The following is a 54,866-nucleotide window of genomic DNA, read 5'->3' on the forward strand; positions in this document are numbered from 1 at the left end:
CGGCAGGGAGCATCCGCCATGACGGCGGCGGACCGGGCGGGGTGCCGGCGTATCGCGCGGATGCATGGCCCGAAGCTGAACCCGGCAGGTCGCCCCATGCCTTGATGACGGGCGCTTGGTTATAGTGCTGGGATTTCCCGACCGAGGCTTTTCGATGAACGGCCGTGGCCAGATACCCGCACCTTCCCGGAGCGCGCCCTCGTCCGGGCCGCAGGGCACCCGGCTCTTTTCCGCCGAAGAGCTGCGTCGCTACGCGCGGGAGACCATGCCCGCCGCCGGCCGCGCCAGCGTCAGCGAGCCGGTGCTGGAAGGCGCGAGTCCCGGTTTCGAGGGGCGCCGCTTTTCCCTGCGTCCCGGACGCCTGACGATCGGCCGGCGTGGCGACAACGATCTGGTGCTGGACGACATGAGCGTATCGGCCTCGCATGCCTGGATCATGATCCAGCAGGGCCACTACGCGGTGATGAACACCCTTTCGACCAACGGCACCTTCGTCAACGGCAAGCGCATCCACGAGGCCTCGCTCAAGCACGGCGACCGCGTGCGTTTCGGCCAGGTCGAGTTCACCTTTCTGACGCGCGAACGCGACACCGGGCCCAGTGCCGCGCGGCGCGGCTGGTTCGCGCTCAGCGCGGTGGCGCTGCTCGCCCTGGGGGCGGTGGCATGGTGGCTGATCTGAACGACGGCCCGGACGAGCGGAGCGTCCCGCCGACGGTGGGGCGCTACCGCATCGAGGGCGTGCTGGGCGCCGGAGCGATGGCGGTGGTCTACGCCGGTTTCGATCCGGAGATCGAACGCCCGGTCGCGATCAAGTGCCTGCGCGGCAGCGTGGCGGCGGATCCCGCCTACCGCGCGCGCTTCATCACCGAGGCCCGCGCCGTGGGGCATCTCAACCATCCGCACATCGTCACGCTGTTCGACGTCGGCGAGATGGACGACGGCCGTCCCTACATTGCGATGGAGCGGCTTTCCGGCGAGACGCTGGCCGGCCAGGTCGCCCATGAAGGCCTGCCGTCGCTGCCGGTCGCCATCGCGCTGGTCGAGCAGGTGGCCGGCGCGCTGGACTACGCCCATGCCCAGGGCGTGGTGCACCAGGACATCAAGCCGGAGAACATCATGCTCTCCGACGGCTGGCGGCACGCCAAGGTGAGCGACTTCGGCATCGCCGAGCGCCGTGATGCCTCGTCCGCGGGCGTGCGCCGGCGCGAGGTCGGAGGCACCCCGGCGTACATGGCGCCGGAACACCTGCGCGGCGAACCGACGGATGCGCGCAGCGACCTGTTCTCGCTCGGCGTGATGCTGTACTGGCTGCTGACCGGCAAGCTGCCCTGGTCGGAGACCGGCGACGTGCGCCAGTTGCTGGCCGAGCGCCAGCGCCAGCCGCATCCGCCGCTGCAGCCGCGCGATCCGCTCACTCCGACGATCCTGTTCGACATCGTGCAGACGCTGCTGGCGCCGGCAGCCCAGGACCGTTACCAGCGTGGCGCGGAGCTGATCGAGGACCTGCGTCTGGCCCTGCGCGAATACGAACGGCTGCACGAAAAGCCGCTCGCCACGCGGCTGATCTCCTTGCGCCTGCGCTGGGCGGGCATCCTTGCCGCGGTGCTCAGCCTGACCCTGCTGATCGGCCTGGCCGCGATCTACGCCAAGCAGAACGACGCGGTGACCGGGCTGGCGCTGGACTACGGGCGCTCGCTCGCACGCATGGTCGCCGGCGAGGCCGCGGAGAACCTGCTGCTGGACGACCGCGCGGCGACCCGCGCGCTGGTGCAGGACATTTCCCGCAACCGGCAGATCTACTACCTGGCGATCGCCAACCACTACGGCGAGGTGATCGCCAGCACCCGCGCGGACGAGGTGGGCAGCAGGCTGCCCGCGCGCACGGCGAGCGACTTCCTGCCGGTCTCGGACGACATCGTCAGCTACCGGGTGCGCCTGCCCGACGGCGGCGATCCCGGGCAGATGCTGGTGTTCGACGTGCCCGTGCGCTACCAGGCCGCGCAGGTCGGCCAGTTGCGGCTGGGCATCAGCGACGCGCCGCTGCGCGCGGCGCAGAAGGTCACCCTTAGGGTGATCGTCGCGGTGCTGCTGGTGACGCTGGTGGCGGTGACCGGCGCGGCGTACTGGCTGTTCCGCCGGCTGCTGGCGCTGCTGGACGTGCTCGGCCAGGCGATGCTGCGCGTGGGGCGGGGCGACTTCAGCCACCGAATCCGGCTGGTCCGCCACGACGAACTCGGCCGCCTGTTCGCCGCCTTCAACCTGATGAGCAACGCCCTGCAGGCGCGCGAACGCCGGCCGCGGCGGCGCAACGTCGCGCCGATCCCGGCGCAGGAGCTGCCGACCCGGCTGCTGCCGGCGCCGCGCGAGACAGAGGACGCCACGCCGCGCGACTAGCGCCTCAGAACTGCTTCAGGCGCTGCTTGAGCTCGAGTGCGCGGGCGCGGTAGACGGTCGCCGGCTCGAATCCCGGGTCGATCGCCAGCACGCGGTTCCACAACGCGATGGCTTCGTCCAGCTGCTGGTCGCGGTACAGCACGATCGCGCGCTGGTGGTAGACCGACACCAGCTGCTTGCGCAGCGCCATTGCATCGGCGCCCGCCGGCGGCAACCGCGGATCGGTGTCCAGCGCCTCGTCCATGCGCTCCAGGGCCTGCGCCTTCTGCCCCTTGTGCAGCAGTGCCAGGCTCTCGTCCTGCAGCCGCCGGGCCTTGGCCATGTTGTCGGTGTCTTCCGGTGGCGGGGCGGGCTGGTCCTGGACGGCACGCTCGGGCTGCGTGGCGGACGCCAGCCGCGCAGGCCGCGCCGGCAGACGCAGCCGCTGCCCGGCCTGCAGCAGCGAGGGGTTGGTCGAGCCGTTGTAGCGGGCGAGGATCAGGAAGCGGCTGGCATCGCCCAGAAAGCGTGCAGCCAGCGTGCTGTAGGAGTCGCCCGGGCGCACCACGTAGGGGCGCGAGTTGCGGCCCAGCGCCTCCTCGGGGTCGGCCGTGAGCTGCTGCAGCAGCGCCTGCGCCGCATGGTCGTCGGGGTAGGCCTGCAGGTAGCGGCGCAGCTGGCGTTCGCCCTCGGCATAGTGGCCCAGCTGCAACTGGTCGTCGACGATGCTGGCGAGCGACGGTGGCGGCGATTCCCTTTCCACGGTGCGCGGCACGGGCGTCGGCGCCACCGCGGGGCTACGGTCGTGCTCGCCGATCTTCTGTTTGAGCTGGTGCAGCTGCGCACAGCCGCCCAGCCCGGCTGCCGCCAGCAGCAGGCCGATCGCGAGCCGGCGCATCGGCGGCCGGGCGCCGCGCCGGGACGGATTCCACTTGCATGCCATGTACTGCACGTAACCTCTCATGTCCGGTCAGGCCACCGCGTCGGCCTGGTGCGCGGCGGAGCCGCGGGCAAGTACGCTCCACCAGCGGCGCACGCGCGATCGCCACCACTGCATCCAGCCTATCCGCGCGAGAATCAAGGACACATTGTCGCCGTCCTCGCCGCCGCGCTCCACGGCCAGCCGCAGCGCATCGTGCAAGGCGCGCCGCTGGTTGCGCCGGCGCGCCGCGCTGGCCAGCTCGTCGGTGGACAGCCGCTCCCACACGCCGTCGCTGCACAGCACGAAGGCCTGGCCCGGGCGCAACGCGGCGAAACCGTGCTCGACCTGCGGCGGCTGCGGGCCACCCAGGCCACGCAGCAGCATGTGCTGGGTGACATCGGTAGCGACCGCCTCGGCCTGCAGCTCGCCCCGCTCGACCTTGCGCTGCGCCACGCTGTGGTCGCGCGTGCGTCCGAGGCAGCGGCCGTGGCGGAAGCGGTACAGCCGGCTGTCGCCGACGTGGGCCCAGCAGGCGCGCCGCCCGCGCAGCAGCAGCGCGACCACCGTGGAGTGGGGTTCGGCGCCGGCCAGGCCTTCGCCGCGCCTGCGCAATTCGGCATGCGCCGCCTGGCAGAGCTCCTCGAGGAACAGCGGTCCGGGCTGGCCGCGCCAGTGGCCCTGGCTCCAAAGCCGCCGCGCGATCTCCACCACGCCAGCGGCGGCCAGTTCGCCGGCGCCGTCCCCGCCCATGCCGTCGGCCAGCACCAGCAGGCGCGCATCGGTCGCCGCATCGTGCAGGCAGACGAGCTCGTCCTGTTGGGTCGGTCGTCCGCCGCGCGCGCGGCCGGCGACCACCGACGGCACGGCTTGGCTCTCGATCGGCTGATCCATCGTCCGGCCCCTCGTCCGAAGATGCGCAGAGCATAACGCCCCGCCCCGCCTCGGCGGACACGAAAAACCCCGCGGCGCAGGCCTGCGGGGTCGACGTTGCTGCGATGGTGGCCGGGGACGGAATCGAACCGCCGACACGGGGATTTTCAATTTTCTATCCCTGATCCTAGCCGGGGATAACGGGACTAAGTGACCCTTTACAGAACAGGCGTTTGCGTTCATCCTTATCTAAACGGAAGTTAGCCGGGATGGGCCGAAATCGCCCCAAAGTGTGACCCCGGTGTGACCCCGAGCGGAAACCGGAGCCACCATGCCGCGCCTCAACTTCACGAAATCCGTCCTGCTTGGGCTGCCGTTGCCGACCACCGGCCGTGAGACCTACACCGACGAAAAAACCCCGGGCCTTGAGCTGCGAATCACGCCCGCGGGCGTCCGGACGTTCTATGTGCGTCGGCGGGTGCGTGGCACGGGCAAGCTCGAGCGGATCACCGTCGGCCGGTTCCCGGAGGTCACGGTAGAAGCCGCACGGCGCGCCGCGCTGGGCCACGTGGCGGCCCTGGCCGAAGGCCGGAGCGTCACCGCCGAGCATCGCGCCAAGCGCGCGCGTGGCGTCACACTCGGGGACGTACTGGCGGACTACCTGGGCGCGCACGACCTCAAACCGTCGACCGCAACCGAATACGCCGAAACGGTAGAGCGCCACCTCGCGGACTGGCTGCCGCGGCCTGTGGTCGAAATCACGCGCGACGACGTGGAGCGCCTGCACCGAAAGCTATCGAAGGCGACCACGGCGGTTCGGAAGGATGCGATGGGCCGGAAGCGGAAGGTGAGCGTGGGCGGCCCTGCAGCGGCAAACCGGGTGGGGCGCATCCTGCGCGCGCTGCTGAACTACGCGGCCGCGAAATATGAGGACGAAGCCGGGCGCCCGATCATCCTGGACAACCCCGTGCGTCGCCTGTCCGCGCTCAAGGCGTGGAACCGTGTCGACCGCCGGCGCCGTCGGATCGAGCGCGACGAGCTGGCCGCATGGCTGGCGGCCGTGGACGCCGAGCGGGAACGGGCGCCGGTGGCCGCTGACTTCCTGGAACTGTGCCTGTTCACCGGCCTGCGCCGGAACGAGGCGGCAAGCCTGCGCGTGGCTGACGTGAACCTGCGCGGCAAGCGGTTCACCGTCACGGACACCAAAAACCGCGACCCGCACACGCTCCCGGTTGGTCCGCACGTGCTGGCCCTGCTACAGCGGCGCATCGCGGCGGCGCGCGCGTCGGGGAGCGAATACCTGTTCGCAAGCACGGGCGCGGCCGGCTACCTCAACACGCCGGCAAAGCCGATCGCCCGGATCACCGAAGCTTGCGGCGTGGCTTTCTCAACGCACGATCTGCGGCGCACGTTCGCCAGCATCGCCGAATCCCTGGACGTGCCCGGGTACGCGCTCAAGCGGCTGCTGAATCACCGGAACGAGGGCGACGTCACCGCCGGTTACGTGGTGATCGACGTCGAGCGCCTACGGGCGCCCATGGAGTTGATCGAGTCATTCATCCTGCGCACCGCTGGCCGCGCACCGACGGGCAAGGTTGTGGAAATCGAGGCGGGGAGGGCGCGCCGTGGCTAAGCGAGGACGACCGGCCAAGCGGGAGACGGCAAAGGACCAGCGGGACGCGCTGGCTGCAGCTTGGGCGCATGAATGGCACGCGGCTACGAAAGGCCAGCACTGCGCTACGGCGCGCGCTGTTCAGGCGACAGGCCGCTCCCGCTCGCAAGTGAAGCGCGACGTGGCGAAGTATGGCCCCGGCGCCCGTCGCGCCATGAGTCCGCTTGTGGTCAACGGCTCGCGTGTTTTCGCACCGATGCGCGGGATACGCGAAGCCTTGCGAATCCGTGACTGCCTGGCACCTCTTGGCCCCGATGGGCAACGCCAATGGTTGCCGGGGCTTGAATGTCTAGATGACCTGCCGTGGGATGCCGCCGTAAAGGGATGGCACGCCATGCGCCGAAAGGCGCGCCGTGGTCGCGTGAAACAGTCAATGGCGGCCGTTCTTCGCGATCCCCGTTCGCGGGCGGAGTTGCTGGCCCTCATCGAGACTGCGGCGAAGAATTAATGGGCCACTTTGGCAGCTACCGAGCGCGCTGCCGTGTAACGAAGCTAAACCCCGCACACCCCCTGCGAGGTTTGGCCCATGCATCATTTCGATCTGACTCCTTCCCCGGCGGACCGCCCGCCTGAACTGCTGACGCCTGCCGAAGCCGCCGACCTGCTGCGGACCACCGAGGCGACGCTCGCCGTCTGGCGCTCAACCGGCCGCCACGGCATCCCATTCGTAAAGCTTGGCCGCGCGGTTCGCTACCGTCGCACCGATTTGCTGGCCTGGCTGGACGCGCGTTCGTCTACGTCGACGGGTGAGGGTGCGAAGTGATCGAACCGGCTCGCATCCGCTGGCCGCGTCCCGGCGAGCTGACCGCGCCTGCATCCGTGGCTGCGCATCTCGTCCACACTTCCGCCGAAGCGATGGCTGCTCGCCTTGCCATGAAATGGTGGCGATCGCTCATCTACATCCCCGGCCGCGGCTGGGCGGTGCTCGAGGACGGCGTCTGGGCGTTCCGCGACGCGGAGCGGGTGGCGATCGCCATCGCCCTGCAAGAGGACGACGGCGGCGACGTGGCCTTGGCGCGACGCCTGGCGACCATGCCAGCGTGGGCGCCGCGCGCCGAACGTCGGGCCGCCCACAAGGCGCTTCGCGCGTGGGCTCGGAAATCGCCGGCGTTGCCGCTGGTACTGGTCGCGCTCGTCGAAGCCGAGCAGCTCCTAGCGTGGGAGCCGCGTGCGTGACCGAAGTCAAGCCGTTGAAAGTTTTGGGTCAGGCGCGGGCGTTCGGCGCGCTCTACGGTGCGCGCCATGGCTGATACCGCTGCTCAAAAGCCGCCGCCCCGGCGCCGCCCCGACGAGGCCGAGGTGCCAGCTCCTAACCTGCGCGCGGTCCCGGTCGACGATATCGAGCGCGCAGTGCTCCCGCGGACCGAGTACGCCGTCGCCGACCTGATCCCTCTCGCGCTTGTGCTGCTGGGCGGCCACGGTGGCGCGGGCAAGTCCATCTTGGCGCTCACCATCGCCGCGCACGTGGCTGCAGGCGCGCCATTCGCCGGCCACGAATGCCGGCCTGGTCGCGTGCTGTTTGTCTCGCTCGAAGATGACGGCCACCTGGTGCGGTTCCGCCTCAAGCGCGTCTGCCGGGCCTACGGGCTCGACGCTGTTGCCATCGCCCGTAACCTGGTCCTGCTCGACGGTACGGCCGGCAACGCCACGCTGGCAACGGAAATCGCCGTAGCAGGCACCCGTGACACGGTCGCCACGGCCACCTTCACCGAGCTGCAGGCCGCCGCGGTAGGCGCGCGCCTCATCGTGGTCGACAACGCCAGCGACGCCTTCGACGCGAACGAGAACGATCGCCGGTCCGTGCGCGCCTTCATGCGCCTGCTCGCCGGCCTCGCGCGCGCCAACGGTGCGGCGGTGCTGTTGCTTGCCCATATCGACAAGGCCGCCGCCCGCTTTGGAGCCCGCGGCGACAACTACAGCGGCTCGACTGCCTGGCACAACAGCGCGCGCGCTCGCCTTGCGTTGCTGCGCGAGGGCAACGCGATCGAGCTGCGGCAGGAAAAAAACAACTTGGGGCCTCTAGCCGAACCGCTGCGGCTGAGGTGGAACCCCGACGGCGTGCTGGTGCCGACCGATGGCAACGAAATCGACCCTGCGGAGACGCACGCAACCGCGCAAGACAACGAGGACGTGATGCGCTGCCTGGCGCTGGCCGTGCATGGCGGCGTGACCGTCTACACCGCCCGCAACGGCGGCCATACGGCATACGCGGCGCTCAAGACGATGCCCGAGTTTCCCGCGTGGGCGGTCGACAAGTCGAGGTTTTGGGCGGCACTGACGCGGCTCGACCGCCTAGGCTGGATCGTGCGCGAGGTTTGCGTAACCCCCAGCCGCAACAAGACCGAGAAATGGGCCATTGGCCCGGGGGCTCCGGACAAGCACAAGACCCCGCCGACCTGGGCAGGGAGCGCTTCCTGATGCGTGCAATTCGTGCGTGCGTACAACCCCCATACCCCCCGCAATCGAACGCACGCGCGGTGCGCGTTCGATGCAATGCGCGTTCAAAGCAATCGAACGCACATCGAACGATGAACGCACCGACACCTGATAGCCCGAGGACACGATGACGATCCCGACTCCCGAAATCGACCATGCGGCAACTGCTGCCGCGCTTGACCGCGCCTATGCGGCGATGGTCACGCTCGACGCGATGCTGGCCCGATCGGGTGCGCGTTCCTGGCAACCGCCACGCACCCACGCGCTTGCCGCCTTCGGCGAGCTGCACCACCTGCGCGACCAGTTGCACACGCTCGCCGCTGGTCCGGGGCTCGCCTCTGCCTACCGCACGTGCGCGACCGTGGCCGCGCCTTCCTCCCCTGCTGGGGAAATCGCGGGTCCTTCCCCGAGGCAAACGGATACGGGGGACGACGACCGCGGGGCTTCCGTAGTGGAAGGCGCGCCTATGGGGCCTTCCACCGCCACAGCGCACGCCTGCGGCCCGTGCAGTACCGAGACCAGCCCGATCCCCTCCGAGCATACCGAAGCGCCTGAAAGCGCAGCCACGGGCGCCTAGACGCGCCGTCCCCGCCCGACAAAACACGCCGAGCGCGCCGGCATCCGCGCGATCAACCAAACGGAGAAACACGACGATGACCACCAGCAACACCAACCGCGGCCCGAGGGCGGGACAGCTGCAAGCCGGCGACATGATCGCCGACGGCCAGAACCTGGTCGATCTGCTCGCGTTCGATTCGGTCGCCGCGGGCGTCAAGATCGGTGACATGCTGCGCGAGCGCCTGGCGATGGCCGAGCGCGCCGTGACCCGCCACACCGACGGCGCCGAGGATGCGCAGTTGCGCGGCGACGACGCCGAGCGCGCACACGCCGAGGAGGGAGCGCGCCTCCAGCGTGAGGTGAACCGCCTGCGCCTGGCGATCGAGCGCGCCGACCAGCGCCTGGCCGAGGTCGCCACCGCCGAGCGTCAGGCCGACGCCCGGGCCAAGCTGAAGTCAGCCACGAAAGCCGCCGCGCGAGCCGAGGCAATCGTGGCGACGGATTACCCCACCGCAGCGCGCACCGTGGCCGCGCTCTTGGAAGAGCTGCGCGCGATGCAGGGCGAGGTGATCGCCGCCCGCCGCGCCGCGCGCGATGCCGGGCTCGACGCTGAAGCCGACGCGCTCGCCCTCCCCCACGAGCGCCGCACGCGGCCGGGTGCATTCGAGGAAGTCGAGTTCGAGGTTCTGAGCGGCGGTGCAGCGGTGATCGATGCCGCCAGTGGACGTGAGGTGATCGGCGAGCGGAGCGATGGGCGAAGCGTGCTCGGCGACATGCCCCAGCGTGCGACGCGTCTTCGCGTGGAGCGGCGTTTCGTCCCGGGTCGATCGGCACCGGACCTCACGGCGGCACGGGTGATCCTGCCGGACACGGACCGCGAGGGCGCGTACATCGTCAAGCAGGGCGAGGCGCGCTAACCGTGCCGCGAGCGGCGACCACCGACACCCTCCCGGCGGAGGTCAGCGCCGCTACCCTCGCGCAGCTGCTGGGGATCGGACCCCGGCGCCTGCGCGAGCTGGCAGAGCTGAGCGTGGTCCCGCGCACACCGCGCGGCCGGTATCCCTTCGCCGAGGCGGTGGCGGCCTATACCGCGCACCTGCGCGAAGTGGCGGCCGGGCGTGCCGCCGAGGTTCGCGACGGCGGCGAGGTGCTCGACCTGGCGACAGAGCGTGCTCGGCTCGCGAAGGCGCAGCGCGAGCACGTGGAGTTGCGCATGGCGCGGGAGCGTGGCGAGCTGGTCGACGCCGAGGCGGTTCGGCTGAAGTACGCCGCGATGGTGCGCGGCGCCGTCAGCCGCCTGCGTGGCGTGCCCTCGCGCGCCCGTGGCCGCCTCCCAAGCCTCACCGTGGACGGGGTGGAGGAGCTGGAACGGCTGATTGACGAAGCGCTCGAGGAGGTCGCCAACGGCACCGACGCCGAGGAGGTTGCCGCATGACCGACCACGATACCGACGCGCTTCACCGCGCGCGCCTGGCGTTCCGGGCCGCCCGCCACGCCTTGGCCCGCGCCGCACTGGCAGACGATGACCGTGCACTGATTGCCGCCTGCTGGCGCCTCTTGCGCGCAAACGATCGCCTCGCGCGCCTGGCCACCTTCCCGACGCCGCGCGATGAGCGCACGCGCTGCCGGTGGCGAGGGTTCGCGTTGGCGGCTCTTGCCGACCATATCCCCGCCGGCCTGACTCATCGGGCGCGACGCCTGTACCCGCAACACATCATCAACGGAGGAACCAACCGATGATCGATACCAACGCAGACGCCAACATGGCCGAGCGCGTCCGGCTGCATGCCGCACACGACGTGGCCGAGCACCTGATGAGCGCCCTCGCTACCGCTGGCCGTGCGATGGCGGCACTGCTCGACGGCACCGGTGCCGATGGCTGGCAGGGGCCCGAGCCTGGCGCATCGCCAAGCACCGCCGAGGATGCCGCGGGCTTGGCTGGCGACACGCTGGCCCGCTCTGCGCGCCGCCTGCTCGAGCTGCACCGACTCGAGGATGGCCCCGGCATTGCCGACTTCGCGCGCGCTTGCCTGGCGTACAGCGCTGCGCTTCACGTGGCCGCGGCTGGCCGCTGGCCGGAGGACCTGGACGCGATCCATGCGGCTATGCGCCGTGCGCTGCAGGCGGTCGAGGCCGACACGCGGCTGACCGCCAAGGGAGCGTTGCGCGCCCACGCGCTCGACGCCGAACGCCTGCGCGCGATCGGTCCTGCCGGCGTGACGCTCGCCGCGCGCATCGATCACGAGTGCCGGCACGCCCTGACCGAGTTGCACCGCATCGCTTCCGCACCTGCGGCGATCACCGCGGGCGCTGGCCTGTTCTAGCAGCCGCCACAACCACACACCAGACCAAAGGGGATTCACAGTGGCTAACGCCAACTTTCCACTCAAGATAACGATCCGCGGGATTGATCGCGTCACCGCCCCCCTACGGGCGGTGCAAGGCGCTGTCGAGCGAATCGGCGTCGTCGCCCGGCGGGTTAATGCCAGCGTTGCCACCGTGGGCGCCCGTGGCGGCCTGCCGGTGATCCGCGGCGCCATCGGGCAAGCGGGCCGCGCGACGGACGCCTGGGGTCGGAGCCTGAGCCGCCTGGGCCGTGCCTTCGGTGGGCTCACCGCCGCCGGCGCCGGCTTCGCCTACGTGTTCAAGACCCAGTTCGTCGACACCGCGGCCGAGTTCGAGCGGTTCCGGACGATCCTGACCACGCTGGAAGGCAGCAGCGCCAAGGCCGACAAGTCCATGGCGTGGATCTCCGACTTCGCGGCCAAGACGCCCTACAGCATGAAGGAGGTCACCGACCAGTTCGTGAAGCTGCGCGCCTACGGTTTTGATCCGACCAACGGCAGCCTCAAGACCCTGGGCGACACCGCCGCGGCGATGGGCAAGCCGCTCGAGTCCGCGGTCGAGGCGATCGCCGATGCGGTCACCGGCGAGAACGAGCGCCTGAAGGAGTTCGGCATCAAGGCCCGGGCTGTCGGCAGCAAATTCGTCTACGAGTACACGCAGGACGGCCAGACGATGCGCGTAGCGGCGGACAAGAACAGCCGAGCCGCGATCCAAGCCACGCTGCAGGCGATCTGGAACCAGAAATACGGCGGCGCCATGGACAAGCTCTCCGGCACTTGGGGCGGGATGATGAGCAACCTTGGCGACCAATGGGACCGCTTCAAGCTGCTGGTGATGCAAAACGGAGTGTTCGACGTACTCCGCGAGAAGCTGTCCGGGCTGCTGGCCAAGGTCGACGCCATGGCGAAGTCGGGCGCCCTGCAGAAGCTGGCGAAGGCCGTAGGCCAGAAGCTCACTCACGCCTTCGAGCGCGCCTGGACGTGGCTGCAGAAACTCCCCGAGAAATGGGAGGCCCTGAAAAAGGCGGTCGAGCCGGTCACCAGCGCGATCGGCTGGCTATGCGACACGTTCGGCACGGGAAACGTCGTGCTGGCGGCGGTCGCCGGAACGCTAGCGGCGATGGTCATTCCCGCCATCGCAGCCACGGCCGTTGCCGTGAAGGCGCTCGGCTTGGCGATTCTGACGACGCCCATCGGCTGGATTCTCGCCGGCCTGGCGGCCGTGGCTGCGGCGGGCATCTATATCTACCGGCACTGGGAGCCGATCTCGCGCTGGCTCGGCGAGAACCTGTTCGCTCCGCTGATGGGCGCGCTGAGCGCGGTCAAAGGCTTCTTCGTCGAGACCTGGGACCACATCTACAAAAAGTACGGCAAGTACATCAACGCCATCGTCAAGACGTGGGAGGTCATGAATCCGATCGCGCTGATCCGAAAGGCGATCGAGGGCCTCATGGGTTGGCTCAGCAACTGGAACTTGGGTGAAGTGATCCGGGACAAGGTTGCGGCGATCGCGACCTACCTGCCGAAGTGGCTGCAGAAAAAGCTCGGCATCGCCGACATCGCCGCGGCAGCGCCTGCAGCTGGGGCGGCACCCGCGGGCGCGGCCACGGTCGCGCGAGGGGCCGCGCAGGCGGCGCGTGGCGGTGAATCGCGGCTACTGGTCGACTTCACCAACCTTCCAAAGGGTGTACGCGTCACCAGCGAACAGCGAGGGGCGGCACCGGAGATGCAGGTTAATCAGGGCTACGCGATGGCGGGAGTTTGGTAGCCCGAGCGTCGACGGCCACCACGGCCGTCAGCATTCTGGAGGGCCCCGCAGGATGCCGGGCCTTTCTGGCTCCCGCCCGCCTAGCCGGCCCCGGTTCGACGGGGTCAAATGCTAGGCTCGTCTGATGCTGCTCTTGAATCTCGACCGGCCGGACGAATGGCCCGATCCCTTGAAGGTCGTGCTCGACGAGATCCGCCCGATCATGCGCGCGTGGGAGCTTGATCTGCCGGCGAAAAAGGCGACCGCCTTTGATCCCACGATCACCGCGCTCGGCCACGCGCTGCAGCCGTACTGCGTCCGAGGGTGGCACTGCACGCGCCTCACCGAGGACGAGGCGACCTGCGTGGAGGCGCACGGCCTGGAGCCCCTGAGTGCAGCTCTGATCGAGCGCCGTATCACCGTCCAAGAGCAGCGAGGGGCGCTTCCGGCGATCGTCGCCGACGCCTTGCGTGCGGGTCATCAAGGCCACGCGCCCAACCGCGCCAGCATGATCTGGTTTTGTTTCTTTCCACCTCGTGAGGCGGGCGAAGGCGGCCTCTATCGCCTGTTTAACTACTGGGGCGGTGAAGCGATTTACGGGCCTCACGACCCGGACGGGCAGGCCGCTTCCTTGCTGCGCCGGCTTGGAGTGCCTTGCATCGTTGAGGCCGACGTGCCTCTGGCGTGGCTGCCGAACACATTCCGAGTGGCGACGTCCGTTGCAAGGCGTGATCTTATCCACCACGGCGAGCCCGTGACTGAGCCCGTTGAGGTCGAGCACTATTCGGTGCGCGCGATTCCTGGCGACCTGATTCGGGCGGTGCACCGGTTCCCCGGGCCGCAATTCATCGCCTTGTCCGGCTGCGACAAGTGGCGCGCCTCACTGTCATAGCCGAGCCCGCCGGCCGCGCCGTGGCGGTTCCGCTATGCCGGTAGGCGAGCACCTACACCACGAATCGAACCCGACCGCTTGCGACGACGACAAGGGCGAGCAAGAGCGAGCCGCGCGTGTGTGACCCCGGTGTGACCCCGAGCGGGTAGCGCGCCAGAAACGAAAAGCCCCGCACCGGCCTAAAGCCTTGCGGGGCTTACGTTTTTCATGGTGGCCGGGGACGGAATCGAACCGCCGACACGGGGATTTTCAATCCCCTGCTCTACCAACTGAGCTACCCGGCCGGAAAGAGGGCAGGACGCGTGTCGCGTGCTGCGTGGAGCCGCGCATTAAATCGGATGTGAAGGCGGGCGTCAAGGCCGGTCGGGCGCGACGTAGCCGGCCGGTTGCGCGACGTCGCCGCCGAAGAAGTAGTTCTCCATCTGCTCGCCGAGGAACTGCCGGCTCTTCGGGTCCAGCGGGTTGAGCCGGTACTCGTTGATGAGCATGGTCTGGTGGGCGAGCCACTGCTGCCAGGCCTGCCTGGAGACGTGCTCGTAGATGCGCTGGCCGAGCGGGCCCGGCCAGGGGGCGAAGTCGAGGCCTTCGGCATCGATGCCGAGCCTGGCGCAATGGACGATGCGGGACATGGGAAACTCCTCGTGCCGTTCGCCCCGAGCGTAGGCCACGGGCCGGGCCGGAGGCCGCTTGTCGCGGCACCGACTCCGCCCGCGCGTGCGGGCTACGCTCGGCGCGGACGGCTGGTGCCTGGCGCGAGCGGTGGGTGCAATGTTGCGAGCAGGGTACGCACCGGGGCGGGCAGGCCAAGGGCCGGCCATGCGTCGCGGGCGTACCAGCGCAGCGCCGCATTATCGGCGATGCCGCCGTGCGGTGTCGCGCCCTCGAACAGCAGGGGCTCGACCGCGAGGCGATAGTGGCTGAAGACGTGGACGAAGGGTGCCAGCGGCTGCGCGTCATCCAGCCGCGCGTGGGTCTGCGCCAGCCGCCAGGCGGCCTCGTGGTCGGGCGCCTCGGGCAGGCTCCACAGGCCCGACCACACGCCGTCCGGACCACGCCGCTCCAGCAGCACGCGACCGGCCGTGTCGCGCAGAACCAGCATGGTCGTGGTGCGTGTGGGCAGCACCTTGCCGGGCCTGGGCGTGGGAAGGTGCGCCGTGAGCCCCTCGCGCTGCGCGACGCAGTCGGCGGCGAGCGGGCAGGCCGCGCAGAGCGGGTGCGTGCGCGTGCAGACGGTGGCGCCCAGGTCCATGATCGCCTGGGTGTAGTCGGCCACGCGGGCGGACGGCGTGTGCGCGTCGGCCAGCTCCCACAGGCGCTTCTCCACCCTCGCCTGGCCGGGATGCCCCGCGATGCCGTGGAAGCGCGCGAGCACGCGCTTGACGTTGCCGTCGAGGATCGGGAAGCGCTGGCCGTGCGCCTGCGCCAGGATCGCACCGGCGGTGGAGCGGCCGATGCCGGGCAGGGCGGCGAGCGCGTCGAAGTCGTGCGGCAGCTCGCCGCCATGGCGTTCCACGCACAGCCGCGCCGCGCGGTGCAGGAAACGCGCGCGCCGGTAGTAGCCCAGGCCCGACCACAGCGCGAGCACCTGGTCCTCGTCCGCCGCGGCGAGCGCCGGCAGGGTCGGCAGTGCCGCGGTGAAGCGCCGGAAGTACGGAATCACCGTGGCGACCTGGGTCTGCTGCAGCATCACTTCCGACAGCCACACGCGGTAGGCGTCACGGCGGCCATCGGCGGCGCTCGTCTGCCAGGGGAGATCGTGGCGCCCGTGGCGGTCGAACCAGGGCAGCAGGCGAGCGGCGAGCGTGGATGTCATCGGGTGTCGGGGGCGTTCCGCGAGGGGGCTGCCGTGCTCGCCGCGGCGGCCGGCGTGAGCTCCAGCTGCAGGCCTTCGACGTGCACGCCCGCCGCGTCCAGTGCGGCCGCCTGCACGCTGCCGGCTCCCGGCGGTGCACTGAGCCGCGGGCCCTCGGGGTCGCCGAGCCGGGACCACCAGCGGGCCAACGCCAGTGGCGGCAGGCGCAGGTCGACGTGGTTGCCGGGGCCGTCCAGTTTCAGCGCGAGCAGCAGCGGATCGTTCTGGTTGGCGGGAGTCAGCCGCACCGAGACCTCGTAGTGCCCGGCGTCGACTTCCTCCAGCGAGCCGGCCAGCGTGGCCGCCGCATCGGCCGCGCCGTGCCAGTGCGCCTCGCCGGCCAGGCGCACCGACAGCATTGCGCCGCGCGTCAGCTCGAGGTCGACGTCGTCCAGTCGCAAGGCGCTGCCTTCGATGCGTGGCGTGGCGGTCAGGCGCAGTTGCATCGGGATGCCGGCGGCGTCCTTGGCCGAGACCAGCAGCGGGAACGGTTCCCCCGAGAGCAGACTGCCGGCGTCCAGCGCGAAGTCGCGCAGCAGCAGGTGGTTGCTGCGCACCAGGGTGCCGCGCGCGATACGCACGCCGGTGTCGATGCGCGGGATCGCCGGCGTGCCCGAGGAACCCGAGGGCAGCGAGGACAGCCAGGCCTGCAGCGCATCCAGGTCGACCCGCGGCGCGTCGATCTCCAGCCGCGAGATTGCCGTCGGCCCGCCGAACAGGGTGCGCCAGGGCAGTGCGAGACGGCCCCTGGCGGCGAGCAGGATCGGCATGCTCGCTCCCTGCGCGGTGAGCGTGAGGCCTTCCAGCTCCAGCGCGGGGCGTGGAAACAGCGTGGGCGTGGCCGGGCTGGCCAGGCTGAGGTCCAGGCCGGCCTTGGCCGCCTGCGATTGCAGCAGCACGGTGAAGCGCTGCGGTTGCAGCAGCAGGTAGACGGTGACGAGCAGCACCAGTAGCCCGGCCAGCAGCACGCCGGCCAGGCCGATCAGGAACAGGCGCAGCCGCCGCGTCATCGGCACCGGCGCTCAGGCACGGGCCAGCGTGGCCGGCAGCAGGCCGTCGACGTAGGCGCGCGCGTCGAACTCGCGCAGGTCGGTGGCGCTTTCCCCCAGGCCCACGAAGCGGATCGGCAGGCCGAACTCGCGCGCCAGCGCGAACACCACGCCGCCCTTGGCGGTGCCGTCGAGCTTGGTAACCACCAGGCCCGTGACGCCCACGATCTGCTGGAACTGGCGCACCTGGCTCACCGCGTTCTGGCCGGTGGTGCCGTCGATGACCATCAGCACTTCGTGCGGCGCTTCGGGATCGAGCTTCTTCAGCACGCGGGCGATCTTGGACAGCTCGTCCATCAGGCCGCCCTGGGTATGCAGGCGCCCGGCGGTGTCGGCGACCAGCACCTCGGCGCCGCGCGAGCGTGCTGCCTGCAGGGCATCGAAGATCACGCTGGCCGCGTCCGCATCCTGGCCCTGGGCGATCACCGGCACGTTGTTGCGCTCGCCCCAGGTCTTCAGCTGCGCGACCGCCGCGGCACGAAAGGTGTCGCCCGCGGCGAGCAGCACCTGGCGGCCCTCGTCGCGCCACCGGCGGGCGAGTTTTCCGATCGTGGTGGTCTTGCCCACGCCGTTGATGCCCACGGTGAGCACCACGAACGGCTTGCGCCCGTCGACCCGCAGCGGCTGCTGCACGGGCAGCAGCATCGCCACCAGTGCCTCGCGCAGCGCGGCGAGCAGCGCGTCGGCATCGGCGAACTCGCGCTTGTGCATGCGCCTGCGCAGGCCTTCGACCAGGCTGGTGCTCGCCTCCACGCCGACGTCGGCGGTGATCAGGATGGTTTCCAGCTCGTCCAGCAGATCGTCGTCGAGCTTCGGATGGCGCACGAACAACGAGGTCAGGCCCCGCGCGAAGCCGCTGCCGGCCAGCCGCTCGCGCCAGCTGCGCTTGGCCGGCGCCGGCTCGGCGGCGGCGGGCGGCGGCGGCTCGTCGACCACCGCCGGCTCGGCGGGAGCCAGCTCGGCGCGGGCCTCGTCCAGCGCGGAGCTGGCACTGTCGAGCGCGACCGGGTCGGTGACGTGCTCGCCCGCGGACGCCTGATCCGGATCCGCGGGCTGCTCCGAAGTCGTTTCGGCGGGTTTCTTCTTCCAGAACTTGAGCATTGCGGCGGCGCTTCTAAGACAATGCGCGGATGCTAACACCCGTTGCCAGACTGGCCGCTGAGGGCCTTCCGCGCCGCCCGGGCGGCATCGCGTGCGCGATCCGTGCAGGTTCCGCCAACGGTGGCGGCCCGCACCGGGAGCGCCGCAGGTGAAGGCGACGCCCGGTCGCATCCGCATCATCGGCGGCAGCCTGCGCAATTCGCGGCTGGAGGTGCCCGAGCTGCCGGGCCTGCGGCCGACGCCGGAGCGCGTGCGCGAGACGCTGTTCAACTGGCTGGCGCCGGTGATCGCCGGCGCGCACGCGCTGGACCTGTGCGCCGGCACCGGCGCGCTGGGCATCGAGGCGCTCTCGCGCGGCGCTTCCCGGGTGCGCTTCGTCGAGCGCGACCCCGGCGCGGCGCAGGCCTTGCGCGCCAACCTGGCGCGGCTCAAGGTGGCCGGCGGCGAGGTCGTGCTCGCCGACGCGCTGGCCCACCTGGCCATGCCGCCGTCGCCGTTCGGGCTGGTGTTCCTCGATCCGCCGTTCGCCGCGGGGTTGTGGACGCCGCTGGCGCGCGGGCTGGAAACGGGCGGCTGGCTGGCACCGGCGACATGGATCTACGTGGAGTCGCCGCGCGACCTCGAGCCCGCCTTGCCGCCGAACTGGCGCCTGCACCGCGAAGGGCGGGCCGGGGAGGTGCGCCATGCGCTCTATCGCCGCACATCGGAGCTTCCATTAAGCTAGCGGCAACTTTGCGTCGCAGCCCTGCCGTGAATTCCACTCCGGTCAACAAGCGCCTGGCGATCTACCCGGGCACCTTCGATCCGATCACCAACGGCCACGCCGACCTGGTCGCCCGCGCCGCGCCGCTGTTCGAGCGCGTGGTGGTGGCGGTGGCCGAGAGCCCGAACAAGGGCAAGGGACCGGGTTTCAGCCTCGACGAACGCATCACGCTGGCGCGGCTCGCACTGGCCGACCTGCCCAACGTGGAGGTGCGCGGCTTCGACTGCCTGCTGGCCAACCTGGTCAGCGAGATGGGCGCCGGGGTGATCATCCGCGGCTTGCGGGCGGTGTCCGACTTCGAATACGAGTTCCAGCTGGCGAGCATGAACCGCCACCTGATCCCGCAGGCGGAGACGCTGTTCCTGACCCCGGCGGAGCAGTACAGCTTCATTTCCTCCTCGCTGGTGCGCGAGATCGGCCGCCTCGGCGGCGACATCTCCGGCTTCGTGCACCCGGCGGTCCAACAGGCCATGCGGCAGCGCTGGCGTGCAACCAAATCCAAAACAGAGGGTGACAACTATGCGTAAGTTCCTGATGGCCGCGACCCTGGCCCTGGCCGGCACCCTGGCGCTTTCCGCCTGCAACAAGCAGGACGAGGGCCAGCAGACCACTCAGCAGGCCGCTGCGCCCAAGCCGACCAACCCCAACGACACCCAGGCCTGGAACGCCTACCTCGGCCAGATCGTGCAGAACAACATGCAGGGCATGACCGCCGACCGTCCGTTCGCCTACCTGGTGCCGGCCGGCGACGACGAGGACTCCAAGGCCAAGTACGATCGCCAGCTGCAGAACGTGCAGGACACCGTGGCTCGCGGCGTGCTGCCGGGCAACCTGCTGGCCTTTGCCGGCCCGAGCTCGGCCAAGACCGCCGACTTCGTGATCGCCGCCTTCCAGGGCGCCAAGCCCGGGTCCTTCAAGGATGTGATCGTGCTGTTCATCGGCGACCAGGCGGACAAGGACCGCGTGCTCGCCGCGTTGCAGCCGACCGGCGCGACCGTGCGCTTCGTGGCGATGTAAGCGCGCGCAGCCGCACCCGGGACGCCCGCGATGCCCCGGTGGCGTCGTGGGCGTTCTGCTTTCTGCGGCCCGCGGGAAAGAGGGCAGGGCGATGCCGCCCGCTCCGCGCTACCATTGACCGCATGTCCCTCACCATCCTCGACACCTGCGTCAACTGTGACGTCTGCGAACCTGCCTGCCCGAACAAGGCGATCGCGATGGGCGAGGAGTACTACGTGATCGACCCCGCCCTGTGCACCGAATGCGTCGGCCACCACGAGGAGCCGCAGTGCATGCTGGTGTGCCCGGTCGAATGCATCATCCCCGACCCTGCGCACGCGGAGACGCGCGAGCAGCTCGAACTCAAGTACCGCCAGTTGATGGCGAAGGAGACCACGGCATGAGTTTTCCCCTGCGTTGGCGCGTCCTGTTGCTGAGCCTGCTGCTGACCAGCAGCGCCGCCTACGCAACGGATCCGCCGGCGCAGGGCGCGCATGCTCCGTCCACCCCCGCGGCGGTGCAGAAGCCGGGGCACGCGGCCATCGCCAGCGCCAACTTCCTGGCGACCAACGCCGGACTGGAGGTGCTGGCCAAGGGCGGCAACGCCTTCGACGCGGCCGTCGCGGTGGCCTCGACGCTGTCGGTGGTGGAACCGGAAAGCTCCGGCCTGGGCGGCGGCTTCATGGCGGTCCTGCGCCGTGCCGACGACGGTCGCGAGGTGTTCATCGACGCGCGCGAGACCGCGCCCGCGGCCGTGAACCCGAAGGACTACCTCAACCCCGATGGCACGCCCAACCGCGACACCGCGCTCAACGGCCCGCTCTCGGCCGGCATCCCGGGCGAGCCCGCGGGCCTCGCGTGGCTGGCCGGGCATTACGGCCGCCTGCCGCTGGCGCAGTCGCTGGCGCCGGCGATCCGCATCGCGCGCGACGGCTTCGAGCCGGACAGTCGCCTGCGCAACGCCATCGCCGAGCGCGCCGAGGACCTCAAGCGTTGGCCGGCCTCGGCCGCCAAGTACCTCGTCGACGGCAGGCCGCCGGCCAAAGGCAGGGTGTGGCGCGACCCGGACCAGGCGCGCACGCTGGAGATGCTGGCCGCCAAGGGGCGCGACGGCTTCTACAAGGGCGAGGTGGCGAGCAAGCTGGTGGCCGCCGTGCGCGCCGCAGGCGGCAACTGGAGCGAGGCGGACCTGGCCGCCTACCAGGTGAAGGAGCGCGCGCCGATCAGCGTCGACTACCGCGGCTACCGCATCGTCACCGCGCCGCCGCCGTCCTCCGGCGGCGTGGCGATCGCGGAGATCCTCAACATCCTGCGCGGCGTGCAGCTGGACAAGCTCGACCGCGCCCATCGCGTCCACTACGTGATCGAGGCGATGCGCCGCGCCTTCCGCGACCACAACGACTACCTGGGCGACCCGGACTTCGTGAAGATGCCGCTGGACATGCTGCTGTCGCCTTACTACGCCGACGGCCTGCGCCAGAGCATCCTGCCCGACCGGGCCACGCCGTCCTCGATGCTGCCTTCCAGCGCGGCGCGCGACCCGGGCCCGCACACCACCCATTTCTCCATCATCGACAGGGACGGCAACATGATCGCCGTCACCTCGACGGTGAACTACACGCTCGGTTCCACCTTCGTCGCCGCCGGCACCGGCATCCTGCTCAACGACGAGATGGACGACTTCGCGCTGGTGCCGAACAAGCCCAACGTGTACGGCCTGCTCGGCAGCAAGGCGAACGCGCCGGCGCCCGGCAAGCGCATGCTCTCCTCGATGTCGCCCAGCCTGGTGATCGGCCCCGACCGCACCGCGGTGATCGGCTCGCCCGGCGGCTCGACCATCATCACCCAGGTGCTGGAGGGCATCCTCGCCTTCATCGACGGCAAGGACGCCGGCGCCATCGTGGCGCAGAAGCGCTTCCACCATCAGTTCATGCCCGACCGGGTGGACGTGGAGCAGGGCGTGTTCGACCCGGCCACCGCGCGCGAGCTCGAGCGCATGGGCTACACGCTGCACCCGCGCGACCCCTGGGGCTTCATGAACGTGGTCACCTGGGACCATCGCAGCAACACGCTGCAGGCAGCCAGCGATCCGCGCCGGCCGTCGGGCCTGGGCAAGGTGCAGTAGGGCGTTCCGGCGCCCGCCCTGCGGCGGGCAGACAGGGTCGGTGCCCCTGCGTAGAATTCCCCGGAGGCATCCTGCGACAGGGGCGATGGAACATGCAGTTGTGGTCCCTTGAGGGCAACACGCAGAAGCTGGACGGCGGGGCGATGTTCGGCAACGCCCCCCGGGCGATGTGGGCCCGCTGGATCGAGCCGGACGCGGAAAACCGCATTCCGCTGGCCTGCCGCTGCCTGCTGGTGAAGGACCTGGACGGGCGCAACGTGCTGTTCGAGACCGGCATCGGCGCCTTCTTCGAGCCCAAGCTGCGCGAGCGCTACGGCGTGGTGGAAGACCGCCACGTGCTGCTGGAATCGCTGGCCGGGGCCGGCCTCTCGCACGAGGACATCGACGCGGTGGTGCTCTCGCACCTGCATTTCGACCACGCCGGCGGCCTGCTCGCGCCGTGGGCCGAAGGCGAGCCGCCGCGCCTGCTGTTCCCCAACGCCGTTTTCCTGGTCGGCGCCGAGCACTGGCGCCGCGCGCAGGCGCCGCACCCGCGCGACCGTGCCTCGTTCATCCCCGAGCTCGCCGGCCTGCTCGAGGCCAGCGGCCGGCTGGAGCTGGTGGAGGGCGGGTATTCGAAGGCGCTGGGCCGGTCCGTCCGCTTCCATTTCTCCAGCGGGCACACGCCGGGCCTGATGCTGTCCGAGGTCGGCGGCGTGGTGTTCTGTGCCGACCTGATCCCCGGCCGGCCGTGGGTGCACCTGCCCATCACCATGGGCTACGACCGCGCGCCGGAGCTGCTGATCGACGAGAAGCGCGCGTTCCTGGAGGACAAGCTCGCCCGCGGCGTGCGGCTGTTCTTCACCCACGACCACGCCTGCGCGCTGGCGGAGCTCACGCGGGACGAGCGCGGCCGTTACGGCACCCGCAACGAGCAGGCGAGCCTGCGCGGCGAGCGCGTCGCCGGGGCTGCCGGGTGAGGAGCCACCTGAGCATCGGGACGCGGGCCCTGCTGCTGCGCGGCATCGGTGCCGTGCTGCTGATCGCCGGCCTGGGCCTGGCGGCGATCACCGAGCGCGGCCTGCTGCTGCACCACCAGGCCGCGGCGCGCCACGGTGGAGACGTGGTGCAGGTGCATGCGGGGAACCCCGGTTCCGGGCTGCACGGCAGCATGGTGCTGGTCTCCGGCACGCCGGAGGTGGTGCGACCACCGCAGGACGCGGACTTCAACCTGACCGTGGCCACGCCCGCGTTGATCCGCCATGTGGAGATGTTCCAGTGGCGCGAGGTACGCGTGGGCGGGGACGTGCACTACGAACTGGACTGGTCGGGGCAGCCGCAGGATTCCAGCCGCTTCGAGCAGCCGCGCGGCCACGCCAACCCGCCGGCCTTCCCGCTGCACGGGCGCCGGTTCGACGCGGGGCTGGTGCGGCTAGCCGGCTACGCGCTGGACCCGGTACTGCTGCACGCGCTGCCGGGCAGCGAGCCGGTGCCGCCCGATCCGGCGCATCTGCCGCCCAACCTCGCGGCGAGCTTCAGCGTCGACGGCGACTACCTCACCACCAGCGCCCATCCCGAGTCGCCGCGGCTGGGCGACGTGCGGGTGAGCTGGGAGGCGGTGCCACTGCAGCCGGTGACCATCCTGGCCCGGCCCGACGGCGACCGCCTGGTGCGTGCCAGCGGGACCGACGACGGCATGGGCTACCAGATCCAGGTCGGCGTGCGCTCGCTCGGCGACCTGCTGCCGGACGTGCCCGAGCCCCCGGAGTTCACCTCCGCGCGCCGCGCCGGCGCGATCCTGCTGGCGGCACTGGGCGCCATGCTGCTGCTGTGGGAACGGCGCCGGCGCATGGGCGACGTGCTGCTGGCGATGGCGATCGGTACCACCGCCGTGGCAGCGGTCTCGTTCGCTTCCTGGCTCGGGGGCGAGTGGCGGCCGGTGCTGCAATGGCTTGCGGTGAGCACGGCCAGTGCGCTGGTGGTGGTCCTGCTGTACCGCCGGATGGGGCGGCGGGCCAAGGCCTGAAGCGCGAGCCGGGCGGTGCCCGGCGCCCCTCTATGCGGGAGCCTGGGCCGGGGCCTTGCTGTCGGCGAAGGCGAACACCTGGTCCGCCCACTGGGTCGCTTCCAGGTAGATCGCCGCCATGCGCTGGATCTGCTGCGGCTGCGCGTGGCCGCTGAGCTCGCCGGCCTCCCACGCGCGGATCTGTTCCAGCAGCGGCGCGAACGGACCACGTCCGTCGACCAGCGCCTCGCGGATCTCCGGCACCAGCGGCAACTGCGCCAGCACGAATTCCATCGGCGCGCACATCAGCGTGTCCAGCAGGGAGAACAGGCCCACGGTGAAGGCCATCTCCTTCTGCGCGCGCGGCATGCTGCCGGCCAGCTGTTCGCACATGTGCGCACGGATCAGCGCGGTGCGCAGCAGCTCCGGCGGGCTGTCGTCCATGCCGCCCAGCGCCATGGTGTAGATCCAGTTGCGCATGCGGGTAACGCCGAAGAAGATCGCCGCCTGCTGCACCGACTTGAGCTGCTTGGGCAGGGCGAAGTACGCCGAGTTCACGCAGCTGAGGAGCTTGTACGAGAGGATCGCGTCGTTGCGGATGATGTCGCCCAGTTCCACCGGCCCCGGGTTGTTCTCCTGCAGCTCGCGCATCAGGCGCAGCATCGACAGGCGGTTGGCCGACAGCACCGGCACCTCGACCTGGTCGGGAATCAGCAGGTAGCGGCCCTGGATGGCCTGCAGCGGCAGCTCCAGGCAGCGCTGGTAGGTGGCATGGTCGTCGACCTGGCCGGCGACCACCCAGATGCCGCGCTCGTGCAGGGACTGCGCGCGTTCGCGCAACTGTTCCGGTGCCAGCGCCTTGGCGTCGAGCCGCACGAACTGCACGATCTGCAGCAGCGCCTCGGCCGCGGCGCTGCCGTGCAGGTCCTGCGCGCCGGCATCGAGCATCAGCAGGCAGCCGCGCTGGGACATCCGGCGCAGGCGTTCCATCAGCGCCGCGTCCTCGGCCATCCCCGGATGCAGCAGTACGCCGAAGCGCGGCTGGTGCAGCAGCACGTCGGTCTGGTCCAGCAGCAGTTCACGCGAGAGGGTGAGGAAGGTGCGGTTGCCGCGCACCAGCCGGGTCAGCGCGCCGTCGGCGAGGGTCGAGAGCACCCGCTGCATCAGCGCGGCCTCGTCGCCGGCATGGCGCTGGAAGACGATCTCGTAGGCGAACAACTCGCGTTTCTGGTCCAGCATCGGCACCCGCACCACCGGCAGTGGCGTCTCCCGGTTGACGGCGAGGTCGGCGCGGGGCTGGGCGGAAACGGCGATGTCGCTCATGGCTTGATCTACTCGCGGGAGGGCCCGCCTGGGGTGGATCGCCACCGGCCGTGCGGCCCGGTGTCCGTAAAGCTGTCTTTGTCAGGCCGACGCGAGGTGGTGCGAGCGCAGGGCGGTGTGCAGCTCGCCGCCGGGTCCGTACACGGCCTTGGCATCGCCGCCCTGGCCGGTGAGCACCGCCAGCGCCTGGCGTACCTGGGCCAGCCGCTGGCTGACCAGGCTGCCGTTGCGCTGGTTCAGTTCGTGGCAGCGGCGCAGCAGATCGAGCACCTGGTTCCAGCGCGGCTCGACGCGCACCGCGGCGGCCGGCTCGAGCTTGACCAGTTGCAGCCGTTCGGCGTCGAGCTGTTCGAGCTGCTGCATCAGGGCCTGCTTGCGCGCGCCGGCGCGGTCCAGCGCCGCGGCATCGGCGTTCACCAGCGCCTCGCGCTCGGCGGCCAGCGCCTCACCCAGCGCGGTGACGGCCCCGTGGAGGTCCGTCATCACGGCGTCCAGTGCGGACTCGAGCTCGTGCTGCAGCCTGCTCATGCGCGCTGCGCTCAGGCCTTGCCGGCGCCGGCGATCTGCGCGTCGAGCGCAAGCATCTTGTCGGCGATGGCGGCGGGATTGACCTGGTAGCTGCCATCGGCGATCGACTTGCGGATCTGCTCCACGCGCCGGGTGTCGACCGCGGCCTGGTCGTCGACCTTCGCCGCTTCCTGCAGCGCGCGCGCCGAATCGGTCAGGCGGACGCGGTCGTCGCTGCCCGGCACGCTGGCGGCGGCATCGCCGGCCACGCTCCCGCTGCCGGCCGCCGGGCCGCTGGCCGGGCTGCCGGGCGCTTGCGGCAGAAGCGGCAAGCCGTTGTTGGAAATGGTCGTATTCATCGGTGCTTCTCGTCGGTTAGGCCCCGTTCCCCGGGAAATCGGCCGGGTCCGAGAAAACTTTAGTCGGTTCCGCGTCTTTCCGTTGCCGCCCCCGCCCTAGGGCAGCGCCACCACCACGCCGGGCGCCCGCACGACGGCATCGACCACGCGGCCGGAGCTGCCGTTGCGCACGCGCAGCCGGGCGCCGCTGTCGCCGCTGCCGAGGGCGATGCCTTCCGCCCGCACGGCGATGCCGTCCAGTTCGGCGACCACCTGCACGTGGTCGCCGGCGCGCACCATCCGCCGGCCACCCAGGGCGCCCGGGGTCAGCACGCTGCCGGCGGCGAGCGCCCGCGACAGGCTGCGTGCGGCGACCTGGTCCATGCTCTCGACATAGCCGTACGGCAGCCGCGTGACGTCACGCTCCTCCGCGTGCACGTCGGCCGCCGCGATGCCGTCGCCGCGGATCAGCGGCCGGCTGGCCACCAGTACCTGCCGCCAGACCTGCAATTCCACCGGCACGCGCAGCGTCCAGCTCTCGCCGGCGGGACAGCGCACCAGCACGCTGATCCGGGGGGCCATGCGGTCGCCGCCCGGAAGGCTGGCGACCAGCGGTGCCGGGCAGTCGGCGATGCGCAGGCGCGGGTCGAGCGGTTCGGACTTGACCTCCACCCGGCTGCCGGGCGCGGCGAAGTGCCGTTGCACGAAGCGCTCGGCCTGCGCGCGCACGTCCGCCTCCGACAGCGGCGCGGCCACGGCCGGGCCGGCCAGGCCGAGCAGCGCGAGCAGCAGGCCGCGGCGCGCCAGGCCCATCAGGCGTCCGCCAGCAATGCGGCGAGCTGGGCGACCAGCGCCTCGCGCTCGGTTTCCAGGCGCTGGCTCAGTTGCTGGGCCTGGTCGAGCTGGCCGTTGCAGAGCATGCCGACGAAGGCGTTGCCGTGTTCGGACAGGCGTGCGCCCGCCTCGCTCAGCCGGGCGGCGGCCGGATGCTCGGCATGCTGCGCGGCGAGCCGGCGCACGGTGCGGTCGAGCGCGCCGGTATCGAACCAGCGACGATCCAGCGCGCCGGGCTCCAGCAGCGCCAGTTCCATCGCCTGGCGGATGCCCTGCGCCGATTCGCGCACGGTCAGGCTCAGGCTGGCCGGGTCGTTGCCGGCCTCGTGTTCCAGCCAGCCCAGCGCCAGCCGATGCGCCAACAGGGCGGCGCGGCTGAGCGCCTCGCTCTGCCGGCGTGCCTCGGTGCTGCGCCGTTGCAGCGCCCCCAGAGCCGCCTGCACCGCGGACGCGCGGGCCTGCTGCACGTCCTGGCCCTGGCGCAGCTGGGCGGTGCGCTCGCTGGCGCCCGCCAGCGCCTCACTGGCGCGGCGCAGCGCACCGTTGGCCTGGCCGACGCCGGCCTGCGCCTGCTCCAGCCGCTGCATGCCCTGCTGCACGTCGCCGTCGAGCTGCTGGGAAAACTCGCCGATCGACCCGGTTACCGTCTCGATCTCGGTGGTCGCCTGGGTGGTCTTCTCGGCCAGTTGCTTGACCTCGTCGGCGACCACCGCGAAGCCTCGGCCGGCCTCGCCCGCGCGCGCCGCCTCGATCGCCGCGTTCAGGGCCACGAGATTGGTCTGGTGGGCGATCTCCTGCACCACGCCGGTGAGCTTGCGGATCTGCTCGACCTGCTCGGCCAGGCGCGCCTGGTTGCGGTTCATCGCCGACAGCGCGCTGCGCAGCAGGCGCAGCTGGCCGTCCAGTTCGCTGACGCCGGCGCTGCCGGACTGGCGCGCCTCCTCCACCTGCGCCAGCGCGCCGGCGATCTGCTGCAGGGCCGTCGAGATTCCGGCGCTGGACTCCGTCAAGCGGCCGACGCCCTCGCGGCTCTCCTGGGTCGCCTTGTCCAGCGCCGACTGCTCGCGGCCGAGCATCTGCGCGGCGGCCAGCACCAGGCCTTGCTGTTCCAGTGTCTGCAGGGCCATGGCGGCCGGCTGGCGGTTGTCCAGGCGCGCCAGCAGCGGGGCCAGCGCGCGGGCGGCGGCGGGGTGACGCCGCGAGAGCTGTTCGAGGCGGGCCGCGTCGCCAGCGGTGGCCGCCTGGACCAGCGCGGTCAGGGACTGGCTACGGATCAGGCTCATGGATGAACGGTTCCCTAAAAAGGATGATTGGACAGGAGATCGTCGAGACACGCCGAAACTTGAACAAGCAATCGATATGCCAGTTGCGCCCCGGGCGGCGGGCTCAAGACGGCGCCGGGCAGGCCGATATGCGGGGACGGACCTCGCGGTCCGCCGTTCCCGAGGAGAAAGGCATGGCCGGCGCGCTGCTGGAAAACGTCGAACGCCAGACCCGCCTGGCGGGACACAATCGCGTGGCGATGCTGCTGTTCCGCCTGGGCGAGCCGCAGCTGTTCGGCATCAACGTGTTCAAGGTGCGCGAGGTGCTGCGCCGCCCGCCCCTGGAGCGCATGCCAGGCGCGCATGAGCTGATCGCCGGCAGCTGCGATTACCGCGGGCAGACCATCGCCGTGATCGACCTGGCGGCGGCGTTGGGCTACCCGCCGCTGCGCGAGGAGCCTTCGGCGCACCTGATGGTCACCGAATTCAGCCGCACGGTGCAGGGTTTCCTGGTCTCCGACCTGCAGCACATGGTGCACTGCGAGGGCGAGTCGCTGGTGGCGCCCAGCGCGGCGCTGGGGTTCGGGCCGCGGGTGAACGCCGTGACGCGGATCAACGGCACGCTGGTCGCGGTGGTGGACGTCGAGCACGTGCTGGCCAGCATCGACGCCGCACCGGGCGAGCTCTCGGCGCAGATGCAGCGCCTGGCCGGGGCGCATCCGATGCGCCCCCGCCGCGTGCTGGTGGCGGATGACTCGGTGGTCGCGCGCCGCCGGCTGGTGAGCCTGTTCCAGCAGCTCAACATCGAATGCGTGCTGGCGCAGGACGGCCGCGAGGCGTTGGAGCGCCTGCACGAACTGGCCGCCAAATCGCCGGAGGAAGGCGTCAACCTGGTCGTCTCCGACATCGAGATGCCCCGCCTGGACGGCTACGCGCTGACCCGCGCGATCCGCGAGACGCCTGCGCTGCGCCGGCTCAAGGTGGTGCTGCACAGCTCGCTGAGCGGGCTGTTCAACGAGGCGATGGTGCGCGAGGTCAACGCCGACCGTTTCATCGCCAAGTTCCAGCCGGACCTGCTCGCCCAGGCGGTGATCGACCTGCTGCCGGACGAGGAGCCGGACGAGGCCGGGTAGAGCACCCCGCCTTCCACAGGCCGGGAGCGCACGCCGGGGCGCGCGTCGGAAAACCGACTCCGGAGCCTCGTCCGCCGCCCGGCGACGCCGGGCACTCCCGCGCCAGCCCAACTGCGGCAAGGCTTCGCGCCCCCATGGCACACAACTTGCCTCGACCCCCGTGCGGACGTATCGACCGCGCGGAGGCAAGCGATGAGCCAACCCATCGACAACCTGTTCGGCATGCACACCGGCGCGCTGGCGCTGTGGCAGCGCCGCACCGAGGTGCTGGCCAGCAACCTGGCCAACGCCGACACCCCGGGCTACCTCGCCCGCGACATCGACTTCCGCAAGGCGCTGGCGGCCGCCGCCGGCGGCGCCGGTGACGGCAGCCTGCCGCTGGCCGCGCCCACCCCGGGCCAGATCGACCCGGTGCAGCAGGCGAACGACACGCTGGCCTATCGCGTGCCCACGCAGCCGAGCATGGACGGCAACACGGTCGACGCGCAGGTCGAGCAGGCCGCGTTCGCTGCCAACAGCGTGCACTACCAGGCGAGCCTCGCCTTCATCACCGCGCAGATCCGCATGCTGCGCACTGCCATCACCGGAGGCCAGGGCTGATGTCGCTGTTCAACATCTTCAATGTCGCCGGTTCGGGCATGGCCGCGCAGTCGGTGCGCCTGAACACCGTCGCCAGCAACCTGGCCAACGCCGACAGCGTGGCGAGCACGCCCGAGGCCGCCTACCGCGCCAAGGAGCCGCTGTTCGCCGCGGTGCGCGCCGGGCTCGACGGCAAGGGCGCCGAAGCCGGCAGCGAAGGGGTCAGAGTGCTCGGCGTCACCGAGAGTCCGGCCGCCGTCACCAGCCGCTACGAGCCTGGCAATCCGCTGGCCGACGCGAACGGCTACGTCTACCAGAGCAACGTCAATCCGGTGGACGAGCTGGTCAACATGATCTCGGCCTCGCGCTCCTACCAGAACAACGTCGAAGTGATGACTACCGCGCGCCAGCTGATGCAGAAGACGCTGGACCTGGGCAAGTAAGGAGCCGCCGTGAGCGACATCGCCGTCAATTCGAGCAGCGCCGCCGGTACCGCCGCCAAGGCCGCGCAGAACGACAACAAGACGCTGAGCCAGGCCGACTTCCTGAGCCTGCTGATCCAGCAGATGCGCAACCAGGATCCGACCCAGCCGATGGATTCCTCGCAGATGGTCAGCCAGCTGGCGCAGATCAACCAGGTCTCGGCCACGCAGAACCTGCAGGCCTCGTTCGACGCGCTGGCGCAGTCGATGCAGGGGAACCAGCTGCTGCAGGCCAGCGGCATGGTCGGCCACAACGTGACCGTGCCCTCCGCGGCCGGCCGCCTGCAGGGCGGCGCGCTGGACGGCGCGGTGAACGTGCCCGACGGCGGCGGTCGCACGCTGGTGCGGATCTCCGACAGCGCCGGCAACGTGGTGCGCACCCTCGATCTGGGCACGCAGCTTTCCGGCCTGGCCGACTTCCACTGGGACGGCGTGGGCGACAACGGCGAGCCCATGCCGCCGGGCGTCTACCGGCTGGATGCGCAGGTGGGCACCGCCGCGGTGGCCACGTACGTCAGCGGCAAGGTCACCGGCGTGGGCATGACCGGCGTCGACGGCGCCTACCTGGACGTGGACGGTTTCGGCGGCGTGCTGCTGAGCCAGGTCGCGCGCGTCAACTGAAGTTCCAATCAATCAACGGACAGCACACCCGTACGGGGGAACACCGATGGCTTTCAATATCGCGCTGAGCGGCCTGAACGCGGCCTCCAAGGACCTGGAGGTCACCGCCAACAACATCGCCAACACCGGCACCACCGGCTTCAAGGGTTCGCGCGCCGAGTTCGCAGAGCTGTACAACTCGGCCGGACGCAACCTGTCGGCGACCGCCATCGGCAGCGGCGTGCGGCTGGCCGACGTCGCACAGCAGTTCGCCGCGGGCAACGTGGAGAACACCGGCAACAGCCTGGACTTCGCGATCAGCGGCGACGGCTTCTTCACCCTGCGCGACGGCAAGGGCTACTCCTACACCCGCGCCGGCGCCTTCCACCAGGACAACAACGGCTACGTGGTCAACGCTGCCGGCCAGCACCTGCAGGTGTTCCCGCCGGCCGGCAACGGCTTCGACACCAGCACGCTGACCGACCTGCAGATGACCAATGCGCAGAGCTCGGCCAAGGCCACCTCGAACGTGGAGATGTCGCTCAACCTGCCTTCCGACGCCACGGCGCCGACCAGTGCCTTCAGCCCCACCGATGCGCTGAGCTACAACCAGGCCACCCCGTTCACCGCCTACGACTCGCTCGGCGCCAGCCACAACGGCACCGTCTACTTCGTCAAGGGCGCGGCGCCCAACACGTGGAGCGCCTACCTCTACGTCGACGGCGTGGCCGCCGGCGCGCCGCAGGCGCTTTCCTTCACCAGCAGCGGTGCGCTGGCCTCGCCGGCCGGCGGCAAGCTCAACTTCCCGGCGTTGTCGGTGAGCCCGGGCGCCGACCCGCTGACGCTGTCGATCGACCTCAACAAGGCAACCCAGTTCGGCAACAGCTATGCGCTGAGCGCGATCAACCAGGACGGCTACCCCAGCGGCACGCTCTCGAGCATCGACGTGTCGAGCGAAGGCGTGGTGCAGGCCAAGTACTCCAACGGCCAGTCCACGCCGCTGGGCCAGCTCGCGCTGGCCAACTTCAGCAACCTGCAGGGCCTGCGCCAGCTGGACAACACCAACTGGGCGGCGTCCTTCGACTCCGGCGCTCCGGTCATGGGCGCGGCGGGACAGGGCACCTTCGGCGGCGTGCAGTCGGGCGCGCTGGAGGCGTCGAACACGGCCGACCTCACCGCGCAGCTGGTCAACATGATCAAGGCGCAGCGCAACTACCAGGCGAACGCGCAGGTGATCTCGACCGACGACAAGCTGACCCAGACCATCATCAACATCCGCAACTGACGCTGACGGCCGAGGCATCGCATGGATCGTTCGCTCTACGTCGCCATGACCGGCGCCACGCAGATGATGCGGGCGCAGACCGAAGTGGCGCACAACCTGGCCAACGCCGACACGGTCGGCTTCAAGGCGCAGATGTCGGCCTTCCAGGCGCTGCCGGTGCAGGGCCCGGGCCTGCCCACGCGGATCAACGGCGTGGCGCAGGGCGAGGGTGTGAACCTGGCCGCGGGAAGCGAAATCCAGACCGGCCGCGAGCTCGACGTCGCGGTGCAGGGCGAGGGCTGGATCGCGGTACAGGCCGCCGACGGCAGCGAGGCCTACACGCGCGCCGGCAACCTGCAGCTGACGCCCGACGGCCTGCTCACCGACGCGCGCGGCAACCTGGTGCTCGGCGACGGCGGCCCGATCAGCCTGCCGCCGGCGACCCAGGTCAGCATCGGCAACGACGGCACCGTCTCGGTGGTGCCGACCGGGCAGGGCCCGGAAACCATCGCCTCGGTGGGCCGCATCAAGCTGGTCAACCCGCCGGCCAACCAGCTCGCGCTGGGCAGCGACGGCCTGATGCACCTGGCCGGTGGCGGCACCACGCCGGCCGATGCCGCGGTCGGGCTCAAATCCGGCGTGCTGGAGTCCAGCAACGTCAGTCCCTCGCAGACCCTGGTGCAGATGATCGAGCTCTCGCGCCAGTACGAACTGCAGGTCAAGGCGATCAAGAACGCCGACGACAACGCGCAGGCGGCCACCCGGCTGCTCCAACTCACCTGATATCGGAGTAACCCATGTTCTCTTCCCTGTGGGTCGCCAAGACCGGCCTCGATGCGCAGCAGACGCGCATGGACGTGGTCTCGCACAACCTCGCCAACGCCAACACCACCGGCTTCAAGAGCTCGCGCGCCTCGTTCCAGGATCTGGTCTATCAGAACCTGCGCCAGCCCGGCGGGCAGACCACCGAGCAGACCAGCGCGCCGTCGGGCCTGATGCTGGGCACCGGCGTGCGCGTGGTCGGCAACGAGAAGCTGTTCACCCAGGGCAACATCGAGCAGACCGGCAACTCGCTGGATCTGGCCATCCAGGGCCGCGGCTTCCTGCAGGTGACCATGCCCGACGGCACCATCGCCTACACCCGCGATGGCTCGCTGCACATGGACCAGAACGGCCAGATCGTCACCGCCAACGGGTATGCCATCGACCCGGCGATCACCATTCCCGCCAACGCGCAGTCGATCACCATCGGCAGCGACGGCACCGTCAGCATCACGCTGCCGGGCCAGGCCGCGCCGCAGCAGGTGGGCACCGTGCAGCTGGCCGATTTCATCAACCCGGCCGGGCTGCAGCCCAACGGCGACAACCTGTACCTGGAGACCGCCTCCAGCGGCTCGCCGCAGATCGGCCAGCCGGGCCTGAACGGCCTGGGCACGCTGGCGCAGGGCGCGCTGGAGTCCTCCAACGTCAACGTGGTCGAGCAGATGGTCGACATGATCGAGACGCAGCGGACCTACGAGATGAATTCGAAGGCGATCTCGGCGGCCGACCAGATGCTGCAATTCCTCACCAACAAGACCTGATCCCATGCACGCCGCTTTCCGCCTTTTCGCCGCCGCCGCGTTGCTCGCGCTGGCCGGCTGCGCCGTGCAGCCCAGCCGCGACGACGCCGATTGGGCGCCGACCCTGCCGGCGCAGCCGGACGTCGCCGCGGCGCCGGCCGACGGCGCGATCTACCACGAAGCGCAGGGCATGGAGCTGTTCGCCGATCCGCGCGCGCACCGTGCCGGCGACATCCTCACCATCGTGCTGGTGGAGAGCACCCAGGCCAGCAAGAAGGCCAGCACCAGCACCAGCAAGAAGGACAAGGCCGACCTGGCCGCGCCGACGATCCTGGGCAAGGGGCTCACGATCAACGGCAATCCGCTCAGCGCGGGCCTCGACGGCGAGCGCACGTTCGACGGCAACGGCTCGTCCAGCCAGTCGAACCAGCTCACCGGCCAGATCACCGTGACGGTCGCGCAGCGGCTGTCCAACGGCAACCTGATCGTGCGCGGCGAGAAGTGGCTGACCATCAACCAGGGCCAGGAGCTGGTGCGCATCGCCGGCATCGTGCGCCCGCAGGACATCGGCCCGGACAACACCGTGCCTTCCACCCGGGTGGCCGATGCGCGGATCAGCTACACCGGCCGCGGCACGCTGGCCGACGCCAACACGCGCGGCTGGCTGTCGCGCTTCTTCAATTCCAAGTGGATGCCGTTCTGATGAAGCCGCAGCCTCCCGTGTCCCCCGAGCCGTCGGACGAGCTCCCGGAGGCGCCGCCGCCAGCGGCGGCCGATGCCGGTGCCGCCGAGCCCTACGACCACCGGCGGGTCGAGGAGACGCGCCGCGCGATGCTGCGGCGCGCGCTGCAACGCTGGCGCAGTTTCGGCGTGCACGTGGTGGCCGTGCTGGTGGCGATGCTCGCCTGCATGCCGGTACACGCCGACAAGATCCGCGACCTGGCCTCGGTCGGTGGCGTGCGTTCCAACCAGCTGATCGGCTACGGCCTGGTGGTGGGCCTGGATGGGTCCGGCGACCAGACCACCCAGGCGCCGTTCACCACGCAGAGCCTGGAGAACATGCTCCAGCAGTTCGGCATCACCGTGCCGCCGAACGCGCGCCCGCAGCTGAAGAACGCCGCGGCGGTGACCATCACCGCCGAGCTGCCGCCCTTCGCCAAGCCCGGCCAGACCATCGACGTCACCGTCGCCTCGATCGGCAACGCCAAGAGCCTGCGCGGCGGCGAGCTGCTGATGTCGCCGCTGCGCGGCGCCGACGGCAATGTCTACGCCATCGCCCAGGGCAGCGTCGTGGTGGGCGGCGTCAGCGCGCAGGGCAAGAGCGGCTCCAGCGTGCAGGTGAACATCTCCGCCAGCGGGCGCATCCCCAACGGCGCCTCGGTCGAGCGCAGCGTGCCCTCCTCGTTCGCCAGCGGCGGCGACCTGATGCTCAACCTCAACACGCCCGACTTCACCACCGCCGCGCGCATCGCGCAGGCGATCAACGCGGCCTACGGGCAGGGCACGGCGCAGCCGGTCGACGGCGGCACGGTGAGCGTGCGCGGTCCGCAGGACCCGGCGCAGAAGGTGGCCTGGCTGGGCATGATCCAGAACCTCGACGTCACCCCGGGCGACGCGCCCGCGCGCGTGGTGGTCAACTCGCGCACCGGCACCGTGGTGATCGGCTCGGACGTGAAGGTCGGCGCCGCCGCCGTGGCGCACGGCGCGATCCAGGTGACCATCAGCGAGCAGCCGCTGGTCAGCCAGCCGCAACCGTTCTCGCGTGGCCAGACCGCCGTGGTGCCCAGTTCCGACGTGCAGATCAGCGAGGGCGGCGCGCACATGTTCAAGTTCGGCCCCGGCGTGAGCCTGGACGCCATCGTGCGCGCGGTGAACCAGGTCGGCGCTTCGCCCAGCGACCTGATCTCGATCCTGCAGGCGCTGAAGCAGGCTGGCGCGCTTCATGCAGACCTGGTGGTGATCTGACCGCCGCGACGGAAACATGACGCCCGCCAACGCCAACCTGCCCGCGCTCGATACCTGGACCGACCTCACCGGTTTCGCCCAGCTGCGCGCGCAGGCGCAGGACGACGGCAAGGCGGCCCTGCCCAAGGTCGCCCGCCAGTTCGAGGCGATCTTTACCCAGATGATGCTCAAGTCGATGCGCGAGGCGAACGCCAGCCTGGGCGACGACGCCATGGGCGACAGCGAACAGGGCAAGGCCTACCGCGACCTGTTCGACCAGCAGCTCTCGCTGTCGCTGTCGCAGGGCAACAACGGCCTGGGGATCGCGCGCCTGCTGGTACGCCAGCTCGGCGGCAAGCCGGCTGGCACCGAGGCCCCGTCGGCCACCGGCGACAAGGCGGTGCTCGCCGGCGTCGCAGCCGGTGCGCTGCCGGGCGCCGCGGCCGGGCTGTTCGGGCCGCTGGCCGCCAGTGCGCAGGCCGGCACGCGTGCCTTGCTGCAGCTCGGCCAGAGCGAGGGCGGGGCGAGCGACGGCCAGCTGCCGCGCACCGCCGACGCCGCCGCGGCGAAAGGCTGGCGCGACACGCTGGGCGAGCTGGCGCAAGGGGCCGCGAGCGTGGCCAGCAGGTTCATCCCCGGCGACCCGGTCGGCTTCGTGCGCGCGATGGCGCCGCATGCCCAGGCCGCGGCGGCGAAGCTGGGCGTTTCGGTGCGCGCGCTGCTGGCGCAGGCCGCGCTGGAAACCGGCTGGGGCAGGCATCTGCCGCAGCGGCACGACGGCTCGAGCAGCTTCAACCTGTTCGGCATCAAGGCGGGGCAGAGCTGGGACGGCGACAAGGTCAGCGTGCCCACGCTGGAGTACGAGGACGGCGTGGCGGTGCGCCGGCGCGACACGTTCCGCGCCTACGGCAGTCCGGCCGAGGCATTCGCCGACTACGCCCGCCTGCTCGCCGACAACCCGCGCTACGCGCGCGCCCTAGGGCAGGGCGAGAACGTGGCCGGCTTCGCCCATGCGCTGAGCCGTGGCGGCTACGCCACCGACCCCGGCTATGCCGCCAAGCTCACCGCCATCGCCGACAGCCCGCAGATGCGTGAGGCGCTGGCGGCGCTCGGCGAAGGAGCACTCAAGTGATCCGTCGTGCGGCCGTCACACCGGGGATGACGCACGCCCCGACCCCGCCCCGTTCCGGAACCCTCCCGCCCGGCAAGGCCGATGGCGAACGGGCCGGTCGCGCCCAGCGTTCGAGGAACCCCCATGGCTGACCTGCTTTCCACCGGCGTCTCCGGCCTGCTTGCTGCGCAACTGGGCCTGAGTACCACCGGGCACAACGTGTCCAACGTCAATACCGACGGCTACAGTCGCCAGCAGGTGAGCTTCGCCGCGCGGGCACCGCAGCCGCAGGGGCGCTACTACGTCGGCACCGGCGTGGACACCGTCGCGGTGCAGCGTGCGTACAGCCAGCATCTCAGCGCGGCGCTGTGGTCGGCCGCGTCCGCGCAGGGGCGCGCCAACGCCTACCAGGCGCTGACCGACCAGCTCAACAACCAGCTCTCCGGCAGCAGCAACCTGCAAAGCTCGCTGGACACCTTCTTCGGTGCCGTGCAGGACGTCGCCAACGCGCCGGGCGACGCCTCCGCGCGCGGCGTGCTGCTGGCTCGCGCCGGCGCGCTCGCCAGCACCTTCCGTGCGCTGTCCGGCCAGTTCGACAGCCTAGGCGGGCAGGTGCAGCGCCAGCTCACCGACACGGTCGACTCGATCAACAGCGACAGCGCGGCGATCGCCAAGCTCAACGAGCGCATCCGCGGCTCGACCGGGGCCCAGCCTTCCGATCTGCTCGACCAGCGCGACGCGCTGATCAAGAAGCTGGCGGGCGAGGTGGGCATCAGCGTGGTGGCGCAGAACGACGGCACGCTCAGCGTGTTCGTCGGCAACGGCCAGGCGCTGGTCACCGGCACCCAGTCGCACCCGCTGGCCACGGCGCAGAACGCCTACGACGCCACCCGCCTGGAAGTGATCGGCAAGGACGACGGCACCGTGCTGAGCGGTCGCATCGGCGGCGGCACGCTGGGCGCGCTGCTGGACTTCCGCAGCAACGTGCTCGATCCGGCGCAGAACCAGCTCGGCCGCGCCGCGCTGGCGCTGGCCGACGCGTTCAACGCGCAGCACGCGCAGGGCGTGGACCTGAACGGCCGGCTCGGCGGGGATTTCTTCGCCGTCGCCGGCCCGGCGGTGCAGGCGTCCAGCGCCAATACCGGCAGCGCCACGGTGTCCGCCGGCGTCGTCGACGTCGGCGCCCTGGGCGACCAGGACTACCTGCTCGCCTACGACGGCAGCGCCTGGAGCCTGCGCGACACCAGCGGCGCCGCGGTGCCGATGGGCGGCAGCGGCACCGCCGCCGACCCCTTCATCGCCGGCGGCCTGAGCTTCGTGGTGGCCGGCGGTGCGGCCGCCGCGGGCGACAGCTTCCGCATCCAGCCGACCCGCAATGCCGCCAGCGGCATCGGCGTGGCCATCACCGACCCGAGCCGCATCGCCGCGGCGGCCCCGCTGACCGGTAGCGCCGCCGGCGGCAACACCGGCACCGCCGGCGTCGGGGCGCTGACCGTGGCCGACGGCGGCGACCCCGACCTGTTCACCGCCTCCTCCATCGTGTTCTCGTCGACCACCAGCTACAGCATCGACGGCGGCCCGGCGCAGACCTTCACGCCCGGCACCCCGATCGTGCACAACGGCTGGAGCCTGACCCTGGACGGCGCGCCTGCCGCCGGCGACGGCTTCACCGTGCAGGCCAACGCCGACGCGCGCGGCGACAACGCCAATGCGCTCAAGCTCGGCGCGGTCGCCGAACTTGGCGTGCTCGACGGCGGCGCCACCAGCGTCGGCCGCGCCTACGGCCAACTGGTGGGGCAGGTCGGCACGGCGGGCGCGCTGGCCGACGACGACGCCAAGACCCAGACCGCGGTGTTCAACCAGGCGATGACGGCGCAGCAGAGCGTCGCCGGCGTCAACATCGACGAAGAGGCGGCCAACCTGGTGCGCTTCCAGCAGGCATACCAGGCGTCGGCGCAGGTGATCAGCGCCGCCAACACCGTGTTCAACGCGCTGCTCGGCGCGTTCAAGGGCTGAGGGCCGCGGCGATGAGAGTTTCCACCAGCTGGATGCAGCAGCAGTCGGTCAACACGATGATGGACCGGCAGGCCGACCTGTCGGACATCCAGACCCAGATGGGCACCGGCAAGCGCATCAACCAGCCGTCCGACGATCCGGTCGGTGCGGCGCGCGCGCTGGAGCTGACCCACCTGGATGCAGACGCCACGCAGTACCAGCGCAACATCGCCTCGGCCAACGCGCGGCTGGGGCTGGAGGACCAGATCCTCGGCTCGGCCGGCGACGTGCTCGGGCGCGTGCGCACCCTGCTGCTGCAGGGCATGAACGCATCGCAGACGGACGAATCGCGCAGCGACATCGCGGCGGAAATCGTCCAGTTGCGCGGCCAGCTGCTAGGCATGGCGAACAGCCGGGATGCCCAGGGCGACTACATCTTCGCCGGCAACCGCACCGGCACGCAGCCGTTCGTGTCGCAGGCCGGTGGCGTGAGCTATCTCGGCGACGCGGGCCAGCGCATGGTGGCGGCGGGGCCCGGACTGCAGGTGGCCACCGGCGACCCCGGCAGCGCCGTGTTCATGGACATCCCCACCGGCAACGGCAGCTTCGCGGTGAGCGCGGCCGCCGCCAACGCGGGCAGCGCGGTGGCCGGCGCGACCAGCGTGACCGACACCGGCGCATGGGATGGCGGCAGCTACCAGATCACCTTCACCGCGGCGGATGCCTACGAGGTACGCGACGGCAACGGCACGCTCGTCGGCGGCGGCAGCTATGACACGGAGAAGGGCGGCACGGTCGCCTTCCGCGGTGTGCAGGTCGCCTTTTCCGGCGCGCCGGCCGCGGGCGACCGCTTCGCCGTCGTGCCGTCCCCGAAGCAGAGCGTGTTCGACACGCTGGACGGGATCATCGCCACGCTGCGCCAGCCCGACGGCGGCGGCGCGGACATGCAGAACGCGCTCAACGGCCAGCTCGCCAACCTGGACCAGGCGGTCGGTTCGCTCACCCGCGCGCGGGCGGCGGTCGGCGCGCGCATGAATGCGCTGGACCAGCAGGGCTCGCTGAACGACGACCTGACCCTGCAGTACAAGACCGCGCTCTCCAACGTGCAGGACCTGGACTACTACGACGCGGTCAGCCGCCTGAGCCTGCAGAGTTCCGCCCTGCAGGCGGCCCAGCAGACCTACAGCAAACTGCAGACGATGTCCCTTTTCGATTATTTGCGTTGACAGCGCTCAAGCTTTCGTGCCTGGGGTCGAAAAAGTGTCCTGAGGCGGCGGTGTTCCTACCGGCATCCCGCTGACAACCACCGCCGACCAACGGCACCACGACCCGATACGGAGATACTCCCATGGTCATGAGCGTTCTCACCAACATCAGCTCGCTGAATGCCCAGAACAACCTGGCGAAGTCGCAGAGCAAGCTGTCCACCGCGATCGCGCGCCTGTCCTCCGGCATGCGCATCAACAGCGCCAAGGACGACGCCGCGGGCCTGGCCATCGCCACCCGCTTCACCACGCAGATCAACGGCCTGAACCAGGCCGTGCGCAACGCCAACGACGGCATCTCGCTGGCGCAGACCACCGAGTCGGCGCTGGACGAGGTCACCAACAACCTGCAGCGCATCCGCGAGCTGGCCGTGCAGTCGGCCAACGCGACCAACTCCGACAGCGATCGCGCCGCGCTCGACGCCGAAGTGCAGCAGCGTCTGGCGGAAGTGACCCGCATCTCGCAGCAGACCACCTTCAACGGCCGCCACGTGCTCGACGGCTCCTTCGGCCAGGCCGCCTTCCAGGTGGGTGCCAACGTCGGCGAGACGATCTCGATCGACCTGACCAAGGGCACCCGCGCGTCGGACATCGGCTCGATCGCCACGGCGGCGAGCGACGTCAGCGCCGCCTTCGTGAGCGGTGCTGCCGCGGCCACCTCCTCGGTCGCCACCGCCAGCAACGGCACCGGCTTCGACTTCTCGACCACGAGCAAGTCGTTCACCATCGACGGCAACGCCGTCAACCTGAACGCGAACTACACCGACCAGACCGGCCTGGTCTCGGCAGTGCAGTCCCAGTTGGATACCGCCGCCGGCTCCGGCGTCTACACCGTGGCCGCCAGCGGTGCCGACGGCTTCACGATCACCACCACGGCGACCGGCGCGGCCAGCGCGATCACCGTCGGCGGCACCGACGCGGCCTTCATCACCAGCAACACGGCCGGCACCGACGCCGTCGCCGGTACCCCGTCCGACCTGACGCTGGGCGCCGGCGCGTTCAGCATCAACGGCACCGCGATCACCGGTACCTTCTCCGACGCCAAGTCGCTGGTCGACGCGATCAACAGCAAGGGCATCTCCGGCGTGTCGGCCTACCTGGACGACAGCGGCAAGCTGAAGATCGACTCGCAGGACGACCTGGTGCTGGCCGGCAGCAACACCACGATGGGCTTCACCATGGGCACCACCACCGCCTCCGGCTCGCTCAGCGGCGTGGACGTCAAGACCGTGGCCGGCGCCAACGACGTGATCAACCGCATCGACTCGGCGCTGTCCTCGATCAGCTCGATCCGCAGCGACCTCGGCGCGGTGCAGAACCGCTTCGACTCGACCATCGCCAACCTGCAGACGATCTCGCAGAACCTGGACTCCTCGCGCAGCCAGATCCAGGACGCGGACTTCGCGGCCGAGACGGCCAACATGTCCAGCGCGAACATCCTGCAGCAGGCCGGCGTGTCGGTGCTGGCGCAGGCCAACTCCACCACCCAGAGCGTGCTCAAGCTGCTGCAGTAACGGCGGCGAACACCGGGCGGCCGCGGCGACGCGGCCGCCCTTCACTTGAGGATTTCCGACCATGGCCATGACCGTCAATTCCAGTGGTTCCTCCGCCGGCGCGCTGTTCTCCGCCGCGGGCATCGGATCCGGGATCGACGTCACCTCCCTGGTCACCCAGCTGGTCGCAGCGCGCAAGGCGCCGCTGCAGAACCAGATCGACAGCCAGACCAGCAAGACGCAGATGCAGATCTCCGCGCTCGGCCAGGTCAGCGCGGCACTCGCGGCGCTGCAGTCCGCGCTCGGTCCGCTCAAGGACGGCAGCGCGCTGAATGCGCACGGCGTCGCGGTCGGCGATGACACCATTCTTACCGCCAGCAGCCACGACGGCGCGGTCAACGGCAGCTACCAGGTCGCCGTGACCCAGCTGGCGAAGGCGATGAAGGCCTCCTCCGGCGCCTTCACCGACAGCAACGCCGCCGTCGGTACCGGCACCCTCACCATCACCGTCGACGGCCAGGCCGTGAACCTGGACATCGACAGCGCGCATGCGTCGCTGGGCGCGATCCGCGACGCGATCAACGGCGCCACCGACAACCCCGGCGTGTCCGCCGCGATCGTCACCGGCACCGACGGCGCGCACCTGGTGCTGCGCAGCACGCGCACCGGCGCGGCCAACGGCTTCAGCGTGAGCAGCAGCGGCGGCGACGGCGGCCTGGCGGCGCTCGCCTATGATCCGGCGGCGAGCTCGGGCAACGGCCTGACCGTGGTCGATGCCGCGCAGGACGCCCAGTTCACCATCGACGGCCTGGCCGGCAGCAGTGCCGGCAACACCGTCAGCACCGCCATCGACGGCCTCACCCTCAACCTCGCCGCGCCCGGCAGCACCAGCGTCACCGTCAGCAGCGACACCGCCAAGGCCACCAGTGCGGTGACCAATCTGGTCAACACGTACAACAGCTTCATCGGCATCTACAAGAACCTGACCCGCTACGATGCCGCCAGCGGCTCGGCCGGCGCCCTGATCGGCGACGCCACGCTGAACAGCATCAAGGGCACGCTGGCGGCGGTATTCGGCGGCGCCGCCAACGGCAGCAGCCTGAGCGCCATCGGCGTGACGCTGCAGCTGGACGGCACCCTGAAGGTCGACAGCGGCGACCTCAGCAGCGCGCTCAGCAATGGCGGCGGCAGCGTCAAGGCGCTGTTCGGCGGCAGCGACGGCTTCGCCGCCAAGCTCGACAGCGCACTGGACAACTGGATCGGCGACAGCGGCATCCTCGAGACGCGCACCGACAACCTCAACGACCAGCTTTCCAGCCTCAGCGACCGCCAGAGCGAGCTCGACAGCCGCATGGCCGCGCTCACCACGCGCTACACCCGCCAGTTCAGCGCGCTCGACACGCTGCTGACCAAACTCAACAGCACCAGCAGCTACCTCACCCAGCAGTTCGACGCGCTCACCGCGGCGAACAAGAACAAGTAAGTCGGAGGACACACACCATGGCTTTCGGACAGGGCGCCAGCGCCTACCAGCAGGTCCGCTCGCACGGCGGCGTGGAATCGGCCGACCCGCACGGCCTGATCACCCTGCTCATGGACGGCGCGCTGGAGCGCCTGGTCACGGCCCGCGGCCACATGCAGCGGGGCGAGATCGCGGCCAAGGGCGAGGTGATCGGGCGCTGCATCGAGATCATCGGCGGCCTGCGCGACGCGCTCGACCCCAAGGTCGAGACGCCGCTGGTGGGCCAGCTCGACGCGCTCTACGACTACATGGGCCGGCGCCTGCTGCACGCCAACCTGCGCAACGACGTGGGCGCGCTGGACGAGGTCAGCACGCTGCTGCAGAAGATCCGCGCCAGTTGGGTGCAGATCCCGCTCGAGGCCCGGCGTCCCGCCGGCGCCGCCGCGTGAACGGCGAGCAGCCGCTGGCGCGCGCGCTGGCGCTGACCCGCCAGATGCTCGAGGCCGCCCGCGGCGAAGACTGGGAGCGGCTCATCGCGCTGGAGACCGAACGTCACCCGTGGGTGATGCAGCCGCTGACGCGCGACGAGGACTGCGTCCGCCAGCTGGGCGAGCTACTCGCGCTGGACCGCGAACTGTACGCGCTGATCAGCCACGCGCGCGACCGCGCCGGCGAACAGTGGCAGGCCGAGCACGACCGCGCCAGGGCCATCGCCGCCTACGGCGGCTGACCGCGCCGTTCCCCCGGCATGCCTCCGATCCGCCCGTTTCCTGCGGGAACGCGCGGATGGCGAGCCACCCTTGCCCCGCCAAGCTGCGCGCCGATGCGGCCGGCGGCCGCACCCGCCCATCCGGCCTTCTCCCGGTGGGGGAAAGGGAGGGCACGCGCCGTCGTACGGCCGCGGCGCGGTGCTTGCATACACTCGGCCGACGAGCGAGCGCCGGAGACCCGTCATGACCGCCAGCACCTGGGATGAATTCGGACAGCGGCTGGTCTGCGAGGACGACTGGCATGCCGAAAGCCGGCCGCTGGCCTGGCCGATGCCCGAACCGCTCCTGCAGCGCCTGGCCGAGCGCAATACGGCCGCGCTCGGCACGGTGGCGGCGCTGGAAGAACGGCGCGCCGAGTCCGTGGACGACGAGGGGCCGGTGATGCAGGAGCTGGCCCGCCTGGATGCCAAGCTCAACGCGCTGATCGACATGGTCAACCGCATCGCGCTGCCGGCCGATGCGCTGCCGCCGCGGCGCGGCCTGCGCTTCAACGCGATCGGCGCGGTGCTGCCGCCGGCGCTGCTGCCGCCGGGCGAGGCCCTGCTGCTGCGCCTGCACTTCGACGTCTGCCCCGGCGCACCGCTGGAACTGCCGGCGCGGATCGAGCGCCGGTTCGACGACGGCAGCGCCTATGCCGCCTTCCACGGACTGGGCGATGGCGTCGCCGCGTCACTCGAACGGTTCGTGTTTCGTCACCACCGACGCAAAGTGGCAGGTGCGCGCCAGGCGGCGGGTTGAGCCCCCTTGCGGGTGGCTGGAAGCGCTTACCCGGCCGCGTGAATCGCATCACATTTTCGCAAGCCTGCGCGTCGCCGATTTGGCGCGCTGCCGCGGTGCGGTGTCACGTTCGGTCACCTCCGTCGAACCCCTGGCGCGCCGGCAAACCGTCTCCGTTGCGGCGTTGCGGACCGGTTGTGTCACGACGTTTCCTTCACGGGTGACGTATTAGGGCCACCGGCCCGTCCGCGGACGCCGCGAAGCGGTCTCCGCGCTGGCCTTCTTCTTGCTCCCTCTCCCGCGGATCGGTGACGGAAAGCCGGCACGTGGTACGGCACGGATCGGCTGGTCTTCGTTTCAGCATCGCAAGTGGAGGCGCAACATGAGCAAGGTCGATTTCCTGGTGATCGAGTCGAACGAGGTACGGGCCGAGTCCATCCTGTCCGCCCTGCATTTCCTCGGTTACCACCCGCAGCGAGGTGAGGACTGCGTCGCCGCGGACGAATCGACCCATGCCTGGCGCGCCGTCTACGTGGGCAGCGTCGCCGACCCGGCCGAGGCCGAGCGCCAGTTCGCCCTGCTCGGCGCGGCCGCCGACCAGGTGCCGGTGCTGCTGGCCCGCGACTCGGAATGGTCCGCCCGCCTGTGCGCCACCGACTCGCCGTTCGCCGCGCGCATCGGCATGGTGGAATTCCCGCTGCGCTACGAGCAGCTGGCCGAGGTGATGCGCAGCCTCTACGCACGGTTGCTGGGTGGGCGCCGCGGCGAGCTGCGCTTCGTCGGCGAATCGGCGCCGATGCGGCGGGTCAACGCGCTGATCCGCCAGGTTGCGCCGTTCGACTCGAGCGTGCTGGTGCTCGGCGAATCGGGTACCGGCAAGGAAATGGTCGCGCGGACCATCCACGAATGTTCGCCGCGCCGCGACCGCCCGTTCGTGGCGATCAATTGCGGGGCGATCCCGGCCGAGCTGCTCGAGAGCGAGCTGTTCGGCCACGAGAAGGGCGCCTTCACCGGCGCGATCAGCGCGCGCAAGGGACGTTTCGAGCTGGCCGAGGGAGGCACGCTGTTCCTCGACGAGATCGGCGACATGAGCCTGCCGATGCAGGTCAAGCTGCTGCGCGTGCTGCAGGAACGCGTGTTCGAGCGCGTCGGTGGCACCAAGAGCCAGCGCTGCGACGTGCGCATCATCGCCGCCACCCACCGCAACCTGGAGCAGGCCATCGCCAACGGCCAGTTCCGCGAGGACCTGTTCTACCGCCTGTCGGTGTTCCCGCTGGAAATGCCCGCCCTGCGCGAGCACCTGGACGATCTGCCGGTGCTGATCGACGAGTTCAACCAGCGCCTGGCGCGGCGCGGCCTGGGCAGCGTGCGGTTCACCACCGGCGCGCTCAACGCGCTGCACCAGTACGCCTGGCCTGGGAACGTGCGCGAGCTGTGCAACCTGGTCGAGCGGCTGGCGATCCTGTATCCGCACGGCGACATCCGCGCCGCCGACCTGCCGGAAAAGTACCGCGGCCGCCAGACGGTCGACGAGGTGCGCGGCGCCTCGCTGCTGACGCTGATGGAGGAGGCCGCCGCGCCGACCGCGTCGGCCGGCGCCGCGCACGCCGCCGACGCCACGCTGTTGCCCGAAGGCGGCATCGACCTGAAGGATCACCTGGCCGACATCGAGGTCGGCCTGATCCGCCAGGCGCTCGAAGCCACCGGCGGGGTGGTCGCCCATGCCGCCAAGCTGCTGCGCATGCAGCGCACCACGCTGGTGGAGAAGCTGCGCAAGTACGGCCTGCAGGGCAGCCTGGCGGCCTGAGGCGGAATCGGGGAGCGGAGAGCGTCGGCGCTGTATTGCCCGGCGGTTTTCCCGTCCCTCTGGTTCCCCGCGAAGGCTGGCGAGGTCCTCGCCGCCCCCTGCGCGACGAGACCGGATCCGCCCCGTCCCTGGTCCCGCCCGCAGTGGCACGCCTCGTGCAACCCACCTTCCGAAACCCGCCACGCGCCGGAAACCCGACATGAGCACGATCGACGTCAACAACCTGCTCGCCCAGATGCGCCAGCTCTCCGCCCAGGTGCGCCCGGCGGAAACCGTCCTGAAGGCGGCCCCGGCACCGAAGGCGGACTTCGGCGCGCTGCTGCGGCAGTCCATCGCCACGGTGAGCGAGAGCCAGCAGCAGGCCGGCGCGATGGCGGCCAGCTTCGAACGGGGTGACCCCGGCGCCGACCTCGGCCGCACCATGGTGGCGATCCAGAAGGCCGACCTCTCGCTGCGCGCGATGACCGAAGTGCGCAACAAGCTGGTCGATGCCTACAAGGACATCATGAACATGCCGGTCTGAGCGCGCCGTTGCGCTCCCCTTTCGTTTACGGATGACATCCTCCCATGGCCGACAACGCCATCGCGACCACCAACGACAGCGACGCCAACCGCTTCGACCTGCGGCAACTCGCGCGCAGCCCGGCCACGCGGCAACTGTTGCTGCTGGCCGGCATGGCCGCGGCCGTGGCGCTGGGCGTGGCGGTGGTGCTGTGGTCGCGCGGACCCAACTGGGGCTTGCTCTACGCCGGCCTGGGCCAGCAGGACGCGGCGGCGATCACGCAGGCGTTGCAGGCCAGCAACACGCCCTACCAGCTGGGCAACGACGGCAGTTCGATCATGGTGCCGGCCTCGGACCTGGCGGCGATCCGGCTGCGCCTGGCCGGGCAGGGCCTGCCCCAGGGCACCGCGTCCAGCGGCGCCATGCCCCAGGCCGATTCGCCCTTCGGCATGAGCGACCTGGCCGAGCGCACGCGCTACCAGCAGATGCTCGAATCCGATCTGGGCAACACCATCGGCAGCCTGCAGGGCGTGCGTTCGGCACGCGTGCACCTGGCGCTGGCGAAGCCCTCGGCGTTCATCCGCGACAGCCGCCAGGCCAGCGCCTCGGTGCTGGTCACGCTCTATCCCGGCCGCCAGCTCGACGCCAGCCAGGTGGCCGCGATCGTGCACCTGGTCGCCGCCTCGGTGCCGGACCTCGATCCCAAGCAGGTCTCGGTGATCGACCAGCAGGGCCAGCTGCTCACCAGCGCCGATCCGGACAGCGCGACCGCGGTCGGCGACAGCCGCCTGCGCCTGGCGACGCGGATGGAGAACACCTACGCGCAGCGCATCGAGGAACTGCTGACGCCGCTGGTCGGCCCCGGCAAGGTGCGCGCGCAGGTGTACGCCGACCTCGACTTCAGCGCCACCGAAAAGGCCAGCGAGACCTTCGATCACGATCACCCGGCGCTGCGCAGCGAGCAGACCAGCAGCGAGCGCCGCGCGGCCGGCAGCGTCGCCGATGGCGGCGTGCCCGGTGCGCTGAGCAACCAGCCGCCGGTGATGGCGGCGCAGCCGACCGCGGCCAATCCCGCCGCCGGCGCCAAGACCGCCGCGGCGACGGCCACCGCGCAGGCCGAGGGCGGCGACAGCTCCTCCAGCGCCACCCGCAACTACGAGCTGGACCGCACCATCAGCCACACCAGCGATCCGGCCGGGCGGCTGGCGCGCCTGACCGTGGCGGTGGTGGTCGACAACAAGACCGTGCCCGGTCCCAAGGGCGACACCAGCGTGCCGTTCACGGCGCAGGAGCTGGCGCACCTGACCGAGCTGACCAAGAACGCGGTGGGCTTCAATGCCGCGCGCGGCGACAGCGTCAGCGTGATCAACCAGCCCTTCCACCAGGCGCCGGCGGCCGATGCGCCCGAGCAGTTGCCGATCTGGCAGCGCCCCGGCGTGCTCGACCTGATCAAGCAGGCGATCGGCGTGCTGATCGCGCTGGTGGTGGCCTTCGGCCTGCTGCGCCCGCTGCTCAAGGGGCTGCTGCGCGGCGGCCCGCAGCCGGCGCTGGCCGGCGCCGGTCGCGTGCCTACGGTTTCCGTGCGCGTGGCCGATGACGAGGAGGATGAGCGCAATCGTCTCGCCGCGCCGCAAGCGCAGGTGATCGGCTACGAGCAGAAGGTGGGCCTGGCCAGGCGCATGGTGAGCGACAACCCGAGGCAGGTGGCGCAGGTGGTCAAGAACTGGGTCGGCGAGGACGGCGGCTAGGCGCCATGAAACACGAACCGCAAATCACCGGCGCCCAGCGCGCCGCGATCCTGCTGCTCACCCTGGGCGAGCAGGACGCCGCCGAGGTGCTCAAGCACCTTTCCGCGCGTGACGTGCAGGCGGTCGGCCAGGCCATGGCCAGCCTCACCAGCGTCTCGCGCGAGCAGGTCGACCAGGTCCTCACCCGGCTGCACGACGATCTCGGCCGCCAGACCGCGCTCGGTGTCGGTACCGAGGAATACATCCGCAAGATCCTCACCAACGCGCTGGGCGAGAGCAAGGCCGGCAGCCTGATCGACCGCATCCTGCTCGGCCGTTCCAGCAAGGGGCTGGAATCGCTCAAGTGGATGGAAGGGCGCGCCATCGCCGAGATGATCGGGCAGGAGCACCCGCAGATCATCGCCCTGGTGCTGGCGCACCTGGAGCCGGACCAGGCCGCCGAGGTGCTCGGCTACCTGCCCTCGCGCGCGCGCTCGGATGCGGTGATGCGCATCGCCACGCTCGATGGCGTGCAGCCGCACGCGCTCAACGAGCTGGACGAGATCATGGAGCGCCAGTTCTCCGGCAACACCAACAAGCTCAAGTCGGCCAGCGTCGGCGGGCTGAAGGCGGCGGCCAACATCCTCAACGCGATGGAAACCTCGCGCGAGGCCGAGCTGATGGCCGCGATCCGCAGCCAGGATCCCAACCTCAGCACCAAGATCGAGGACCTGATGTTCGTCTTCGACGACCTGGTGGAGCTGGACGACCGCTCGATGCAGGCGCTGCTGCGCGAAGTGCCGTCGCCGCGCCTGATCGTGGCCCTGAAGGGCGCCGAGCCGGCGATCCGCGAGAAGATGTTCGCCAACATGTCCAAGCGCGCCGCCGACATGCTGCGCGACGACCTGGAAGTCGCCGGGCCGGTGCGCGTGTCCGAGGTGGACGCTGCGCAGAAGGAGATCCTCGGCATCGCGCGCCGGTTGGCCGATGCCGGGCAGATCACCCTCGGCGGCGGGGATGACCTGGTCTGATGGGCGGCGTGCTCGCCCGCGACGCCGTCGCCGGCTACCAGCGCTGGGAGCCGCCGCAGGTCGGCGACGCGCCCACGTCGGCTGCGGCCGAGCCGGCCGCGCATCCCACCGTCAGCGACCTGGAGGCGCTCGAGCGCCAGGCCCGCGAGGAGGGCTACGCCGCCGGCCTCGCGCAAGGGCTGGCCGAGGCGCGCGCGCAGGGGCGCGAGCAGGCGGCGCGGCTGGCCTCGATCTGCGAGCAGGCTGCCCGTCCGCTCGACGCGCTCGACGCCGTCGTCGAGCAGGAGCTGGCGCAGCTTGCGGTGGTCATCGCCCGCCGCGTGATCGCGCACGAGCTGGCCATGCAGCCGGAGCGTATCGTGCAGGCCGTGCGCCAGGCCGTCGCAGCGCTGCCATCCGCGACCCGCGAACTGCGCGTGCGCCTGCATCCGGACGACCTGGCCCTGCTGCGCGAGCTGGAAGTCACCGAGGCGCACTGGCACCTGGTCGCCGATCCCGCGCTGCAGCGCGGCGGCTGCCGGCTCGAAAGCGAGCGCTCGCGCCTGGACGCCAGCCTGGAGACGCGCCTGTCCGCCGTGGTCGATGCGGTGCTGGGCGAGGAGGCGGCGCCGTGACCTCGTCCGCCGGCACGCACCTGGCAGCCCGGGAACGCGCCGGCGCCAAGGCGGGAGCGAGCTTGCTGGCGAACCTTCCGTCGTCGGTGGGGATCCGGCGCAAAGGGCATCGCGAGCAAGCTCGCTCCCACGGCGGCCGGGCACCCGGCCGGAGGCCCGCATGAGCCGCGCTGCCTGGGCCGGACAGCTCGCCCGCCGCCGGCGGCGCGCCGAAACCGCGCACCCGCTCATCGTCGAAGGTCGCCTGCGCCGCGTGGTCGGTCTCACGCTCGAGGCGGAGGGCTGCGAGGCCGCGCTGGGTGCGCGCTGCCTGGTCGACACCGCCGACGGCAACCAGCTCGACACCGAGGTGGTCGGCTTCGCCGACGAACGCCTGCTGCTGATGCCGGTGGGCGAGATGCACGGCGTGCTGCCCAACGCACGGGTGCGCCCGCTCGCCCGCGCCGGCGGCCTGCCGGTCGGCGCCGGCCTGCTCGGACGCGTGGTCGGCGCCGACGGCCTGCCGCTGGACGGCATGGGCGCGCTGGACACCGGCGAGCACGCCGCGCTCAAGGCCGAGCCGATCAACCCGATGGCGCGCAAGCCCATCGACACCCCGCTGGACACTGGCGTGCGCGCGATCAACGCACTGCTCACCGTCGGCCGCGGCCAGCGCCTGGGCCTGTTCGCCGGCTCCGGCGTGGGCAAGTCCACGCTGCTGGGCATGATGACCCGCTACACCGACGCCGACGTGGTGGTGGTGGGCCTGATCGGCGAACGCGGCCGCGAGGTGAAGGAATTCGTCGAGCACACGCTGGGCGTGGAAGGCCGCCGGCGCGCGGTGATCGTCGCCGCCCCCGCGGACGCGCCGCCGCTCAAGCGCCTGCGCGGCGCGCAGTACGCCACCGCGATCGCCGAATGGTTCCGCGACCGCGGCCAGCGCGTGCTGCTGCTGATGGATTCGCTGACCCGCTACGCGCAGGCCCAGCGCGAGATCGCGCTGGCGATCGGCGAGCCGCCGGCGACCAAGGGCTACCCGCCGTCGGTGTTCGCCATGCTGCCGGCGCTGGTCGAGCGCGCCGGCAACGACGCCGAGGGGCGCGGTTCGATCACCGCGTTCTACACCGTGCTGACCGAAGGCGACGACTACCGCCATGACCCGATCGCCGACGCCGCCCGCGCGATCCTGGACGGCCACATCGTGCTGTCGCGCGACCTGGCCGAGGCCGGGCATTACCCGGCGATCGACATCGAGGCCTCGATCAGCCGCGTGATGCCGGCGGTCACCGCGCGCGAACACCAGCGCGCGGCGCAGCGTTTCCGCCAGGTCTATTCCGCCTATCGCCAGCAACGTGACCTGATCGCGGTGGGCGCCTACCAGAAAGGCTCGGACCCGCAGGTCGACCAGGCCATCGTGATGTGGCCCCGGCTGCGCGCGTTCCTGCAACAGGAAGTGGACGAACCGATGAACCTCGCCGACGGCATCGCCGCCCTGAACGCCCTCGCCGCGGAGGCCACGCAATGAACAAGCGCGCCGACCGCCTGCAGCCGGCCGCGGACCAGGCCAGGCAGCGCAGCGAGGACGCGGTGCTCAGGCTCGCCGAGCAGCAGCAGCGCCTGGCCAGGGCCGAGCGCCAGCTGGCCGAACTGCGCGGCTACCGCCAGGAATACGCCAACGCCGCCGGCGTCGGCGGCTTGACGGCCAGTGCGCTGATCAACCGTCAGCAATTCGTCGAGCGCATCGACCGGGCGATCGCCCAGCAGACGCTGGAGATCGAACGCCAGCACCGCCTGCTCGAGCAGGCGCGCGCGCAGTGGCGCGACGCGCACGCCCGCGAGGCCGCGCTGGACAACGTGATCGACCGTTATCGCGAGCAGGAGCGCAAGGCCGAGGAGCGGCACGAGCAGAACCAGATCGACGAACGCATGCAGCACCGACGGCCCGTGCGATGAGGGCTTGGCGCGAAGTTTGCTGGCTGCCTGACGGGCGTCTTCCGCCGCCAGAGCCATCGACGAGGTAACCATGGGCGCGACCACCGCTGCCGTCATCCCCGCCACGCCGCGGGCCCCGCCCGCGCGGCCCGCCGCAGGCCCCGCTCCCACCGAGGATGCCGCGCGATTCGACCGGCACCTGGATGCCGCGCGCCAGCAGCACGGCGAGGCGCAGGATGCGCCGGCCCGGGAGGCAGGCCACGGCGAGGCCGAGGCCCGGGCCGAAGCGCCTGCCACGGCCAAGGCACACCAGGCACCCGGGGACCCCGCCGCAAAGACGCCCGACGCCGACGCGGCCGCACTGGCCGCCGCCATGCTCGCCTTGATCGGCCAGGCGGCACCGGCCAAGCCGGCCGCGCTCGCCGACACGATGGCGCACACGCCGGTCCGGGCGGGCGAGGACGCCAAGCCGGCGACCGCGCCGGCCGGGCTGGTGCTGCTGGCCGGCGCCGCCACGGCCGCCATGGCGGCAACCGGACCCGGTCCGGCCACGCCGGCCGAGGCACTGGCGCCGGTGCTGGCGGTGGCAGCGGACCGCAAGGCCGCCGCGCAGGCGCTCCCGGACGGGTCCGCCGCGGCGCTGGCCGCGGCGCCGGTCCCGCCCGCCGACCCGGCCGCGAACGCGGCACCGGCGCACGCGCTCAGCATCTCCAGTCCGGCCGGTACCCCCGTATTCGCCCAGGAGCTCGGCCAGCACGTCGCCTGGCTGGGCACGCAGGAGGTCAAGCAGGCCCGCATCCGGTTGCACCCGGAGGAACTGGGCGCGCTCGACGTGAAGGTCAGCCTGAACCACGACCGTGTCGACGTCAGCTTCGCCGTGCAGCATCCGGCCGCCGTCCACGTCGTGCAGCAGACGCTGCCGCAACTGGACACCCTGCTGGCCCACCACGGCCTGGCGCTCGGCCAGGCGGACGTGGGACAGCGCCAGCAGCAGGGCGAGGGTGGCCGGGGTGGCGAGGCCGCCGGCGCGTCCGGCGAGATCGAGAGCGAGCCGGCCGCGGTGGCCGGCACGCCGGTCGCCGGCCTCGGGATGCTCGACACGTTCGCCTGAGGCCGGCGTCCCGGCCCCGGTCTGCCGCGGCTGCGGTGGCTGCGAGGGAGCGCGGCTGTGTAGGGCTCGACGCTGACCCTCGGGAGGGCGGCTGGATCGCAGGGCCCTCCGGGAGAGTGCGAGAGACCCCCTCGCAACGGCGACCGCGGCGCCCAGGTGCCAGGGCCGGACTCGAAGCCCGCTCGCGCCCCGGCACCGGCGCCGGCTTCCTCCCGCATGTCACCCGGCGTACCGGATCGGTGGCGCCGGTTTTCCGTGCTCCCTACCCAGCCGCTCGCACCGAGCGTTGGCGCGAAGCGCCCAAGTCGAGGCGCAGCCGGTACGCCCCACACTCCGCCGACCCGAACGCGCCGGCCGGCCGCGCCGGCTTTCAGACACCCGTCGTGATCGCGACGCGCGCGATCGCCGGCGCGCGTCAAGAAAGCGCCGTTTCGGCCGCAAACATGGCTGGGACAGGGCCCGCCGCCGTGGCATGCGGCTTGCAACGGTGCTCCTGCAAGGTGGCGCCCCGTGGCGCCAGAGACCAACGGATCGAGGGTAGGCATGGCAACGACGGAACAGGACGCAGTGGCGACGGTGGTGCAGAAGAAGAGCCGCTCGCCGCTGGTGATCGGGCTGGTGGTGGCGCTGCTGGCGGTATCGGGCGTATGCGCCTACACGCTGGCCGCGCTGCGCACGCACGGGAAGGCCGAGGCGACCGCCAAGACGGCCGAGGCCGCACCGGTCAAGACGCAACCCGAGTACTTCCTGCCGCTGGACCCGGCGTTCGTGGTCAATTTCCGCGACGACGATTCGATGCGCTACCTGCAGGTCGGCGTGACGCTGATGTCGCACGACCCCTCGGACCTGGACGTGGTCAAGAGCGTCGATCCGATCGTCCGCAATGCCCTGGTGATGCTGTTCAGCCGCCAGGACTACACCGTGCTCAGCGACCCCGCCGGCAAGCAGAAGCTGCAGGCCGAGGCGCTCGACGCGGTCCGCAAGATCGTCGCCGCGCGCACCGGCAAGCCCGGCATCGACGCGGTGTACTTCACCAGTTTCGTGATGCAGTGAGGCCATCGCGCCCATGAGCGACCTGCTTTCCCAGGACGAGATCGATGCGCTGCTCGACGGGGTCGAGGGCGGCACCGTTGCCACCGGCGAAGACGAGCCGCTCCCCGACGAGGCGGTCCGTCCCTACGATTTCACCCAGCAGGACCGCATCGTCCGCGGGCGCCTGCCCACGCTGGAGATGGTCAACGACCGCTTCGCACGCTTCTTCCGGCTGGGCGTCTTCAACGTGCTGCGCAAGGCCTGCGAGGTGTCGGTGCTCGGCGTGAAGATGGTGAAGTTCGCCGAGTACGTGCACGGCCTGGCCGTGCCGAGCAACCTCAACCTGGTGAAGATCAAGCCATTGCGCGGCACGGCCCTGGTGGTGCTGGAGCCGCGACTGGTGTTCACCGTGATCGACAATTTCTTCGGCGGGGACGGGCGCTTCCACGCGCGCATCGAGGGCCGCGACTTCACCGCGACCGAGAACCGGGTGATCCAGATCATGCTGGCCGAGCTGTTCGGCGCCATGGTCGAGGCGTGGAACCCGGTGCTGCCGCTGGAGTTCGAGTACCTGAACTCCGAGATCAACCCGCAGTTCGCCAACATCGTCAGCCCCACCGAGACGGTGGTCGTCTCGCGCTTCCACGTCGAGCTCGACGGCGGCGGCGGCGAGATCCACCTGACCCTGCCCTACGCCATGGTCGAGCCGATCCGCACGCTGCTCGACGCCGGCGTGCAGAGCGACCTGGCCGACCGCGACGAGCGCTTCATGGAGCAGTTGCACGAGGAGGTGCTCGACGCGGAC

General features: G+C 70.9%; 58 protein-coding genes and 1 tRNA gene (1 of these 59 cut by a window edge). 47 read left to right on the plus strand and 12 right to left on the minus strand.

The annotated features are described in order from the left end of the window. Positions 1–265 precede the first annotated feature (265 nt). Both WAT24_RS03855 and WAT24_RS03860 read left to right on the plus strand, forming a co-directional pair. Entirely contained in the window at positions 266–679 is a 414-nt protein-coding gene (locus WAT24_RS03855) for an FHA domain-containing protein (protein ID WP_336806515.1), read from the plus strand. Continuing rightward, a complete protein-coding gene (locus WAT24_RS03860) occupies positions 664–2,394 on the plus strand; it encodes a protein kinase domain-containing protein (RefSeq protein WP_336806516.1) in 1,731 nt (576 codons plus the stop codon). Before WAT24_RS03855 ends, WAT24_RS03860 begins: the two co-directional genes overlap by 16 nt. Before the next feature lie 4 nt (positions 2,395–2,398). Here the strand turns inward: WAT24_RS03860 and WAT24_RS03865 are convergent, their stop codons facing one another. Continuing rightward, positions 2,399–3,337 (minus strand): LysM peptidoglycan-binding domain-containing protein, encoded by a 939-nt coding sequence (locus WAT24_RS03865; RefSeq protein WP_336806517.1) that lies wholly within the window; start codon positions 3,335–3,337, stop codon positions 2,399–2,401. 6 nt (positions 3,338–3,343) lie between these two features. Continuing rightward, complete coding sequence (locus WAT24_RS03870) at positions 3,344–4,186, minus strand: PP2C family protein-serine/threonine phosphatase (RefSeq protein ID WP_336806518.1); 843 nt, start codon at positions 4,184–4,186, stop codon at positions 3,344–3,346. Between the two features lie 310 nt (positions 4,187–4,496). On the opposite strand from WAT24_RS03870, the gene WAT24_RS03875 reads away from it, so the two are divergent. The 11 genes from WAT24_RS03875 (at position 4,497) to WAT24_RS03925 (ending at position 13,815) form a co-directional block, all read left to right on the plus strand. After that, on the plus strand, positions 4,497–5,798 hold the full coding sequence (locus tag WAT24_RS03875; RefSeq protein WP_336806519.1) for a tyrosine-type recombinase/integrase: 1,302 nt from the start codon (positions 4,497–4,499) through the stop codon (positions 5,796–5,798). 565 nt (positions 5,799–6,363) lie between these two features. Next, the gene (locus WAT24_RS03880) at positions 6,364–6,600 is read left to right on the plus strand and encodes a helix-turn-helix domain-containing protein (RefSeq protein ID WP_336806520.1); all 237 of its coding nucleotides are present in this window, start codon (positions 6,364–6,366) and stop codon (positions 6,598–6,600) included. Continuing rightward, positions 6,597–7,013, plus strand: a complete 417-nt coding sequence (locus tag WAT24_RS03885; RefSeq protein WP_336806521.1) for a hypothetical protein — start codon at positions 6,597–6,599, stop codon at positions 7,011–7,013. The genes WAT24_RS03880 and WAT24_RS03885 overlap by 4 nt, the downstream gene beginning before the upstream one ends. 66 nt (positions 7,014–7,079) lie before the next feature. Continuing rightward, on the plus strand, positions 7,080–8,255 hold the full coding sequence (locus WAT24_RS03890) for an AAA family ATPase (RefSeq protein WP_336806522.1): 1,176 nt from the start codon (positions 7,080–7,082) through the stop codon (positions 8,253–8,255). A gap of 145 nt (positions 8,256–8,400) precedes the next feature. Further along, positions 8,401–8,850 (plus strand): hypothetical protein, encoded by a 450-nt coding sequence (locus WAT24_RS03895; protein WP_336806523.1) that lies wholly within the window; start codon positions 8,401–8,403, stop codon positions 8,848–8,850. A 76-nt stretch (positions 8,851–8,926) separates the two neighbouring features. After that, positions 8,927–9,748 carry a hypothetical protein gene (locus WAT24_RS03900; RefSeq protein ID WP_336806524.1) on the plus strand — a complete coding sequence of 274 codons (822 nt, stop codon included), beginning with the start codon at positions 8,927–8,929 and terminating at the stop codon, positions 9,746–9,748. A 2-nt stretch (positions 9,749–9,750) separates the two neighbouring features. Then, positions 9,751–10,266, plus strand: coding sequence for a hypothetical protein (locus tag WAT24_RS03905; protein ID WP_336806525.1), 516 nt, complete (start codon positions 9,751–9,753; stop codon positions 10,264–10,266). Next, on the plus strand, positions 10,263–10,571 hold the full coding sequence (locus tag WAT24_RS03910; protein ID WP_336806526.1) for a hypothetical protein: 309 nt from the start codon (positions 10,263–10,265) through the stop codon (positions 10,569–10,571). Before WAT24_RS03905 ends, WAT24_RS03910 begins: the two co-directional genes overlap by 4 nt. Continuing rightward, a complete protein-coding gene (locus tag WAT24_RS03915; RefSeq protein ID WP_336806527.1) occupies positions 10,568–11,155 on the plus strand; it encodes a hypothetical protein in 588 nt (195 codons plus the stop codon). Before WAT24_RS03910 ends, WAT24_RS03915 begins: the two co-directional genes overlap by 4 nt. Before the next feature lie 40 nt (positions 11,156–11,195). Continuing rightward, the gene (locus WAT24_RS03920; RefSeq protein ID WP_336806528.1) at positions 11,196–12,944 is read left to right on the plus strand and encodes a tape measure protein; all 1,749 of its coding nucleotides are present in this window, start codon (positions 11,196–11,198) and stop codon (positions 12,942–12,944) included. 124 nt (positions 12,945–13,068) lie between these two features. Beyond that, entirely contained in the window at positions 13,069–13,815 is a 747-nt protein-coding gene (locus WAT24_RS03925) for a hypothetical protein (protein WP_336806529.1), read from the plus strand. Positions 13,816–14,023: 208 nt separating this feature from the next. Here WAT24_RS03925 and WAT24_RS03930 read toward each other — a convergent pair. From WAT24_RS03930 to ftsY, 5 genes are all read right to left on the minus strand, one after another. Next, positions 14,024–14,099: transfer RNA gene (locus WAT24_RS03930), tRNA-Phe, on the minus strand. 69 nt (positions 14,100–14,168) lie between these two features. Beyond that, positions 14,169–14,444, minus strand: coding sequence for an oxidative damage protection protein (locus WAT24_RS03935; RefSeq protein WP_336806530.1), 276 nt, complete (start codon positions 14,442–14,444; stop codon positions 14,169–14,171). A 92-nt stretch (positions 14,445–14,536) separates the two neighbouring features. Continuing rightward, positions 14,537–15,628, minus strand: coding sequence for an A/G-specific adenine glycosylase (mutY, locus tag WAT24_RS03940; protein ID WP_336806531.1), 1,092 nt, complete (start codon positions 15,626–15,628; stop codon positions 14,537–14,539). Further along, positions 15,625–16,677 (minus strand): AsmA family protein, encoded by a 1,053-nt coding sequence (locus tag WAT24_RS03945; protein WP_336806532.1) that lies wholly within the window; start codon positions 16,675–16,677, stop codon positions 15,625–15,627. The genes mutY and WAT24_RS03945 overlap by 4 nt, the downstream gene beginning before the upstream one ends. Positions 16,678–16,689: 12 nt before the next feature. After that, positions 16,690–17,817, minus strand: coding sequence for a signal recognition particle-docking protein FtsY (gene ftsY, locus WAT24_RS03950; protein ID WP_425605231.1), 1,128 nt, complete (start codon positions 17,815–17,817; stop codon positions 16,690–16,692). A gap of 148 nt (positions 17,818–17,965) precedes the next feature. Here ftsY and rsmD point away from each other — a divergent pair, with 148 nt between their 5' ends. The 7 genes from rsmD (at position 17,966) to WAT24_RS03985 (ending at position 23,706) form a co-directional block, all read left to right on the plus strand. Further along, positions 17,966–18,541: a 16S rRNA (guanine(966)-N(2))-methyltransferase RsmD gene (gene rsmD / locus WAT24_RS03955; RefSeq protein ID WP_336806533.1), complete on the plus strand. Its 576-nt coding sequence runs from the start codon at positions 17,966–17,968 to the stop codon at positions 18,539–18,541. A 26-nt stretch (positions 18,542–18,567) separates the two neighbouring features. After that, positions 18,568–19,107 (plus strand): pantetheine-phosphate adenylyltransferase, encoded by a 540-nt coding sequence (coaD, locus tag WAT24_RS03960; RefSeq protein WP_336806534.1) that lies wholly within the window; start codon positions 18,568–18,570, stop codon positions 19,105–19,107. Next, entirely contained in the window at positions 19,100–19,597 is a 498-nt protein-coding gene (locus WAT24_RS03965; protein WP_336806535.1) for a hypothetical protein, read from the plus strand. Before coaD ends, WAT24_RS03965 begins: the two co-directional genes overlap by 8 nt. A gap of 122 nt (positions 19,598–19,719) precedes the next feature. Continuing rightward, positions 19,720–19,980: a YfhL family 4Fe-4S dicluster ferredoxin gene (locus WAT24_RS03970; RefSeq protein WP_336806536.1), complete on the plus strand. Its 261-nt coding sequence runs from the start codon at positions 19,720–19,722 to the stop codon at positions 19,978–19,980. After that, positions 19,977–21,701, plus strand: coding sequence for a gamma-glutamyltransferase (ggt, locus tag WAT24_RS03975; protein WP_336806537.1), 1,725 nt, complete (start codon positions 19,977–19,979; stop codon positions 21,699–21,701). The genes WAT24_RS03970 and ggt overlap by 4 nt, the downstream gene beginning before the upstream one ends. A gap of 92 nt (positions 21,702–21,793) precedes the next feature. Further along, complete coding sequence (locus WAT24_RS03980) at positions 21,794–22,660, plus strand: MBL fold metallo-hydrolase (protein WP_336806538.1); 867 nt, start codon at positions 21,794–21,796, stop codon at positions 22,658–22,660. Continuing rightward, a complete protein-coding gene (locus WAT24_RS03985) occupies positions 22,657–23,706 on the plus strand; it encodes a TMEM43 family protein (protein WP_336806539.1) in 1,050 nt (349 codons plus the stop codon). Before WAT24_RS03980 ends, WAT24_RS03985 begins: the two co-directional genes overlap by 4 nt. A gap of 30 nt (positions 23,707–23,736) precedes the next feature. Here WAT24_RS03985 and WAT24_RS03990 read toward each other — a convergent pair whose 3' ends face one another. From WAT24_RS03990 to WAT24_RS04010, 5 genes are all read right to left on the minus strand, one after another. Next, positions 23,737–25,008: an EAL and HDOD domain-containing protein gene (locus WAT24_RS03990; RefSeq protein ID WP_336806540.1), complete on the minus strand. Its 1,272-nt coding sequence runs from the start codon at positions 25,006–25,008 to the stop codon at positions 23,737–23,739. 81 nt (positions 25,009–25,089) lie between these two features. Beyond that, positions 25,090–25,536, minus strand: coding sequence for a flagella synthesis protein FlgN (locus WAT24_RS03995; RefSeq protein WP_336806541.1), 447 nt, complete (start codon positions 25,534–25,536; stop codon positions 25,090–25,092). 11 nt (positions 25,537–25,547) lie between these two features. Next, positions 25,548–25,874 carry a flagellar biosynthesis anti-sigma factor FlgM gene (gene flgM / locus WAT24_RS04000; protein ID WP_336806542.1) on the minus strand — a complete coding sequence of 109 codons (327 nt, stop codon included), beginning with the start codon at positions 25,872–25,874 and terminating at the stop codon, positions 25,548–25,550. Positions 25,875–25,970: 96 nt separating this feature from the next. Beyond that, positions 25,971–26,666 (minus strand): flagellar basal body P-ring formation chaperone FlgA, encoded by a 696-nt coding sequence (gene flgA, locus WAT24_RS04005; RefSeq protein ID WP_336806543.1) that lies wholly within the window; start codon positions 26,664–26,666, stop codon positions 25,971–25,973. Further along, positions 26,666–27,970 carry a methyl-accepting chemotaxis protein gene (locus WAT24_RS04010; protein ID WP_336806544.1) on the minus strand — a complete coding sequence of 435 codons (1,305 nt, stop codon included), beginning with the start codon at positions 27,968–27,970 and terminating at the stop codon, positions 26,666–26,668. Before WAT24_RS04010 ends, flgA begins: the two co-directional genes overlap by 1 nt. A 173-nt stretch (positions 27,971–28,143) precedes the next feature. On the opposite strand from WAT24_RS04010, the gene WAT24_RS04015 reads away from it, so the two are divergent. The 27 genes from WAT24_RS04015 to fliM all read left to right on the plus strand — a co-directional run. Then, positions 28,144–29,082, plus strand: coding sequence for a chemotaxis protein (locus WAT24_RS04015; RefSeq protein ID WP_336806545.1), 939 nt, complete (start codon positions 28,144–28,146; stop codon positions 29,080–29,082). Between the two features lie 192 nt (positions 29,083–29,274). After that, complete coding sequence (gene flgB / locus WAT24_RS04020; RefSeq protein ID WP_336806546.1) at positions 29,275–29,682, plus strand: flagellar basal body rod protein FlgB; 408 nt, start codon at positions 29,275–29,277, stop codon at positions 29,680–29,682. Beyond that, the gene (flgC, locus tag WAT24_RS04025; RefSeq protein WP_336806547.1) at positions 29,682–30,104 is read left to right on the plus strand and encodes a flagellar basal body rod protein FlgC; all 423 of its coding nucleotides are present in this window, start codon (positions 29,682–29,684) and stop codon (positions 30,102–30,104) included. Before flgB ends, flgC begins: the two co-directional genes overlap by 1 nt. A gap of 9 nt (positions 30,105–30,113) precedes the next feature. Continuing rightward, positions 30,114–30,764 carry a flagellar hook assembly protein FlgD gene (locus WAT24_RS04030; protein ID WP_336806548.1) on the plus strand — a complete coding sequence of 217 codons (651 nt, stop codon included), beginning with the start codon at positions 30,114–30,116 and terminating at the stop codon, positions 30,762–30,764. A 46-nt stretch (positions 30,765–30,810) separates the two neighbouring features. Then, positions 30,811–32,028 carry a flagellar hook protein FlgE gene (gene flgE, locus WAT24_RS04035; protein WP_336806549.1) on the plus strand — a complete coding sequence of 406 codons (1,218 nt, stop codon included), beginning with the start codon at positions 30,811–30,813 and terminating at the stop codon, positions 32,026–32,028. A gap of 21 nt (positions 32,029–32,049) precedes the next feature. Continuing rightward, positions 32,050–32,790 (plus strand): flagellar basal-body rod protein FlgF, encoded by a 741-nt coding sequence (flgF, locus tag WAT24_RS04040; protein ID WP_336806550.1) that lies wholly within the window; start codon positions 32,050–32,052, stop codon positions 32,788–32,790. Positions 32,791–32,804: 14 nt separating this feature from the next. Further along, positions 32,805–33,590, plus strand: coding sequence for a flagellar basal-body rod protein FlgG (flgG, locus tag WAT24_RS04045; protein WP_336806551.1), 786 nt, complete (start codon positions 32,805–32,807; stop codon positions 33,588–33,590). A gap of 4 nt (positions 33,591–33,594) precedes the next feature. Next, positions 33,595–34,272, plus strand: a complete 678-nt coding sequence (gene flgH, locus WAT24_RS04050; RefSeq protein WP_336806552.1) for a flagellar basal body L-ring protein FlgH — start codon at positions 33,595–33,597, stop codon at positions 34,270–34,272. A 194-nt stretch (positions 34,273–34,466) separates the two neighbouring features. Beyond that, complete coding sequence (locus tag WAT24_RS04055) at positions 34,467–35,534, plus strand: flagellar basal body P-ring protein FlgI (protein ID WP_336806869.1); 1,068 nt, start codon at positions 34,467–34,469, stop codon at positions 35,532–35,534. Positions 35,535–35,550: 16 nt separating this feature from the next. After that, complete coding sequence (gene flgJ, locus WAT24_RS04060; RefSeq protein WP_336806553.1) at positions 35,551–36,645, plus strand: flagellar assembly peptidoglycan hydrolase FlgJ; 1,095 nt, start codon at positions 35,551–35,553, stop codon at positions 36,643–36,645. A gap of 123 nt (positions 36,646–36,768) precedes the next feature. Continuing rightward, complete coding sequence (flgK, locus tag WAT24_RS04065) at positions 36,769–38,640, plus strand: flagellar hook-associated protein FlgK (RefSeq protein ID WP_336806554.1); 1,872 nt, start codon at positions 36,769–36,771, stop codon at positions 38,638–38,640. A gap of 11 nt (positions 38,641–38,651) precedes the next feature. Continuing rightward, the gene (gene flgL, locus WAT24_RS04070) at positions 38,652–39,845 is read left to right on the plus strand and encodes a flagellar hook-associated protein FlgL (RefSeq protein WP_336806555.1); all 1,194 of its coding nucleotides are present in this window, start codon (positions 38,652–38,654) and stop codon (positions 39,843–39,845) included. Positions 39,846–39,967: 122 nt separating this feature from the next. Beyond that, on the plus strand, positions 39,968–41,398 hold the full coding sequence (locus tag WAT24_RS04075; protein ID WP_336806556.1) for a flagellin N-terminal helical domain-containing protein: 1,431 nt from the start codon (positions 39,968–39,970) through the stop codon (positions 41,396–41,398). A 61-nt stretch (positions 41,399–41,459) separates the two neighbouring features. Then, positions 41,460–42,860 (plus strand): flagellar filament capping protein FliD, encoded by a 1,401-nt coding sequence (gene fliD / locus WAT24_RS04080; protein WP_336806557.1) that lies wholly within the window; start codon positions 41,460–41,462, stop codon positions 42,858–42,860. A gap of 17 nt (positions 42,861–42,877) precedes the next feature. Then, entirely contained in the window at positions 42,878–43,288 is a 411-nt protein-coding gene (fliS, locus tag WAT24_RS04085) for a flagellar export chaperone FliS (RefSeq protein WP_336806558.1), read from the plus strand. Next, positions 43,285–43,569 (plus strand): flagellar protein FliT, encoded by a 285-nt coding sequence (locus tag WAT24_RS04090; protein ID WP_336806559.1) that lies wholly within the window; start codon positions 43,285–43,287, stop codon positions 43,567–43,569. Before fliS ends, WAT24_RS04090 begins: the two co-directional genes overlap by 4 nt. 223 nt (positions 43,570–43,792) lie before the next feature. After that, positions 43,793–44,347 carry a PilZ domain-containing protein gene (locus WAT24_RS04095; RefSeq protein WP_336806560.1) on the plus strand — a complete coding sequence of 185 codons (555 nt, stop codon included), beginning with the start codon at positions 43,793–43,795 and terminating at the stop codon, positions 44,345–44,347. Between the two features lie 361 nt (positions 44,348–44,708). Next, positions 44,709–46,133, plus strand: a complete 1,425-nt coding sequence (locus WAT24_RS04100; protein ID WP_336806561.1) for a sigma-54 dependent transcriptional regulator — start codon at positions 44,709–44,711, stop codon at positions 46,131–46,133. A gap of 199 nt (positions 46,134–46,332) precedes the next feature. Then, complete coding sequence (gene fliE / locus WAT24_RS04105) at positions 46,333–46,656, plus strand: flagellar hook-basal body complex protein FliE (protein ID WP_336806562.1); 324 nt, start codon at positions 46,333–46,335, stop codon at positions 46,654–46,656. Between the two features lie 44 nt (positions 46,657–46,700). Beyond that, positions 46,701–48,383 carry a flagellar basal-body MS-ring/collar protein FliF gene (fliF, locus tag WAT24_RS04110; RefSeq protein WP_336806563.1) on the plus strand — a complete coding sequence of 561 codons (1,683 nt, stop codon included), beginning with the start codon at positions 46,701–46,703 and terminating at the stop codon, positions 48,381–48,383. Between the two features lie 23 nt (positions 48,384–48,406). Beyond that, the gene (gene fliG / locus WAT24_RS04115; RefSeq protein ID WP_486620466.1) at positions 48,407–49,393 is read left to right on the plus strand and encodes a flagellar motor switch protein FliG; all 987 of its coding nucleotides are present in this window, start codon (positions 48,407–48,409) and stop codon (positions 49,391–49,393) included. Next, complete coding sequence (locus WAT24_RS04120) at positions 49,393–50,007, plus strand: flagellar assembly protein FliH (RefSeq protein WP_336806565.1); 615 nt, start codon at positions 49,393–49,395, stop codon at positions 50,005–50,007. Before fliG ends, WAT24_RS04120 begins: the two co-directional genes overlap by 1 nt. A gap of 160 nt (positions 50,008–50,167) precedes the next feature. Continuing rightward, a complete protein-coding gene (gene fliI, locus WAT24_RS04125) occupies positions 50,168–51,511 on the plus strand; it encodes a flagellar protein export ATPase FliI (RefSeq protein WP_336806566.1) in 1,344 nt (447 codons plus the stop codon). Then, positions 51,508–51,939 (plus strand): flagellar export protein FliJ, encoded by a 432-nt coding sequence (fliJ, locus tag WAT24_RS04130; protein ID WP_336806567.1) that lies wholly within the window; start codon positions 51,508–51,510, stop codon positions 51,937–51,939. Before fliI ends, fliJ begins: the two co-directional genes overlap by 4 nt. Positions 51,940–52,009: 70 nt before the next feature. Next, positions 52,010–53,029, plus strand: a complete 1,020-nt coding sequence (locus WAT24_RS04135) for a flagellar hook-length control protein FliK (RefSeq protein WP_336806568.1) — start codon at positions 52,010–52,012, stop codon at positions 53,027–53,029. A gap of 543 nt (positions 53,030–53,572) precedes the next feature. Then, a complete protein-coding gene (locus tag WAT24_RS04140) occupies positions 53,573–54,082 on the plus strand; it encodes a flagellar basal body-associated FliL family protein (RefSeq protein ID WP_336806569.1) in 510 nt (169 codons plus the stop codon). A gap of 13 nt (positions 54,083–54,095) precedes the next feature. After that, positions 54,096–54,866, plus strand: partial view of a flagellar motor switch protein FliM gene (fliM, locus tag WAT24_RS04145; RefSeq protein ID WP_336806570.1) — the 5' portion only. It continues 243 nt past the right edge of the window; the window shows 771 of its 1,014 coding nt (coding positions 1–771); its start codon is at positions 54,096–54,098; the stop codon falls past the right edge of the window.

Origin of the sequence: Fulvimonas yonginensis, from assembly GCF_037137055.1 — a bacterium.
GTDB lineage: Bacteria > Pseudomonadota > Gammaproteobacteria > Xanthomonadales > Rhodanobacteraceae > Frateuria_A > Frateuria_A yonginensis.

Excerpts from the sequence above, each read along its gene's own strand:
- WAT24_RS04095 (WP_336806560.1), top strand. The coding sequence starts at position 43,793 with ATGACCGCCAGCACCTGGGATGAATTCGGACAGCGGCTGGTCTGCGAG.
- WAT24_RS04055 (WP_336806869.1), top strand. The coding sequence starts at position 34,467 with ATGCTCGCCTGCATGCCGGTACACGCCGACAAGATCCGCGACCTGGCC.
- WAT24_RS04100 (WP_336806561.1), top strand. The coding sequence starts at position 44,709 with ATGAGCAAGGTCGATTTCCTGGTGATCGAGTCGAACGAGGTACGGGCC.
- WAT24_RS04135 (WP_336806568.1), top strand. The coding sequence starts at position 52,010 with ATGGGCGCGACCACCGCTGCCGTCATCCCCGCCACGCCGCGGGCCCCG.
- flgK (WP_336806554.1), top strand. The coding sequence starts at position 36,769 with ATGGCTGACCTGCTTTCCACCGGCGTCTCCGGCCTGCTTGCTGCGCAA.
- WAT24_RS04010 (WP_336806544.1), bottom strand. The coding sequence starts at position 27,970 with ATGAGCCTGATCCGTAGCCAGTCCCTGACCGCGCTGGTCCAGGCGGCC.
- flgC (WP_336806547.1), top strand. The coding sequence starts at position 29,682 with ATGTCGCTGTTCAACATCTTCAATGTCGCCGGTTCGGGCATGGCCGCG.
- flgA (WP_336806543.1), bottom strand. The coding sequence starts at position 26,666 with ATGGGCCTGGCGCGCCGCGGCCTGCTGCTCGCGCTGCTCGGCCTGGCC.
- WAT24_RS03965 (WP_336806535.1), top strand. The coding sequence starts at position 19,100 with ATGCGTAAGTTCCTGATGGCCGCGACCCTGGCCCTGGCCGGCACCCTG.
- WAT24_RS03995 (WP_336806541.1), bottom strand. The coding sequence starts at position 25,536 with ATGAGCAGGCTGCAGCACGAGCTCGAGTCCGCACTGGACGCCGTGATG.
- WAT24_RS04015 (WP_336806545.1), top strand. The coding sequence starts at position 28,144 with ATGGCCGGCGCGCTGCTGGAAAACGTCGAACGCCAGACCCGCCTGGCG.
- WAT24_RS03925 (WP_336806529.1), top strand. The coding sequence starts at position 13,069 with ATGCTGCTCTTGAATCTCGACCGGCCGGACGAATGGCCCGATCCCTTG.
- WAT24_RS03980 (WP_336806538.1), top strand. The coding sequence starts at position 21,794 with ATGCAGTTGTGGTCCCTTGAGGGCAACACGCAGAAGCTGGACGGCGGG.
- flgE (WP_336806549.1), top strand. The coding sequence starts at position 30,811 with ATGGCTTTCAATATCGCGCTGAGCGGCCTGAACGCGGCCTCCAAGGAC.
- WAT24_RS03915 (WP_336806527.1), top strand. The coding sequence starts at position 10,568 with ATGATCGATACCAACGCAGACGCCAACATGGCCGAGCGCGTCCGGCTG.
- WAT24_RS03935 (WP_336806530.1), bottom strand. The coding sequence starts at position 14,444 with ATGTCCCGCATCGTCCATTGCGCCAGGCTCGGCATCGATGCCGAAGGC.
- WAT24_RS03895 (WP_336806523.1), top strand. The coding sequence starts at position 8,401 with ATGACGATCCCGACTCCCGAAATCGACCATGCGGCAACTGCTGCCGCG.
- WAT24_RS03990 (WP_336806540.1), bottom strand. The coding sequence starts at position 25,008 with ATGAGCGACATCGCCGTTTCCGCCCAGCCCCGCGCCGACCTCGCCGTC.
- WAT24_RS03970 (WP_336806536.1), top strand. The coding sequence starts at position 19,720 with ATGTCCCTCACCATCCTCGACACCTGCGTCAACTGTGACGTCTGCGAA.
- flgJ (WP_336806553.1), top strand. The coding sequence starts at position 35,551 with ATGACGCCCGCCAACGCCAACCTGCCCGCGCTCGATACCTGGACCGAC.
- WAT24_RS03855 (WP_336806515.1), top strand. The coding sequence starts at position 266 with ATGCCCGCCGCCGGCCGCGCCAGCGTCAGCGAGCCGGTGCTGGAAGGC.
- WAT24_RS03900 (WP_336806524.1), top strand. The coding sequence starts at position 8,927 with ATGACCACCAGCAACACCAACCGCGGCCCGAGGGCGGGACAGCTGCAA.
- WAT24_RS03870 (WP_336806518.1), bottom strand. The coding sequence starts at position 4,186 with ATGGATCAGCCGATCGAGAGCCAAGCCGTGCCGTCGGTGGTCGCCGGC.
- WAT24_RS04140 (WP_336806569.1), top strand. The coding sequence starts at position 53,573 with ATGGCAACGACGGAACAGGACGCAGTGGCGACGGTGGTGCAGAAGAAG.
- fliF (WP_336806563.1), top strand. The coding sequence starts at position 46,701 with ATGGCCGACAACGCCATCGCGACCACCAACGACAGCGACGCCAACCGC.
- WAT24_RS03890 (WP_336806522.1), top strand. The coding sequence starts at position 7,080 with ATGGCTGATACCGCTGCTCAAAAGCCGCCGCCCCGGCGCCGCCCCGAC.
- fliE (WP_336806562.1), top strand. The coding sequence starts at position 46,333 with ATGAGCACGATCGACGTCAACAACCTGCTCGCCCAGATGCGCCAGCTC.
- flgB (WP_336806546.1), top strand. The coding sequence starts at position 29,275 with ATGAGCCAACCCATCGACAACCTGTTCGGCATGCACACCGGCGCGCTG.
- mutY (WP_336806531.1), bottom strand. The coding sequence starts at position 15,628 with ATGACATCCACGCTCGCCGCTCGCCTGCTGCCCTGGTTCGACCGCCAC.
- flgG (WP_336806551.1), top strand. The coding sequence starts at position 32,805 with ATGTTCTCTTCCCTGTGGGTCGCCAAGACCGGCCTCGATGCGCAGCAG.
- fliS (WP_336806558.1), top strand. The coding sequence starts at position 42,878 with ATGGCTTTCGGACAGGGCGCCAGCGCCTACCAGCAGGTCCGCTCGCAC.
- WAT24_RS04075 (WP_336806556.1), top strand. The coding sequence starts at position 39,968 with ATGGTCATGAGCGTTCTCACCAACATCAGCTCGCTGAATGCCCAGAAC.
- WAT24_RS03865 (WP_336806517.1), bottom strand. The coding sequence starts at position 3,337 with ATGAGAGGTTACGTGCAGTACATGGCATGCAAGTGGAATCCGTCCCGG.
- flgF (WP_336806550.1), top strand. The coding sequence starts at position 32,050 with ATGGATCGTTCGCTCTACGTCGCCATGACCGGCGCCACGCAGATGATG.
- ggt (WP_336806537.1), top strand. The coding sequence starts at position 19,977 with ATGAGTTTTCCCCTGCGTTGGCGCGTCCTGTTGCTGAGCCTGCTGCTG.
- fliD (WP_336806557.1), top strand. The coding sequence starts at position 41,460 with ATGGCCATGACCGTCAATTCCAGTGGTTCCTCCGCCGGCGCGCTGTTC.
- flgH (WP_336806552.1), top strand. The coding sequence starts at position 33,595 with ATGCACGCCGCTTTCCGCCTTTTCGCCGCCGCCGCGTTGCTCGCGCTG.
- WAT24_RS03880 (WP_336806520.1), top strand. The coding sequence starts at position 6,364 with ATGCATCATTTCGATCTGACTCCTTCCCCGGCGGACCGCCCGCCTGAA.
- WAT24_RS03875 (WP_336806519.1), top strand. The coding sequence starts at position 4,497 with ATGCCGCGCCTCAACTTCACGAAATCCGTCCTGCTTGGGCTGCCGTTG.
- ftsY (WP_425605231.1), bottom strand. The coding sequence starts at position 17,817 with ATGCTCAAGTTCTGGAAGAAGAAACCCGCCGAAACGACTTCGGAGCAG.
- WAT24_RS04120 (WP_336806565.1), top strand. The coding sequence starts at position 49,393 with ATGGGCGGCGTGCTCGCCCGCGACGCCGTCGCCGGCTACCAGCGCTGG.
- fliI (WP_336806566.1), top strand. The coding sequence starts at position 50,168 with ATGAGCCGCGCTGCCTGGGCCGGACAGCTCGCCCGCCGCCGGCGGCGC.
- fliJ (WP_336806567.1), top strand. The coding sequence starts at position 51,508 with ATGAACAAGCGCGCCGACCGCCTGCAGCCGGCCGCGGACCAGGCCAGG.
- flgM (WP_336806542.1), bottom strand. The coding sequence starts at position 25,874 with ATGAATACGACCATTTCCAACAACGGCTTGCCGCTTCTGCCGCAAGCG.
- WAT24_RS03945 (WP_336806532.1), bottom strand. The coding sequence starts at position 16,677 with ATGACGCGGCGGCTGCGCCTGTTCCTGATCGGCCTGGCCGGCGTGCTG.
- flgL (WP_336806555.1), top strand. The coding sequence starts at position 38,652 with ATGAGAGTTTCCACCAGCTGGATGCAGCAGCAGTCGGTCAACACGATG.
- WAT24_RS03860 (WP_336806516.1), top strand. The coding sequence starts at position 664 with ATGGTGGCTGATCTGAACGACGGCCCGGACGAGCGGAGCGTCCCGCCG.
- WAT24_RS03910 (WP_336806526.1), top strand. The coding sequence starts at position 10,263 with ATGACCGACCACGATACCGACGCGCTTCACCGCGCGCGCCTGGCGTTC.